Origin of the sequence: Geofilum rhodophaeum (assembly GCF_002210225.1) — a bacterium.
In the GTDB taxonomy this organism is placed as follows: Bacteria; Bacteroidota; Bacteroidia; order Bacteroidales; family Marinilabiliaceae; genus Geofilum; species Geofilum rhodophaeum.
On the sequence record NZ_MWUJ01000006.1, the window covers coordinates 1 to 57,671 of the forward strand.

The 57,671-nt window shown below is 49.4% G+C and carries 50 protein-coding genes (1 of these 50 running past the window's edge); 30 read left to right on the forward strand and 20 right to left on the reverse strand.

What is annotated here, in order from left to right:
- Positions 1-77: 77 nt before the first annotated feature.
- The 17 genes from B4W65_RS07345 to B4W65_RS07430 all read left to right on the forward strand — a co-directional run bounded on the left by B4W65_RS07345 (position 78) and on the right by B4W65_RS07430 (position 14,888).
- Positions 78-602: a hypothetical protein gene (locus B4W65_RS07345; protein WP_088654499.1), complete on the forward strand. Its 525-nt coding sequence runs from the start codon at positions 78-80 to the stop codon at positions 600-602.
- 164 nt (positions 603-766) lie between these two features.
- Positions 767-1,108 (forward strand): hypothetical protein, encoded by a 342-nt coding sequence (locus tag B4W65_RS07350; protein WP_088654500.1) that lies wholly within the window; start codon positions 767-769, stop codon positions 1,106-1,108.
- Positions 1,109-1,454: 346 nt separating this feature from the next.
- Positions 1,455-2,306 (forward strand): toxin-antitoxin system YwqK family antitoxin, encoded by an 852-nt coding sequence (locus B4W65_RS07360; RefSeq protein ID WP_088654501.1) that lies wholly within the window; start codon positions 1,455-1,457, stop codon positions 2,304-2,306.
- 75 nt (positions 2,307-2,381) lie between these two features.
- The gene (locus B4W65_RS07365; protein ID WP_088654502.1) at positions 2,382-3,566 is read left to right on the forward strand and encodes a DUF418 domain-containing protein; all 1,185 of its coding nucleotides are present in this window, start codon (positions 2,382-2,384) and stop codon (positions 3,564-3,566) included.
- A gap of 79 nt (positions 3,567-3,645) precedes the next feature.
- The gene (locus tag B4W65_RS07370; RefSeq protein ID WP_088654503.1) at positions 3,646-3,894 is read left to right on the forward strand and encodes a hypothetical protein; all 249 of its coding nucleotides are present in this window, start codon (positions 3,646-3,648) and stop codon (positions 3,892-3,894) included.
- Positions 3,882-4,235 carry a glycoside hydrolase family 11 protein gene (locus B4W65_RS07375; RefSeq protein WP_205741235.1) on the forward strand — a complete coding sequence of 118 codons (354 nt, stop codon included), beginning with the start codon at positions 3,882-3,884 and terminating at the stop codon, positions 4,233-4,235. The genes B4W65_RS07370 and B4W65_RS07375 overlap by 13 nt, the downstream gene beginning before the upstream one ends.
- A 32-nt stretch (positions 4,236-4,267) precedes the next feature.
- Positions 4,268-6,058 (forward strand): mucoidy inhibitor MuiA family protein, encoded by a 1,791-nt coding sequence (locus tag B4W65_RS07380; protein ID WP_088654505.1) that lies wholly within the window; start codon positions 4,268-4,270, stop codon positions 6,056-6,058.
- A gap of 72 nt (positions 6,059-6,130) precedes the next feature.
- The gene (locus B4W65_RS07385; RefSeq protein ID WP_088654506.1) at positions 6,131-6,334 is read left to right on the forward strand and encodes a lipoprotein; all 204 of its coding nucleotides are present in this window, start codon (positions 6,131-6,133) and stop codon (positions 6,332-6,334) included.
- 10 nt (positions 6,335-6,344) lie between these two features.
- Positions 6,345-6,983, forward strand: coding sequence for a hypothetical protein (locus B4W65_RS17290; RefSeq protein ID WP_158522799.1), 639 nt, complete (start codon positions 6,345-6,347; stop codon positions 6,981-6,983).
- Between the two features lie 467 nt (positions 6,984-7,450).
- The gene (locus B4W65_RS07395; RefSeq protein ID WP_158522800.1) at positions 7,451-9,274 is read left to right on the forward strand and encodes a tetratricopeptide repeat-containing sensor histidine kinase; all 1,824 of its coding nucleotides are present in this window, start codon (positions 7,451-7,453) and stop codon (positions 9,272-9,274) included.
- Positions 9,252-10,001: a LytR/AlgR family response regulator transcription factor gene (locus tag B4W65_RS07400; RefSeq protein ID WP_088654509.1), complete on the forward strand. Its 750-nt coding sequence runs from the start codon at positions 9,252-9,254 to the stop codon at positions 9,999-10,001. The genes B4W65_RS07395 and B4W65_RS07400 overlap by 23 nt, the downstream gene beginning before the upstream one ends.
- 96 nt (positions 10,002-10,097) lie before the next feature.
- Positions 10,098-10,430: a LytTR family transcriptional regulator DNA-binding domain-containing protein gene (locus B4W65_RS07405; RefSeq protein ID WP_088654510.1), complete on the forward strand. Its 333-nt coding sequence runs from the start codon at positions 10,098-10,100 to the stop codon at positions 10,428-10,430.
- A gap of 112 nt (positions 10,431-10,542) precedes the next feature.
- On the forward strand, positions 10,543-11,985 hold the full coding sequence (locus B4W65_RS07410) for a hypothetical protein (protein WP_088654511.1): 1,443 nt from the start codon (positions 10,543-10,545) through the stop codon (positions 11,983-11,985).
- A 32-nt stretch (positions 11,986-12,017) separates the two neighbouring features.
- Positions 12,018-12,446, forward strand: coding sequence for a hypothetical protein (locus tag B4W65_RS07415; protein WP_146697738.1), 429 nt, complete (start codon positions 12,018-12,020; stop codon positions 12,444-12,446).
- A gap of 5 nt (positions 12,447-12,451) precedes the next feature.
- Entirely contained in the window at positions 12,452-13,606 is a 1,155-nt protein-coding gene (locus tag B4W65_RS07420; RefSeq protein ID WP_088654513.1) for a T9SS type A sorting domain-containing protein, read from the forward strand.
- A gap of 33 nt (positions 13,607-13,639) precedes the next feature.
- A complete protein-coding gene (locus tag B4W65_RS07425) occupies positions 13,640-14,281 on the forward strand; it encodes a hypothetical protein (RefSeq protein WP_146697739.1) in 642 nt (213 codons plus the stop codon).
- Between the two features lie 31 nt (positions 14,282-14,312).
- Positions 14,313-14,888, forward strand: a complete 576-nt coding sequence (locus tag B4W65_RS07430) for a porin family protein (protein ID WP_088654515.1) — start codon at positions 14,313-14,315, stop codon at positions 14,886-14,888.
- Between the two features lie 60 nt (positions 14,889-14,948).
- On the opposite strand, the gene kdsA is transcribed toward B4W65_RS07430, so the two are convergent.
- Positions 14,949-15,767 carry a 3-deoxy-8-phosphooctulonate synthase gene (kdsA, locus tag B4W65_RS07435; RefSeq protein ID WP_088654516.1) on the reverse strand — a complete coding sequence of 273 codons (819 nt, stop codon included), beginning with the start codon at positions 15,765-15,767 and terminating at the stop codon, positions 14,949-14,951.
- An 86-nt stretch (positions 15,768-15,853) separates the two neighbouring features.
- On the reverse strand, positions 15,854-17,134 hold the full coding sequence (locus B4W65_RS07440; protein ID WP_088654517.1) for a replication-associated recombination protein A: 1,281 nt from the start codon (positions 17,132-17,134) through the stop codon (positions 15,854-15,856).
- Positions 17,135-17,261: 127 nt separating this feature from the next.
- Between B4W65_RS07440 and msrA the strand changes: the two genes are divergently transcribed.
- Complete coding sequence (gene msrA, locus B4W65_RS07445; protein WP_205741236.1) at positions 17,262-17,870, forward strand: peptide-methionine (S)-S-oxide reductase MsrA; 609 nt, start codon at positions 17,262-17,264, stop codon at positions 17,868-17,870.
- Positions 17,871-17,872: 2 nt separating this feature from the next.
- Here the strand turns inward: msrA and B4W65_RS07450 are convergent, their stop codons facing one another.
- Positions 17,873-18,628, reverse strand: coding sequence for a protein-L-isoaspartate(D-aspartate) O-methyltransferase (locus tag B4W65_RS07450; RefSeq protein WP_449404136.1), 756 nt, complete (start codon positions 18,626-18,628; stop codon positions 17,873-17,875).
- Between the two features lie 61 nt (positions 18,629-18,689).
- On the opposite strand from B4W65_RS07450, the gene truA reads away from it, so the two are divergent.
- The gene (gene truA, locus B4W65_RS07455) at positions 18,690-19,451 is read left to right on the forward strand and encodes a tRNA pseudouridine(38-40) synthase TruA (protein ID WP_088654518.1); all 762 of its coding nucleotides are present in this window, start codon (positions 18,690-18,692) and stop codon (positions 19,449-19,451) included.
- 33 nt (positions 19,452-19,484) lie between these two features.
- Here the strand turns inward: truA and B4W65_RS07460 are convergent, their stop codons facing one another.
- From B4W65_RS07460 to B4W65_RS07480, 5 genes are all read right to left on the reverse strand, one after another.
- Complete coding sequence (locus tag B4W65_RS07460) at positions 19,485-20,228, reverse strand: shikimate dehydrogenase family protein (RefSeq protein ID WP_088654519.1); 744 nt, start codon at positions 20,226-20,228, stop codon at positions 19,485-19,487.
- Between the two features lie 12 nt (positions 20,229-20,240).
- Positions 20,241-21,140: a DUF368 domain-containing protein gene (locus B4W65_RS07465; protein ID WP_088654520.1), complete on the reverse strand. Its 900-nt coding sequence runs from the start codon at positions 21,138-21,140 to the stop codon at positions 20,241-20,243.
- 9 nt (positions 21,141-21,149) lie between these two features.
- Positions 21,150-21,914 carry a phosphosulfolactate synthase gene (locus B4W65_RS07470; protein WP_240509512.1) on the reverse strand — a complete coding sequence of 255 codons (765 nt, stop codon included), beginning with the start codon at positions 21,912-21,914 and terminating at the stop codon, positions 21,150-21,152.
- Positions 21,904-23,331 carry a tetratricopeptide repeat protein gene (locus tag B4W65_RS07475; RefSeq protein ID WP_088654522.1) on the reverse strand — a complete coding sequence of 476 codons (1,428 nt, stop codon included), beginning with the start codon at positions 23,329-23,331 and terminating at the stop codon, positions 21,904-21,906. The genes B4W65_RS07470 and B4W65_RS07475 overlap by 11 nt, the downstream gene beginning before the upstream one ends.
- An 82-nt stretch (positions 23,332-23,413) precedes the next feature.
- Positions 23,414-24,943 (reverse strand): DUF4301 family protein, encoded by a 1,530-nt coding sequence (locus B4W65_RS07480; RefSeq protein WP_088654523.1) that lies wholly within the window; start codon positions 24,941-24,943, stop codon positions 23,414-23,416.
- A 217-nt stretch (positions 24,944-25,160) separates the two neighbouring features.
- On the opposite strand from B4W65_RS07480, the gene B4W65_RS07485 reads away from it, so the two are divergent.
- Both B4W65_RS07485 and B4W65_RS07490 read left to right on the forward strand, forming a co-directional pair.
- Positions 25,161-26,375 (forward strand): OmpP1/FadL family transporter, encoded by a 1,215-nt coding sequence (locus B4W65_RS07485; protein WP_088654524.1) that lies wholly within the window; start codon positions 25,161-25,163, stop codon positions 26,373-26,375.
- Positions 26,376-26,387: 12 nt separating this feature from the next.
- Complete coding sequence (locus B4W65_RS07490; RefSeq protein ID WP_088654525.1) at positions 26,388-27,617, forward strand: SGNH/GDSL hydrolase family protein; 1,230 nt, start codon at positions 26,388-26,390, stop codon at positions 27,615-27,617.
- 135 nt (positions 27,618-27,752) lie between these two features.
- Here the strand turns inward: B4W65_RS07490 and B4W65_RS07495 are convergent, their stop codons facing one another.
- From B4W65_RS07495 to mazG, 3 genes are all read right to left on the reverse strand, one after another.
- On the reverse strand, positions 27,753-31,022 hold the full coding sequence (locus tag B4W65_RS07495) for a S41 family peptidase (protein WP_088654526.1): 3,270 nt from the start codon (positions 31,020-31,022) through the stop codon (positions 27,753-27,755).
- Positions 31,023-31,111: 89 nt separating this feature from the next.
- On the reverse strand, positions 31,112-33,352 hold the full coding sequence (locus B4W65_RS07500) for an amino acid permease (protein WP_088654527.1): 2,241 nt from the start codon (positions 33,350-33,352) through the stop codon (positions 31,112-31,114).
- Between the two features lie 59 nt (positions 33,353-33,411).
- The gene (gene mazG / locus B4W65_RS07505; RefSeq protein ID WP_088654528.1) at positions 33,412-34,191 is read right to left on the reverse strand and encodes a nucleoside triphosphate pyrophosphohydrolase; all 780 of its coding nucleotides are present in this window, start codon (positions 34,189-34,191) and stop codon (positions 33,412-33,414) included.
- 75 nt (positions 34,192-34,266) lie between these two features.
- Here mazG and B4W65_RS07510 point away from each other — a divergent pair, with 75 nt between their 5' ends.
- From B4W65_RS07510 to B4W65_RS17440, 4 genes are all read left to right on the forward strand, one after another.
- Positions 34,267-35,208, forward strand: coding sequence for a PhoH family protein (locus B4W65_RS07510; RefSeq protein ID WP_088654529.1), 942 nt, complete (start codon positions 34,267-34,269; stop codon positions 35,206-35,208).
- A gap of 27 nt (positions 35,209-35,235) precedes the next feature.
- Positions 35,236-36,183 carry a phosphoribosylaminoimidazolesuccinocarboxamide synthase gene (locus B4W65_RS07515; RefSeq protein WP_088654530.1) on the forward strand — a complete coding sequence of 316 codons (948 nt, stop codon included), beginning with the start codon at positions 35,236-35,238 and terminating at the stop codon, positions 36,181-36,183.
- Positions 36,184-36,443: 260 nt separating this feature from the next.
- Entirely contained in the window at positions 36,444-37,949 is a 1,506-nt protein-coding gene (locus B4W65_RS07520) for an RICIN domain-containing protein (RefSeq protein ID WP_088654531.1), read from the forward strand.
- A gap of 66 nt (positions 37,950-38,015) precedes the next feature.
- Positions 38,016-39,074, forward strand: coding sequence for an NUDIX hydrolase (locus tag B4W65_RS17440; RefSeq protein ID WP_205741237.1), 1,059 nt, complete (start codon positions 38,016-38,018; stop codon positions 39,072-39,074).
- On the opposite strand, the gene B4W65_RS07530 is transcribed toward B4W65_RS17440, so the two are convergent.
- Positions 39,071-39,742, reverse strand: coding sequence for a DUF2293 domain-containing protein (locus B4W65_RS07530; RefSeq protein WP_088654532.1), 672 nt, complete (start codon positions 39,740-39,742; stop codon positions 39,071-39,073). The two genes, B4W65_RS17440 and B4W65_RS07530, sit on opposite strands and share 4 nt — an antisense overlap.
- Before the next feature lie 102 nt (positions 39,743-39,844).
- On the opposite strand from B4W65_RS07530, the gene B4W65_RS07535 reads away from it, so the two are divergent.
- Positions 39,845-41,254, forward strand: a complete 1,410-nt coding sequence (locus tag B4W65_RS07535) for an amidophosphoribosyltransferase (RefSeq protein ID WP_088654533.1) — start codon at positions 39,845-39,847, stop codon at positions 41,252-41,254.
- A 44-nt stretch (positions 41,255-41,298) separates the two neighbouring features.
- Here B4W65_RS07535 and B4W65_RS07540 read toward each other — a convergent pair whose 3' ends face one another.
- Entirely contained in the window at positions 41,299-42,639 is a 1,341-nt protein-coding gene (locus tag B4W65_RS07540; protein WP_088654534.1) for a nucleoside hydrolase-like domain-containing protein, read from the reverse strand.
- A 72-nt stretch (positions 42,640-42,711) separates the two neighbouring features.
- On the reverse strand, positions 42,712-45,699 hold the full coding sequence (locus B4W65_RS07545; RefSeq protein WP_088654535.1) for an insulinase family protein: 2,988 nt from the start codon (positions 45,697-45,699) through the stop codon (positions 42,712-42,714).
- A 185-nt stretch (positions 45,700-45,884) separates the two neighbouring features.
- On the opposite strand from B4W65_RS07545, the gene B4W65_RS07550 reads away from it, so the two are divergent.
- On the forward strand, positions 45,885-46,076 hold the full coding sequence (locus B4W65_RS07550; protein ID WP_088654536.1) for a cold-shock protein: 192 nt from the start codon (positions 45,885-45,887) through the stop codon (positions 46,074-46,076).
- Between the two features lie 84 nt (positions 46,077-46,160).
- Here B4W65_RS07550 and B4W65_RS07555 read toward each other — a convergent pair whose 3' ends face one another.
- The 6 genes from B4W65_RS07555 to B4W65_RS07575 form a co-directional block, all read right to left on the reverse strand.
- Entirely contained in the window at positions 46,161-47,714 is a 1,554-nt protein-coding gene (locus B4W65_RS07555) for a CotH kinase family protein (protein WP_088654537.1), read from the reverse strand.
- A 21-nt stretch (positions 47,715-47,735) separates the two neighbouring features.
- Positions 47,736-47,894: a hypothetical protein gene (locus B4W65_RS17295; RefSeq protein WP_158522801.1), complete on the reverse strand. Its 159-nt coding sequence runs from the start codon at positions 47,892-47,894 to the stop codon at positions 47,736-47,738.
- Positions 47,895-48,048: 154 nt separating this feature from the next.
- Positions 48,049-49,851: a BNR repeat-containing protein gene (locus tag B4W65_RS07560; protein WP_088654538.1), complete on the reverse strand. Its 1,803-nt coding sequence runs from the start codon at positions 49,849-49,851 to the stop codon at positions 48,049-48,051.
- A gap of 98 nt (positions 49,852-49,949) precedes the next feature.
- A complete protein-coding gene (locus B4W65_RS07565) occupies positions 49,950-52,637 on the reverse strand; it encodes an exo-rhamnogalacturonan lyase family protein (RefSeq protein WP_088654539.1) in 2,688 nt (895 codons plus the stop codon).
- Positions 52,638-52,650: 13 nt separating this feature from the next.
- Positions 52,651-53,358 carry a DUF6250 domain-containing protein gene (locus B4W65_RS07570; RefSeq protein ID WP_088654540.1) on the reverse strand — a complete coding sequence of 236 codons (708 nt, stop codon included), beginning with the start codon at positions 53,356-53,358 and terminating at the stop codon, positions 52,651-52,653.
- Positions 53,359-53,494: 136 nt separating this feature from the next.
- On the reverse strand, positions 53,495-54,199 hold the full coding sequence (locus tag B4W65_RS07575; protein ID WP_088654541.1) for an SAM-dependent methyltransferase: 705 nt from the start codon (positions 54,197-54,199) through the stop codon (positions 53,495-53,497).
- Positions 54,200-54,338: 139 nt separating this feature from the next.
- Between B4W65_RS07575 and B4W65_RS07580 the strand changes: the two genes are divergently transcribed.
- The 3 genes in view from B4W65_RS07580 to mtaB are tightly spaced (at most 31 nt apart) and all read left to right on the forward strand, a layout consistent with a single transcriptional unit that may run on beyond the window.
- Positions 54,339-54,998, forward strand: coding sequence for an FAD-binding oxidoreductase (locus B4W65_RS07580; RefSeq protein ID WP_088654542.1), 660 nt, complete (start codon positions 54,339-54,341; stop codon positions 54,996-54,998).
- A gap of 27 nt (positions 54,999-55,025) precedes the next feature.
- A complete protein-coding gene (gene miaB / locus B4W65_RS07585; RefSeq protein ID WP_088654543.1) occupies positions 55,026-56,444 on the forward strand; it encodes a tRNA (N6-isopentenyl adenosine(37)-C2)-methylthiotransferase MiaB in 1,419 nt (472 codons plus the stop codon).
- A 31-nt stretch (positions 56,445-56,475) separates the two neighbouring features.
- Positions 56,476-57,671, forward strand: partial view of a tRNA (N(6)-L-threonylcarbamoyladenosine(37)-C(2))-methylthiotransferase MtaB gene (gene mtaB / locus B4W65_RS07590; protein WP_088654544.1) — the 5' portion only. It continues 55 nt past the right edge of the window; the window shows 1,196 of its 1,251 coding nt (coding positions 1-1,196); the start codon lies at positions 56,476-56,478; the stop codon falls past the right edge of the window.

Below are 57,671 nucleotides of genomic sequence, written 5' to 3' on the forward strand. Positions count from 1 at the left end.
AATACGTACTAGGCCGAATGCTTACTGTATATTTAAGTTCTCATGTAAAAAGAAAACATAGGATAAAATAAACTATTATGTTGGCGATGAAAAAATCATCGCCAACTCAAATAAATATGATTATGAAAAAATTTAGTATTGTATACTTATTTCTTTTGTTTTTTGCTTCCTGTGAACCAAAAGAATTTTTTCCAGACCCTAATTCTCAAAGAGATGAAAATTTATTCGGAACATGGCGACACATTGACACTCCCAAAGCTGATAGTAGTTTTGTCATATTTACGAGTACTGGATATTATGGTAGTACATCATTTATAAACAATTACCAAATCAAAGGATTTACGAATTTGGATGGTTTGTGGTATAATTTAACAATTTATGGTTTAAACGATATTGGAAAATACTATACTGCTAGTACTTCAAAACATTGGACAAATGGCAGATGGGAAAGTGAAAGTTATTACATGTTGAATAAGACAAATGATACACTATATTTAGGCTCAGCCAAAGATAATTTGAACGATATATATATTAGGAATGATTATCAATTAATTTATGATGGTTCAGATTATGTTGGAATAGATTCAATAATAACTGAATAAAAGCCCATAACAAAGCTGTATACGCCAGCCGGGGCTCCATAGCATATAGTGGGTCTCGTTCTCCCCAGTAAGCCGCGTTTGGCCTGAAAATTTCGTAACTGGCAGAAATGCCCCGGCCGACCGCATACAGCCGGGCGTTGCCAATAATATAAAAAGTACACCTTATGCAGTCAAAGACGTATATCTATATATGTGATGAGTGTGGAAATGAAATCGAAGCTAGCAATGATACTGATGAGATTACTTGCAACATTTGTAAGAATCTAATTAATACTAATCCAAGTCAATGGGGTAAGAATCATGCAAACGTCGATAAAAAGAATCGAAAAATTAACCGTAATAATCAGACATTTTATGCAATCGTTTTTGTTATTTTCTTAATGATCTCGATTCGTGGATGTGTAAGGTGTCAGATAAGAAAAAGCAATGAAGATCGTAGGGAAGATTTCAGAGAAATGATGGATCTATTGAAAAGATCCGAAGAAATGGAGGATATTGTTGAATAGTGTATTTGGGCTTAACTGGCTTGCTATAAATCATTTTTTCATTCGTGACTATAGTTATTTCATAAATGAATCAAGAAAATTATTAGAGATTGGATGGGTGGGCCTTCAAGGCCCAAGTTGCAATCGCTGAGCTCCAGGAGCGTGAGTCATTAGCCGGACTATCCAAGCGCTTTGAAGTCTCTCCAACGATGATTTCAAAATGGAAATAATGAAAAAAACACATCAAGGAATAAATCGAATGATTTTGGCCCATCTTTACAAGAAAACTGCTTAATTTGGCACTTAGTACCATACGCTATTTTAGGCATGGGCTAATTTATTAACATTTATCTCTAATCCAACTAACATGAAAACAAGAAACTTAATTGCTGCTTTGCTACTGCTAAGCATTACTGCTATTGCCCAAGAGAAAAAATATCAAATAGAGGAGATTTCCTACATCAACTATGGTGATAACAGAATTCTGTTTAGGGAATTAAACGAAGAAAAAACACTTCTGCAAGGAGAAAATCGAATTATTGATGGACGTAGGTCTGAGTATATTCTTGCCACTTTTAAAGACGGCATGTATCATGGTAATTACAAGCATTTCAAAAATAATATCCTACATGAAGAGAGTAATTACAATGAAGGCCGCATTGATGGGGTTCAGAAAAAGTATGATTTTCAAGGATTAATTACTTCCTCTGCTGAATTTTCCGACGGGAAACTCAATGGTGTTTACACAACGTATTATCAAAATGGCAAGATTGAGACCGAACAGGAGTTTAAAATGGGGATTGAACATGGATTTTGCTATAGGTACGATAAAGAAACTGGCAAAAGAACCTCGGAGACTTATTATAATAACGGTAAAAATGATGGCACCTGGATACAGCACATTTCTGGTAATAGAGTTGATTACATTGAGTATAGCCAGTTTAAAGACGGGATATTGATTGGCGAATTCTCCAGGAAAACTGAAGATGGAATATATATTTTAAAAGGCTTCTATAAGAACGGTAAAAAAGACGGTGAATGGATAATTCAGGATGCGGATGGTACACCAAGAGAGATGGTTACTTATAATGAGGGAACTAAAAATGGACCATTTAAATACTATTATTCAAATGGCTCATTAAGAGAAGAAGGAAAATATAAAAACGACCAAATTGTTAGCAGTGTAAGGTATCATACTAACGGAGAAGTTGTTGAGTAATGTTTCAGCCCCCAAAAACATCGGATTAAGTTATAGAAGTTGGTGTGAATTTTAACAAATACGAAGGAAAAATCAATGGAGGAGAAAGTTGTGGGTAAGAGTCGCATAGAAGTCGTTGATAGTCTTCGGGGTTTTGCCATTATGGGGATAATGCTCTTACACAGTATAGAGCATTTTAATTTTTTCAATTATCCGGAACTCGCTGATCAACCCGCTTGGTTAAGCAGTTTGGATTCATTTGTTTGGGATGCTTTGTTCTTTTTGTTTGGCGGTAAGGGCTATGCCATTTTTGCCCTGCTTTTTGGCTATACTTTTGGCCTGATGATGAACAAACAGAAGAAGCTGGGGAAAGATTTTGGCCCTCGCTTTTTGTGGCGGATGCTGTTGTTGGCCGGTTTTGCAGTGATTAATGGTTTGTTTTTTCCAGGTGAGGTGCTTATGATGTATGCCCTTCTTGGTGTGGTATTGTTTTTTGTGCGGAATTTGAGTGCAAAGTACTTGCTGCTGGTTGCCGTGTTTTTTCTTTTGCAGCCCATTGAATGGTTCCGGTACGTGTATTATGTGTTCAACAATGATTATTTTCCTGCCTTCTTTAACGATGGTGCCCTTTGGCGCCAGGTGACCCAAGGGCAGCAAAGCAGTTCTTTTTTTGAACTGATTACTTCAAATACGTTGTATGGACACAAAGCTTCCCTGATGTGGGCTTATAATGTGGGGCGTTTGTTACAAACTGCAGGTTTGTTTGTGTTGGGCTATTGGATACATCAGAAACAATTGTTTTCCGATTCGAAGGAGAATGCCCGCATCTGGAGCAGGACCTTAATTATTGCAGCATTGGTTTTTATTCCTTTGTACTTGCTGAAGTTGAGTTTCGATAAGCTCTTTGATGCAGAGATATTGAAGGCTTCTGTTTATCATGCGGTGCATATGTATGGAAATTTCGCCTTTACGCTTGTGTTGTTGGCTTCTTTTGTACTTCTGTATCAGTGGGGCTTTTTTAGAAAGATGGCGGGTGGTCTAAGGTATTGTGGACGCATGAGCATGACTGCTTACATCACGCAATCGATCGTGGGTGGTTTTATCTTTTATCAATACGGTTTAGGGTTGGGACTTAAGTTGGGCAGTTCCTTAAGCTTGCTTGTAGGGGTGCTGTTGTTTTGGCTGCAATTTCAATTTTGTAAATATTGGATTAAGAAGTATGGACGGGGGCCGTTTGAGAAGCTTTGGCATAAGTTAACCTGGATAAAGCAAACCCGATAGCAGGGGGGGGCACAAACACACAAAATCTTCCGGCTTTGCTGTGCGCTGTGTAAAGAACTGGTTAAATAAATGAGCAACAATGAAAAAATGGATTTTTTTTGTATTGGTGACGGTCTTGGCGACCGCTTGTGCAGGGGGCGGCATGTCTGCCTCGGAAAACGACGCAGCAGCGTCAAAGGTGCTTACCTTTTGTTCTGATCCCGAAAATGAGCAGTTTAAAGGGGAGCAGGATGGCTATGCTTATGAGTTGTGGAACCAGAATGGGGCAGGTGATGCCTGTATGACCATTGGCGAGGGTGCTTTATTCAGTGGACCGTGGAACCGCTGATTGAGTTTTATGTGGTGGAGGACTGGTGCCGGTGGATTCCGTCGATGGCCGAAGGCAGCGTGTTGAAGGACAGCTTTGAAATTGATGGCAGCATTTACGACATTTACGAAAGTACACGGGTCAACCAGCCTTCAATTATCGGGAATACTACTTTTCAGCAGTATTTCAGCATCAGAAGGGACGTTCGCAACAGCGGAAGTATTGATATTTCGGCACATTTTGACAAATGGGAATCGCTGGATATGGAGTTGGGTAAAATGAACGAGGTGGCTTTTGTGGTGGAAGGCTACAAGAGCAACGGTCGCTTCGAATTTACCGACCTGGAAGTAATAGTACAGTAGCTATCAATTAACTTTAACTTTAACTTAAACCTATGAAAACCAGTATTGCTTTATTGGCACTTGCGCTCTGTGTCAGTGCGACCTCTGTTGCACAAAAAGAGCAGGAAGTCAGCTCGGGAATTAAAAGGGTGACCGTATATACTAAGGGGGCGCAAATTGAACGGGAGGCGACGCTAAGTTTGACCACCGGCCAAACGCTTGTGAAGCTGACCGGACTCTCGCCCTACATCAGAAAGGAGAGTATTCGAATGGCGGGGGATGGTTCCTTTACCATTTTAAGTGTTCAGCACCAGAACGATTTTTTAAATGAGTTGGGCAGGAGTGCGGAATTGGAGGCACTGACCCAAAAAATGGATGCTCTTCGTTTGAAAATTCAGGAAGAGGAGACCTGGGTAAAGATTATATCGGGAAAATTGGATTTTCTTCAGGCAAACAAAGCGGTGGCTGGCAAGGAACAGACCATCAGTCCCGAGGCATTTAAATCACTCAACACCATTTATGGTGCCAATTTGGAGCAATTGAATCTTGACTTGTTGGCGCGCAATAGAAAAATTGTGGCCCATAATAAGGAGATGGAAAAGCTCAGGAGTCAGCAAGCGGCTTTGGATAATAAGGCCGATTTGCCTTCGGGCACCATCTTGGTTACGGTCGAGTCACAGGTGCCCAGGTCGGCTCAACTGTCGTTCAGCTATATGGTGGCCAACGCATCGTGGTCGCCTTCCTACGATATGCGTTTTTTGGGTTTGGATAAACCCTTGAAAGTGACGCATAAGGCCAATGTGAGCCAAAATACGGGGGTAGACTGGAAGGATGTGAATTTGGTGTTGTCAACTGCCCAGACCGATGTGTCGGCTACCCTTCCAGCATTGCTGCCCTTTCACCTGCGTTTTTATGAACCGGTACTGCGTAAGGCGCTGAGTGGAAGGATGCCTGGTGTGGCGGTGCAGGAGATGGAGCTTTATGATACTGCTCCGGAGGTTCGGATCAGAGGTTTTGGCAGTCTCGATAAAAACAGCCCCCTTTACATTGTCGATGGGGTGCCCCGCAACGATATTTCCGATCTTGATCCCAACGGAATTCAAAGTATTGAGGTGCTTAAGGATGCTTCAGCAACGGCTGTATATGGCTCACGTGGGGCCAATGGCGTGGTGCTTGTTACCACCAAAACGGGTGAGGGGGACGCGTCCATTCCTTTAACCGTTACTTCCAAAAGAGAGACGTCCAACGAGTTTAAAGTAGAGGCTTTACAAACCATTGCTTCAACAAATAAAGCCACAACCATCGCTTATCGGGAGGCTGATTTAAAGGCCGATTTTGCTTATCAGTCGGTACCAAAATTGGCACAGCATGTGTTCTTGATCGGAAAAATTGGAGAATGGTACAAGGCCGATTTGTTGGATGCTGAAGCTAATGTTTATCTCGAAAATGCCTTTGTTGGTACCACAGTCATTGATACCGAGGCCTTCAGCGATTCTTTAGCGCTTTCGTTTGGGGTCGATAACAACATAAGCATTAAGCGGGAAAAACTGACCGAGTACAGCGAGAATCAGTTTATTGGTGCCCATCGTAAAGAAACCCTGGCCTTTCAGTTGACTTTGCGAAACAATAAGACCTACCCTGTTGAAGTGGTGGTTTACGACCAGTTGCCCATTTCCACCAATAAGGACATTCAAGTGGAAGGGCTGGATTTATCAGGTGCCAGCTTGGATGCTGCTTCGGGTAAACTGACCTGGAAGGTGCCCTTAAAAGCCAATGAAACAAAAGAAATCATTCTAAAGTATTCGGTGCGCTATCCGAAGGACAAAAAAGTATTGGTGGAATAAAATGCCTGAATTGTTGTGTCCGCAATTAGAAACGTTTAATTTTAGCGCATAGTTAACCTTAAATCTACAGCTATGAAGAAAGTGTTTTTTGGATTATTTACCCTGGCAATGCTGTCGGCTTGTGCCGGTGGGGGCCAAAAGGCTGCGGAAGAAGAATCGCAGGAAGTTTTAAAGTTGGAGCAATCGACCGAAAAGCTGGAGGAGGCTTTGGAGTCGGCTGAAGTAGAACTGGAAGAGGCGCAAAGCGAAATTGATTCTTTGTTGAACGGTCTTTAAAGTATTTATTATGAAAAAGATATCTGTATTGATGTTGGCTCTTGTTCTGGGTGCCTCCTTTGCTTTTGCACAGGGTCAGGGCCAGGGAAAAGGCAAGGGTTTGATGAAGAAAACCGAAGAGGCTGCAGAAAAGGCTGCCGAGGAAGTGAAAGAAGCTGCTGAGGTGGTGGCCGAAGAGGCCGAAGAGGCTGCCGAGGTGGTGGCTGAAGAAGCTGAGGACCTGTATGAGCGGGGAAAAGATAAGGTGAAGGGTAAGGATAAAGGCCAGGAAAAAGGAAAAGAAAAGGAAGAGAAGGAAGAGAAGGGAGGCAAAGGCCGTGATAAGGAAATGACGGGTCGGGAGTTTGGTCAACAGCGTGCTGCCGAAGCCCGGCAGCGAGCCGAACAGCGTCGTGCTGAAGCCAAGCAGAAACTGGAAGAACAGGAGCAGAAGGTGCAAAGCAACGAAGAGCGTATTGCTGAAGCCCGCGAGCGTGTGAAGCAACAGCGGGAGCAGGGCGAGATTTCAGCAGAAGAGGAGGCCGAACGCAACGAGCGTATTCAGCAAGCCGAAGAGCGCATGGAGCAGATGCGCGAAACGGTGCGTGAGCGTCGTCGTCAGATCGAAGAATTGGGCAAGGAGCTGGAAGAGCCCGTTCAGCCGGAGTAGACAGCTGCAGTAAGGGCCTGTTATAAGACTTAAAACCATAAAATAGCGCCGCAAGATCAAATTGATCTTGCGGCGCTTCTTTTTTATTCTGCCGCTTAAAACCCATTGATGGTACTGCGGATGGCGCTGAGCTCTTTTACGTGACCAATAGCTCATTTCATCAACACTGGAAGGTATTTCATACAAAAACAGAGGGAGATTTTTTGGTTTAGCCTTATATTTGATCTGTTGAATGCCGGGTATGTGGTTGATTATTCGACTTATGTAGTCTGTTATTCAATTCTGAATTTCCTTATCCTGGTCCTGAGCAAATGAAAAAGTTGACTTGGTTTTATATTCTGGTTTTGTGCCTCTCATGGGGAGGTGCATTCCTCGATACTGTCTGGGCGAATGATGCACAACTTGATTCGCTTCATTGTTATTATAGTGCCCAAATTCAGGGGGCAGAGTCAAACGATACGCTGTTGATGGATGCTCTATTTGCCTATGGCGAGTCGCTCGACGATATTGGAGAAACGGAATTGGCGGTGGAACAATTTGAAGCGTCATGGAACTTGGCGCAAGAAAATGATGATGTTGTAAGGGCTGCTGATGTAGGTAATTATCTGGCAAGTTTGTATTGGGAGCAGGGCGAATGTGAAAAATCAACTTCTTTTTATTTGGAGGCACTTGCTTTTGCTCATAAGAGCGGCAGGGTAGGGACCATTGCTAAAATTGGAATGAATTTGGCCTGTAATTACAGTTTAAGCGGTGATTACGAGAATGCGATTACCCATGCTTTAAAGGCGCTTGAGCTTAAGGAATCCAATCGCCATTTGGAGATGATTTGTTACCACTACATTAATGTTGCCAATATTTTCAGGGAAAGTGGCAACACCGTTAAATGGCGCGAGTATCTTCTCAAGGCCTATGCATTAAAGGATGTAGAGGGCTGTGCCTCCGCTGTGGATGTGGCAAAGATTTACAACAGTTTGGGGTCTCTGGCGCACGAGCAAAATGATTTAACTGCTGCTTTGGGATATTTCGATACTTTGCTGATGGTTAGTAGGGAGCATGATTTTCAGCAGGGAATTTCCACAGCCTTTGCCAATATGGCTTCGGTGTATAAGGACCTGGGGGAGCTGGAGAAAGCCCTGGCCCTGACTGAAGAGGCCGAGGCTTATTTGGGAGATCATACTTACGAGCACATTTACAACAATAATTGGAAAGCATTATTGCATAAGGAATTGGGTTCCTATACTGAAGCACTCAATTTGGTGGAGGCCAATCTTGCTCGCAAGGATATTGGGGGGTATGCAACAGAGAAACTGAAGGCTATAGAGCTGTGCTATGAGTTGAATTATTTGCTGGGGCAGTACCAGGAAGCATTTCGATGGAATGATTCGTTGCGTGTTAACGAAAGTCGTTTCAGAGACGAACGTGTGCGGGGAATGGTAGAGGATCTTGAAACCCAATATCAAATGGCTCAGAAGGAAATGCAGATAGAGCTGTTGGAGGCTGAAAATGAAGTGAAAACTCAAAGAATTAGGATGGGAATGGGGCTGTTGGTACTGTTTAGCGTCCTTGGGGGATTTGGATTCTATACTTATCGCATGAAACAGCAGCAGGCTTTCCTGTTACAAACTGATTTGCAGCAGAAGTTGTTGAGATCACAGATGAATCCCCATTTCCTGTTTAATGCGCTCAGCAGTATTCAGTGTTTTATGTATCAGAAGGATACCGAGTTGGCTGCCGGGTATCTTGGCAACTTTGCTGCTTTAACACGTGGTATCTTAGAACATTCGCGACGAGATTTTATCCCCCTCTGTGCAGAACTAAAGGTGCTGGAGAATTATCTGGAGTTGGAGGTGATGCGACTGGATGGTAAGGTGGCTTATCAAATAGAGGTGGATGAGCAGCTCGACTGTGATTTACACCTCATACCTCCTCTGGTTATTCAGCCCTTTGTTGAAAATTGCATTAAGCATGCCTTTACCGGGATCACTTATCAGGGAATTGTATTTGTCCGTCTTCACGAAGAGAAGAACCATTTGGTGGTCGTGGTGGAAGACAACGGGCTTGGTTTTGCAAAAGCTGGTTTTGCGTCAACAACTGAGCATAAATCTATGTCCATGGCTATTTTTAATGAGCGTAGACTTATTTTAGAGAAAAGATTGGGCAGTCCCATAAGTTTTGAGGTCGTGGATCTGTCGGACCGAACTGATGAATCGAGTTCTGGTTCAAGAGTGATCATACACTTGCCACTGCTTACTAACCAAAACCTTAACCATGAAAAAAATTGTAATTATTGAAGACGAGCCGCGAACGCGAGAGACCTATAAACATTTGTTGGCGCAAAATTTTACCGAGCTCGAAGTAGCCGGGGAAGCTGGAAATGTAAGTTCTGCCGTGGCTTTGATACGCGAAGTGAACCCGGATATTGTATTAATGGATATCGAGCTTGAAGATGGCAACAGTTTTCAGCTTTTGCAGCATCTGCGTCCGTATAATTTTAAGATCATTTTTATTACTGCATACAATGATTATGCCATTAAAGCCATTAAGTTTAGTGCCTTTGATTACATTATGAAACCGGTCAATGAATTTGAGTTTACGCACGCAGTGGCCAATGCTGTGCAAGCGCTCAATTGTTGCCCATCTTCTGAATCGCAGGTTGAAAACTTGCTTGATCATTATGAAGGCACACAAAAGAGTGGCAAACTGGTGCTGCGCACTTCTGAGGCGCTCTATGTGATAAAAATAGATCAGATTTCACATTGCAAGAGCGACAACAGCTATACCACCTTTTTTCTTAGCGATAAAAGAGAAATTCTGGTCTCTAAGGGAATGACCGAGTATGTTGAAATTTTGGAAGATTACGGCTTTTACCGTCCCCATCAATCTTTCCTTGTCAACATCAATCAAATCAATAAAATTGACAAAAGCGATGGTGGCTTTGTAGTAATGGAAAATGGTGCAGAAATACCTATTTCTTCCCGTAGAAAACCCTCCTTTCTTAATATTCTTCAGGGCTTATAAGTATAAGCCTGCAAATTCAAGCCGGAATCTCACGGATTCAAGTTCATTTAATTTTCAGCTGGTTAATGGCTTTACCTTGCTGAAAATTGAACGGATATGAACAAACTTGTCGTAAAAAATGCCGATTATGTGCATTTTGTCTATCTGGCTGATGTCGTTTACCTCCATAAAAGCAAGTCTTCTACACTCTTTGCGTTGAACAATCGCCAGGCTCTGGTGGGCGAGGCCGAGTTTTCCTATTACGAGGCGATGCTGACAGGCCATCGCTTTGTAAAGCCATGGCCTGGTTTTTTGGTGAATACTGCGCACATTGTTGAGGTGCGTACCAAATGGCCGCGACTACTTATCCTTTCAAATGGAAAACGAATTCCGCTTGCCCCTCATTTAAGGCGCACTGTTGAAGAGATCATTGAAGGCAGAAATCTCTAGCCCTGCGAATTCAAAGTCGTTTCCCTCACATTCAAGTGTTCGTCTAATTGGATTGTTTTCCGCGCTAATTTTGATCTCGATGAACAAACATATTAACGAAAATCAAAACCTTATGAAAACTTACCTGCTTTTATTATTGCTTCTTTTATGTGTCGGATCACGGGCACAGAATGATGAAACTCTTTTTGATCTTGAGAAAAGTTTTTCGGGAAAGTACCCTGCTTTAAACGCAATTGTTGCGCAGATAACCGATGCTCAGGTATTGGAATATGGTATAAGCTGGCGCAGTCCGTTAAGTGAAAATGTGACCATCGACAGAACTTACCAATTCTTAAAAACCGGCGACCAGCTGCTGGCCTTCGACACCTATTATCAAATGCTGGTTTCGGCGGATTTTCAATCTGCGCTGAGTAAAAAGTTTGTGCTTAAGGACGATAAGGCTGCTTTATTGTTTCAGGATCTGCTTTCGTTTATCGACGGCCGGGTTACCGAAGGGTATAACTTTAAAGTCGGCAGCGACTGGTATTTTATTCGGAAGGTGTTTTTTGACGATATAGAAGTCTGGAAAGTCACCGTAGATGCAAAGGGGAAGGTTTTGGACATTGACTATAGTTCTGAAATGGAGGTGAGCCTCCCCGATGTTGCCGATGGTGCTGAATGGAGTGATTTAAGCAAATATGTGGAGGAAACCGATATTCCGGCTGATCTGCATAGGTCCATGCAAGATTATTTTGAGGAAAAGCTCACCTTTTCGCAAGAAGTGGAGCCTCTGGCCGAAGACCAATTGCTGCCCCTCTCAGATGCCAAAATATTCCGTGTAAAGTATGCCTTTTCAGAGACTGTGTTTGAGGAAGGATATGGCGAATATGAGAGTACCAGTATTTTTGAATATCCGGTATTGGCGGCAGGCGATCAATTGCTGTTTTTTGATGCCATGACCGAGCTCTTGAGCTCAGATGCCTTTAGGTCGACCATAAAGGACGACTTCTGCTTTTCCGATATTGAAAAAGCCCGACTGTTTGATGCTGTTCTTGACGAATTGGTGGATTATGATCGTCGGCAACGAAGGGTTTTTCAACAGTATAATTCCTGGTTTTTTGTGCGTGAGTTGAGTTTTGGTGAGCCTGTAGGCTTCAGAGTCGAAGTAGATGAAGTTGGCAAGCCGATGGCGATTTATTATTCCAATGATTTGGCTGTAACCATTCCGGAAGAAACGTTTGATGAATCGACTGTGGACTGGGGTTTAGTATGGATGGATCCATTGGAAACGAACCTTACGCTAACTGAAGGAACAACCTTGCCTTTTGCTGTGGCTTTTAATGAGGAGGCCGCGTCAAAAACCGGAGCCTGGCTGATGGTGGCCCAACAAGGTGAAATGAAAGAAATGTATGCCGGAACAGATCTTTACTCTCCATATTACAGCGAAGTCCCCGGTGAAGCCTTAACGGCCGGGCACCATGTGATTGAGGTTTATTTGATGCGTCCGGGAAACGATGTGTCAACAGCTTACGGGAAGATCAGTCTGCAAATAGAAGTGCTTGCTGCCGATAAATAGAATTCTTTAACCACAATTTAAAACATAAGACTATGAAAAGTTTAAGATTGTTATCAATGGGATTGTTGATGTTTATGTTTGTTTTTTCGTCCTGCAGTAAAGACGACGATGCAGATAAGGTGAGCTCCGTAAAAGGGGGCGAGGGAACCTGGATTAATCCCTATAAAATTGGGCTTGGAGCTACCAAACATGAGGTTTCAGCTAACTCCACCATTTATGAGTTTGAGTACGAGCTGGGGGCTTCCTATACGCTTTCTCTGGAATCTTTTACTACCGATTTGGACATGTTTCTGGTTAGGGGCTCCGGCTCAAATATGGGGAGCGACTATACCAACAGTACCAATCCGGACTTGGAGGCAGAAGAAATAACCTTTTCGTTTAAGGAGCAGGATATTTTAATTGTGATAAATAATGATTTGGTACAAAAAACATCGTTTGTACTTAACATCACAAAAAACTAGCTGATATGAAAACTCTTTTTACACTGATGTTTACGGTGGTCTTCGTCTTTACAGTATCGGCACAGACTGCAGAAGTTCCTTCCGGTGGCCTTGGTCGCATTCCTTACAGCATTGAAAAATGGGAGCACCTGCTTTGGTTGAGTCAGAACCCCGATAAATGGGGCAGCAATTTTATTCAAACCGCAGACATAACTTTTCCACGCGATGTGGTGACCTGGGATCGACAAAAGGGAATGATTCCCATTGGAAACACCAATACTCCCTTTACGGGTAGTTATGATGGCAAGGGCCACAAAGTAACGTTTGTTTTTATCGACAGGGATGTTGATTGTGTAGGCTTTTTTGGAAAGACCGATGATGCGTTAATCAAAAATTTGACCGTACAGGGAAGTGTTAGAGGCAGCATGCTTGCCGGTATGTTGTGTGGTTCCTTAAACAATTCCGTGGTGGAAAACTGTGCAACGCTTGGCTCGGTGGAGTGTTGGGGCCAAAGAGGAGAGGCAGGTGGCTTTGTTGGAAGAAATTTGAAGGCGTCCCGCATCGAGAATTGTTTCAGTCGTTGTGATGTTGAAGTGGTTGATTATCAAGAGGGAATTGCGGGTGGCTTTGTGGCCTATAACAACAACTCCAACATTGCTTTTTCCTACTCCACCGGATTGGTATCTGATGTTTGGCACACTGGAGGCTTTGTGGGTTTGGCAGAGAATTCTGGTGGACTCTTTAGTCGCAACTTTTACGATGCTGCTGCTTCGGGTCAGAACGATAACGTGGGCGCTATGCCAAAGACAAGTGCCGAAATGCATGACCAGGCGACTTACTTGGGTTGGGACTTTACTGCTGTGTGGCAGATTGATCCCACTGAGAATGATGGCTATCCATATTTTGCTCCTTTGACCACTTCGCTGGCAGCTCCTGAGGTGGGTTCTGGTTCAAAATTGTACGGTGTGTATGCATTTCCAAACCCCTTTAAGGAGGTGTTGAATTTCCAGGATAACGTTGTTAAAGTATTGGTAATTAATGCTTTGGGGCAAACGGTTGTAAGCATGGAATTGTTGGGTCAAAAACACTTGAATACGTCGAACCTGGGTAGCGGTATTTATGTGCTTGAGGCTACTTTTTCTGATGGTAGTGTCATAAAGCAGAAGCTGCTGAAGCAATAGTAAAGCATAATAACAATAATAATTTTAGCTGTTATGAAATCATTGGTATTAATGTGCGCCATCTTGCTCCTTACAATGGGGGTAAAGGCACAGGAAAAGGAGGCCGACATCTATTTGGTAAAATCAGGCTATGTTGAATACGAGCTCAGTGGAAGTATTACGGGAACCCGCACCATTTGGTGGGACAATTATGGAAGATGGACGAGGGAGGAGGAGAAATCTTTAACCAAAATGAAGGTTTTCGGCTTTACCTCGGAGGAGGAGACCCATACCATTACCGTAACCAAAGACGACAGATTCTGGACGGCCAATATGTTGGAGCAAACAGGAATGACTGGCATTGAGTCGGTAGAAGATATTCAGTTGGAGCTGAGTGAAATGGACGAAGAAGACAAGGAGGAGTTGGGGCGTGAGTTATTTGATGCCCTTGGGGGCAGGGAATTACCGCCCGAAACCTTTTTGGGCCGAAAATGCCAGGTGCTGGAGGTCATGGGTGCTAAAACCTACATTTATAACAATATCCCTTTAAAGTCATCGGTGGATATTATGGGCATAAAGGCCGATGTTACTGCAAAGGAATTAAGGGAGAACATTTCTGTTCCAAAATCAAAATTTGAGCCGGTATCGGGCATCGAATACCGAGAAATGCCCGATGAATTTGGGTTTTTTGAATAAGTCTTTACACTAATCTTTAAATTATAGCGTTATGAAAAAGTTTGTTACAGTATTGGTGGTGCTGACTGCCTTAATGACTTCGTTGGGTGTTGATGCTCAGGAATCGAAATTGGCCTTAGGTGGCGGACTGAATTATGGTACTGAGATTGATAACGTGGGTATTTCTTTGTTGGGCTTGTATGTCCTTACCGACCAATGGGAAGCGGCTCCCGGTTTTACCCTCTTTCTCGAAAAGGATTATACCAAGTTGTCGTCTCTTGACTTGAATGGTCATTATGTATTCAGCAACAATGGTTCCAATGCTTTTTATGCTGTTGGCGGATTAAATGTGACCTTCTTTAAGTGGGAAATGGGCGGCAATGCTTATCAGCCAGAGGAGGAGTATTCAGAGTATTCAGATTATGAGGGTTGGGGTGATTTGTACAGCGATGTGCTTCCGGGCCTGTATGCCGATTTAGATGTGAATGAAACCTATATAGGCTTGAACCTTGGTGCTGGCGCTCGTATCAAGTTCAGTGATAATTTTTCGGGTCTTGCTGAGTTGAAATACACTGTTGGGGAGCTCGATTACATGAATTTGGGTGTAGGCGTTTTGTATCACTTCTAAATCATTTTTAGGGTGGGGTTTGTCCCGGGAGGAAAGCATTTTCCTTCCGGGACATTTTTCTTAAAACCCATTGATGGTACTGCGGATGGCGCTGAGCTTGGTCAGCAGGCCTTCGAGCAGGTCGAGCCGCAGCATATTGGCGCCGTCGCTTTTGGCATTGGCCGGGTCGTGGTGGGTTTCGAGGAAGAAGCCATCCACACCTACAGCTGCACCGGCACGGGCTACGGTTTCAATCAGCTGGGGCTTGCCCCCGGTTACGCCACTGCTTTGGTTGGGTTGTTGCAAGGAGTGGGTAATGTCGAGCACCACCGGTACCTGAAAGGCTTGCATGGCGGGAATGCCCCGGTAGTCGATGATCATATCCTGGTAGCCAAACATGGTGCCGCGGTCGGTCACCATCACCTGGGGATTGCCGGCATCGCGCACTTTATCTACTGCAAAACGCATGGCCTCGGGGGCCAGAAACTGGCCTTTCTTTATGTTGATGAGCTTGCCGGTTTCGGCGGCAGCCACCAGCAGGTCGGTCTGCCGACACAAAAAGGCGGGAATCTGCAGCACATCTACATACTCGGCGGCCATGGCGGCTTCGGAGGCGGCATGGATGTCGGTGATGGTGGGTACGTCGAAGGTTTCGCTGACTTTCCGAAGAATTTTCAGCGCTTTTTCGTCGCCAATGCCTGCAAAGGAATCGATGCGCGAGCGATTGGCCTTGCGGTACGAGCCTTTAAATACAAAGGGGATTTGCAGCTTGTCTGTTACGCGCTTGATTTCTTCGGCTATGCGCAGGGCCATTTCTTCGCCTTCGATGGCACAGGGACCGGCCAGGAGGAAAAACTGACCGCTGTTGCTGTGCTTTATTCTCGGGAGTTGTTCAATCATTGGTGTCTGCTCTTAATGGTTATTACTTTGTGTAGGTCTTGAATGGTTCAGTAACTGCTTTTGGGGCCGCTCTATTGGTACGGGTCTTACTGGTATTTGCGTTTCCACAAAAACTCCATGCGTTCGCGCAGTTTGGCTTCCTGTGCGTTGCCTTGCGGTGTCCAGAGTCGGGTCTTGCTGAGTTTTTCGGGCAGAAATTCCTGCTCGGCAAAGTTGTGGGGATAATCGTGCGAATACTTGTAAGTGGCGCCGTAAGAGAGCTCCTTCATGAGCTTGGTCGGGGCGTTGCGCAGGTGCAGGGGCACCGGCAGATTGCCGCTTTGCCGTACCAGGGCCTGGGCCTCGTTGATGGCCTTATAGGCTGAGTTGCTTTTGGCGCTGGTGGCCAGATAAATGGTGACCTCGCTCAGAATGATGCGCGATTCGGGCCAGCCGACCATCTGAATGGCCTGGAAGGCGTTGGTGGCCAGCAGCAGGGCATTGGGGTTGGCCAGACCCACATCTTCGGCGGCGGAGATGAGCAGGCGACGGGCAATGAATTTGGGGTCTTCGCCACCCTCCACCATGCGGGCGAGCCAGTAAACAGCGGCATCGGGATCGCTGCCGCGAATGGATTTGATGAAGGCGGAGATGATGTCGTAGTGCATCTCTCCGTTTTTGTCGTACTGCGCCGGGTTTTGCTGAAGCAGTTTGCCGACGAGCTCGTTGGTGAAGACCACCGTTTCGCCTTCGTCGTGGGCATTGACCACGAGCTCTATGATGTTGAGGAATTTGCGGGCGTCGCCGCCCGCATAACGCAGCAGGGCTTCGTCTTCCTTCAATTCAATTTGGCGCTTTTTCAGCACCAGGTCGTTCGCGCTGATGTGGCGAAACAGTCCCAGCAGGTCTTCACTTTCGAGGGCTTTCAGCACGTAAACCTGGCAGCGCGAGAGCAGGGGCGAAATCACCTCGAAGGAGGGATTTTCGGTGGTGGCACCAATGAGGGTGACCACGCCCTCTTCTACAGCCCCCAGGAGGCTGTCTTGCTGCGACTTGCTGAAACGGTGAATCTCGTCGATGAAGAGGATGGGGGCGGCGCTGTTGAAAAAGCGCGAGTTGCGGGCTTTTTCGATGGCTTCGCGGACGTCTTTTACGCCGGAGCTGATGGCCGACAGTACAAAGAAGGGGCGCTCGAGCTGCTGGGCAATGATTTTGGCCAGCGTGGTTTTGCCCACACCGGGTGGTCCCCACAGGATGAGCGAGGATATGCGTCCCGATTCGAGCATTTTACGCAAAACGGCATCGGGGCCAACCAGATGTTGCTGACCGATGTAATCGTCGAGCGATTTGGGGCGCATGCGTTCGGCCAAAGGGGGAAATGTGCTCATAATGCTGCTTGCTTGCTGTACGACAAAGGTAGCTTTTTTTGTGCGAAGGATAAACTTCCGGAGCAGCGCTTTGTTTAACTACTGCAGTAGGTGCTGTAACTTAAAACAGAACTTAAAAACAAGAGGTATGAAAAGTGGGAAATGGGTGTTGGGCTTACTGCTGTATTTACTATCATTTAATGCTGCTTTAATGGCCAATAACAATAAAGAAACCGCCCTGCTGGGCGGAGGCTGCTTCTGGTGTCTGGAAGCGGTGTATCAACAAATGAAGGGAGTGCTTTCGGTGGAATCGGGTTTCAGCGGAGGCTATGTTAAAAATCCAGCCTACCGCGAGGTGGTCAGCGGTCGCACCGGTCACGCCGAGGTGGTCCGCATTACCTTTGACCCGGAAGTGCTGCCTTACGAGGTCTTGCTGTCGGTGTTTTTTGTTATCCACGACCCCACCAGTCTCAACCGCCAGGGCGCCGATGTGGGTACGCAGTATCGTTCGGTTATTTTTTATACCAGCGCGGAGCAGGCAGCAACAGCCCGAAAGGTGATGGCGCAACTGGAGGCCGAAGAAGTGTACGATAAGCCTTTGGTTACCCTGCTCGAAGAGGAAGCACCTTTTTATAAGGCGGAGGACTACCACCAAAACTATTTCATCAACAATTCGGAGAAAGCCTACTGTCAGGTGGTGGTGGCGCCTAAGGTGCAAAAGTTTAAGGCCCGCTTCGCCGAGTGGCTCGTGAAATAAACTTACTCGGCTGAGGGCTCGTCAACCATGGGCACAAATCGAACAGGCATGAGGGACTGGCTGCTGATTTGGCCGTTTTGCTTATAGACCATTTTCAGGTACTGCAATTCGTTAACGCCGCCAATGGGGATGACCATGGTGCCGCCTTCTTTCAATTGGTCGATGAGCACCTGGGGAATTTCTTCCGGGGCAGCGGTTACAATAATGGCGTCGTAGGGCGCATGTTCTTCCCAGCCCAGGTAGCCGTTGCCGGTGAGCACCTCCACATTGTTGTAGTTGAGTTGCTGTAAAACCTGTCGGGCCTTGTCGGCCAGCTCGGGAATGACCTCAATGCTGTACACCAAACAGCCCAAATGGGCCAATACAGCAGCCTGATAACCAGAGCCCGTACCTATTTCCAGTATCTTCATTCCGGGCTTTAGCTGTAATTGCTCGGTCATAAAAGCCACCATGTAGGGCTGCGAAATGGTTTGCTCCCAACCAATGGGCAGGGGGCGGTCGTCGTAAGCCAGTTGCTGGTATTGTTCGGGAACAAAGTGGTGGCGGGGTACTTCACGCATGGCATTGAGCACGCTGGCCGAGCGGATATCGCGGCCGCGCATTTGCTCGCTCACCATCTTTTCACGCATTTGTACCCAGTTTTGTGCTTTCATATTTGTAGTAAGGCCGGTAATCGTAAGCAGAAGCAGCAGCAACACCAGGCTGCATAAGCAGCGGGTAGGGCTTTTAAGTTCAGGTTTTTGGTTCAGCATGTTCATGCGGTTTCTGTTTGATTTGATGAAGGTACAAAATTTTTATCTTTGCCGGTAAATAACTGGCATGGCACGACATTTTTTAGAACTCGCCTATTTGGGTACAAACTTTCACGGCTGGCAGCGTCAACCCAATGGCGTTTCGGTTCAACAGGTTTTGGAGGAAGGATTAAGTACCCTGCTGCAGCAGGAGGTAGCGGTTACCGGCGCGGGACGTACCGACGCCGGAGTACATGCGCGTTACATGGTGGCCCATTTTGATTGGGACCGGCCTTTCATGTCCATGCAAAAACTGGTCCAAAAACTAAATCGTTTTCTGCCCCGCGACATCGTCGTATATTCGGCCAGCGAAGTGCCACCCGATGCACACAGTCGTTTCGATGCGGTAGCTCGTCGCTACGAATACCATGCCAGCACCGTAAAGGACCCATTTAGTCAACTACTGGCCACGCGCCTGCGTTTTTCCGTGCATGTTCAGCGCATGAACGAAGCCGCTGCCTTGTTGCCGCAATGCAGCGATTTTACCAGTTTCAGCAAGTTGGGGGGCAACAACAAGACCAATATTTGTAAGGTGCAGGAAGCCTATTGGGAAGAGCGCGGCACCCTGCTGGTCTTTCATATTGAAGCCGATCGCTTTTTGCGCAATATGGTGCGTGCCCTTGTGGGCACCCTGTTGGATGTAGGGCGCGGAAAATTGCGTGTGGAAGATTTTGCAGCCATTATAACAGCGTGCGACCGCGGTGCCGCTGGCACCTCGGCACCCGCCGAGGGCCTGTATCTGGTAGATGTACGCTATCCCGAGGCGGTATTTAAGCGCAGTGTGTCGTAGCACCGAAGACCGGCAGGAAAAAGGTGGGCAGCATCAGCTGTTCCAGATGCGCCAGGCCGCTTCGGCCTGCAGGTGCAGCATGTCCAGTCCGTTTTTAATGACGGCACCCTGCTCGGCGGCCTTCTGCAAAAACAGGGTGGTTTCGGGGTTGTAAATCAAATCGTAGCACAAATGATCGGCACCCAATGCCTCGTAGGGTAAATGGGGGCACTGATCGGTGTTGGGCGACATGCCCAAGGGGGAGGTGTTGACAATGACCTTGTATTCCGACAAAATTTCGGGGCTGAGGGCCTCGTAGCTGACCTGGGCGGGACCTTTGGGACTGCGACTGACAAAGCGGTAGAGTATGCCGGCTTTGAGCAGACCGTGGGCTACGGCTTTGGAAGCGCCACCGGTGCCTAAAATCAGTGCCTTGCGGTGGTGGTCCTTCAGTAAGGGGGCCAGACTTTCGCTGAAGCCTTTAACGTCGCTGTTGTAGCCTTTCAAATGGGCCTTGCCCTGGTTCCAGGTGATTTTAATGACGTTAACGGCACCAATATGGCCGGCTTCGGTATCCAGTTCATCCAAAAAGGGCAGCACCTGCTCCTTATAGGGAATGGTAACATTGAGTCCCGCCAGGTAGGGATGCTGTTCCAGCAGTCCCTTAAGTTCGCCGATGTTGTTGAGCGGAAAGTTCAGGTAACGTGCGTCGATGCCTTCGTCTTCAAATTTTTTGCTGAAGTATTTCTGCGAAAAGGAATGGGTGAGGGGATAGCCAATGAGACCGAAAGTACGCATAATGCTTTGATTTTAAGATTTGTGTTGGGCCGATTTTTCGGTGAGCCAAATGAGGGCAATGCCTGCGACAAACAAGAGCAGGGCCAGCGCAAATTCGAAGTTTGCTTCGGGCAAAAAGTAATCGTAGCCCACCACCTTGATTTTATCGCCAAACTGTTCGGTGAGGGCATTTTTCCAGGGCCATAGTACGCCCAGCGAACCCAGAATAAAGCCGGTAAGCAGGGCAATGGTAGAGTCGGGAAAGCGCTTCAAGAGCCACGACAGCAGGTGCGAAAAAGCCAGGAGTCCGAGCACCGCACCGGCACCCACCGGCAGCAGAATGTCTAATTGAAACTGGCTGACAGCCTGTATCATGACCAGTTGATAGTTGCCCAGCAAAACCAAAACAAAGGAACCGCTGAGTCCCGGCAGTATCATGCTGCACATGGCCACCACCCCGCAAATCAGCAGGTACCAGGTCTCGGAATTTTCAGAGGCGGGGGACAATACACTGATGGAGCCGGCCAGGATGGCGCCGACCAAAAGGGAGAGGACCGAAGCGCTGTGCCATTTTTTAACTGTTTTGCCAACAAAGTACACCGAGGCCAGTACCAGGCCAAAAAAGAAGGCCCATACCAGGGTGGGATAATGCACAAAAAGGTAGTCGAGCAGTTTGGCCAGGGAAAGGATGGCCAGACCAATACCGGCAAAGACCAGCAGCAAAAAGGTGAGGTCGATGTGGGCAGCAAAGGCCCGCCATTGTCCGGTAAAAAACAGGCGGACCGCAGTGCCGTTTAAGCGCTTTATGGCGTTGATGAGTCTCTCAAAGATGCCGGTAATCAGCGCAATGGTCCCCCCCGAAACGCCGGGAATTACATTGGCGGCGCCCATGGCCATACCTTTCAGGAGCAGACTTAAATTTTGTTTGAGCATAAGTGTGTTCTAATGGTTGACTTCCGGAATAAGACGAAGCAAGGTGGAGCTGTGCAGACCCAGGCGTTTACTTTCCAGAGCCAGTACGGCATCAAAAGCAATGTTGCTCAGGTTGACTTCGTTGCCCAATCCGTTGATGAGTTCAATTTGCTGTTCCCGGGCGGGCGCATCCCACAATACTTTGGAGAGATCGATGCGGCCCTTGCCGTCGCCACAGTTGAGGTAAAAGGCCAAACCATCGCGACCGTAAAGGGGCATTTGGTGACTTTCTTTCACCAACACGTAGCGTGCGCCGGCTTCGAGCTCCTCTTGCATGTAATCGAGGTACTCGTCGAAACTCAGATGGCGGTCGCGCAGCTGATTGGTGGTTTCGCTGATGACTTCAAAATCTTGGGCAAATCTTTTGATTTCCTCGCATTTTTGTTGGCGCGACAGCTCAATAACACTGTCCGATATTTCGAGGTATTCGATGCCAAAGCGATCGAGATAGCTGCGGTAGCTGTCGAGGGCATTGCGGCGGACAAACACTTCGAAAAGGGTGCCGCCAAAATAGGGGCGGATACCGGCTTCGTGGTAAATATTGAGTTTGGCTTCGAGGGAGGGGATGAGCAGACTCGTTCCGAAGGCCATTTTTACAAAATCGGTGTAGGGCGCACTGCCCTCACAAAAATTCTCTGCTTCGCGTACACTCAGTCCCCGATCGGTCATCAGTGTAAGTCCGCTCTCGCGAGGCTTCTGGCTGCGCGGGGGTAAAAAGGCTAAGTCAAAATTCATAATTGGTATGCATTTCGAGGAGCTGACTCAGTTTCTTGCTTTTCTGAATCATCTTCTCCAGTTCGGGGTAAAAATCAAGCAGCAAATCAAGATCACCGGGGTTTTCGGCCAGCGCCTGTTCCAGGTGCAGGGCCGCAGTTTTCAGGCTGCGCTCTTCCAACAGAAAGTAGGCCGCCAACAGGTAGTGCACCGCTTCGGAGTTGGGGTAGCGCTGCAACCAGGTCTGCAGCATTTTTAAAGGTTTTCGCCGGGGGTAAAGGGTGCGCTGCACCTGAAACAGCTCGTAAAGGTTGCGCAGGTTGCCCGGGTCTTCTTTCACACAAAATTCCAGGGCAGGAAGTGCTTTCTTAAAATCTCCGGCCAACAGCAGGACCCTGGCCCGTAAGTAATACAATTCGCCTACATCCTTATGGTATTCAAGTGCCTCCTGGGAGGCTTCGAGGGCTTCGTCAACCAGATTGTTGTTGATTAAATGGGCCAGGTAGTTGAGCCAGGCCGGAAAATAGAAGGGATCGGTCTCAATGGTATGCCGGTAAAAGCGCAGCGCCATGTCGCGTTGCCCCATTTGGTCGTAACAGTCGGCAATGTAATACAAAGGCAGGAGCTGGTCGTAACCAAAGGAAATGTACTCGATGTACAGTTCTATGGCTTCGGCAGGTTGATTGAGGTTGACCAGGGAGTTGGCCTTGTTGAACAGGGCTTCGGCATGCGAAGGATTAATGGCCAGGGTATAGTCGTAACAATCTATGGCACTGTTGTAATCTTCTTTTTTGATGTAGAGAATTCCCAGGTTGTACCAGGCGTTCTCCGAAAAGGGGTCGATGTCGAGCAGCTTCTGATAGGTTTCCATCCCTTCTTCCACACGGTTCAGCTTGTCATAGGCAAAGGCCAATTCAAACAAGAGGGCATCGTTATCGGGATAGTCGTTCTCCGCGGCACTCAGCACTTCAATACAGGCGGCAAACTGGTCGTACTGATTGAGGTAAACGGCAATGTCGAGCAGGGTTTCCTCCCGTTCTTCAAAGGTCAGTTCCAGGGCTTTGCCAAAGGCGCGTATGCCCTCTGCCGTACGTCTGCTGCGCAGATAAACCAAACCCAGATTCAAAAAGACTTCGGGGTTGGATTGTTCCAGACTGGTCAGGCGCTCCATCAGGCGGAGGGCCGCCTGATCTTCCCCTTTTTCAATAAGTACTATGGCGTGCTTGGCTTGCAGCGAAGTGGCATCTGGGTGCTGACGTATGCCCAGACGAATCACTCTTTCTGCTTTATCGAACTGAAATTTGTCGGCGTAAAAATCAAAGATGCCTTCGAGGGTATGAACATCAAAGTAACAGCTTTTACCGCCGTTCTCCATCTCCTCAAATCTTTCGATTTCTTCCTTGATGTCGTTATAATTGGTCTGCCAGGATTCCTGCATAAAAAATCAACTTTTTAACCCACAAAAATACGCATAAACAATGAGTTTTCCTCGACTTTGCCTGCAATACTGTAAGGGGCTTTTATTCAGGCTGATGCTGAGGCCTAAGGAGGTCGTTGACGGTTTTAACGGGGTTGAAGGTCTCGATGGGTACTTCCACAAAGAGGGTCAGCCAATTGGCCATGGCTCCGTTCCATAAACCCGGCAACTCCAGTGCCTTCAAATCTTTTCCGTTGTAGGTCTTTTTCGATATAAAGCCGGTTTCGGGATCGGTAAAACGACTGAGGTCGAATTTTTTCCCTTTGTAATCGTAAACCGAAGCAACCAGGTCGACCGGATTAAAGTGGGTGGCTGCCTGCAATTGGGCCGCCTGATGCGGGTCGTTGGTGTCGATCTGCGAGCTTTCCAAAATCTGGAGACTTTCCTGACCGGAGTCCTCGCGTATCCAAAAAGGACCGCCTCCGGGCTCGCCTTCGTTGCGCACCATACCGCATACACGCATGGGGCGGTTCAGGTAGTGCTGCAGGTAGGCCGCCTGGGCTTCGTGACTGCTTTGAATAAAGCTTTGCGGCAGTTCGGCAAAAAAGCGTTCGCGAATAAATTTGCTTATGGTTTCGATGAGGGCGGGACCACCGCCCGCCTCGAGGGCCTGCAGGTAGCCAAATACTTCCTGGCGCAAGTCAAGCAGGAGGCCTCCCAGTGCCATTTTATAGTCGATGGTGGTGGGCAGCAGATGCAGGGGAACCACATTGTCGATGTTTTTGATGAAAATGATTTCGCTGTCCTGCTCGTTCAGATTTTCGATGAGGGCACCGTGTCCGCCGGGGCGGAAAAGCAGCTGGCCCTTCTCGTCGCGGAAGGGACTGTTGTCGGGTGCTACGGCAAGGGTGTCGGTATGGGACTTTTGAAAGCTGAAAGCGACATTCAGGCCCGATTCAAACTGGTTTTCAATTTCGGGTCCGTGTTCGTAAAGTTGCTTTTTAAACAGTTCTTCGTGTTCGGGACTGATGGTAAAATGAATGTTGACCAGTCCGTCGCTGCCCAGGGCAAAAAGGCTGCCCTCCACCAGATGCTCTTCCATAGCGGTGCGCAGGGCATCGGGGTAAGCGTGAAAATGTACCAGTCCCTTGGGTAAAAAGCCATAATTGAGGCCTTCTTCGGAAAGAAGGGCGGAGATGATGGCGGCAGCGCGCGATTTGCGCACGTGTACATTATTGAGGTTGTGCTCTCGCAGCTTTTCGACCAGCAGCGGGAAGAAGGCAAAGCGTGGCAGTTGTTCGCAGAAGCGAACAACGGGATGCTCATAAGGGAGTCCCTTAAGTGGAACCGGTTCTTCCAAATACTGGTATAGGTCCTTAAACATGCGGGTGGCAGCGCCCGAAGCAGGTACAAATTTCGACAAGCGAAGTCCTTCTTCCTTCGCCTTTTTATAAGTGTCTGTGCTCTTTTTCAGGTTTTCGGGAGTCAGTTGCAGGATGCCATCACCCGGTGTGGCGGGGCGCAAGACCTCCAGCGGTTTAAAACCGCTCACAAAGCGTTCGATTTGTTCCTTAACGCTGGCCTCCGACAGGCCTTTTTGCTCCAAAAGGTGCAGGTCTTTTTTTGTCATCATGATGTACTGCTTTTGTATTTCTGTAAAGATACAAATATCCACCTAAAAATGGGGCTTCCCGCTTATTTAATCGAAGAGGGGTGCCAACAGCCCTGTGGCGACTATTCGACCAATAGAGGTGAATGGTTTAATGGTTTGTAAATTAGGGTCTTGTATGTTTGTCGGTGCTGAAATTTTGACTTATTTTCGCGCTCTTTCAAAATCAATCTGTAAGTACATGAGAAGTCTATTCATTATTTCTGTGCTGGCCCTAATGGCCGGTACAATGCGCGCCGAAGGTTATCAGGTTAACCTGCAGAGTGCGCGTCAAAACGGAATGGGACACACCGGAACGGGTTTAAATCTGGGCGCTGCCTCCCTTCACTTTAATCCGGGTGCCTTGTCGTTTATGACTGCAGATACCGAGTTTTCGGGCGGTGGAACGGCTATTTTTTCAAACAATACCTTTCAAAAGGCGGGTTCGGATTATGTGTTCGAGAGTGATAATCCCGTTTCTACGCCTTTTTATCTTTATGGCGCCAAGCGTTTCAACGAGCGTCTGGTAGGAGGCCTTTCCGTAACTACGCCCTTTGGTAACTCGCTGGTATGGGGCGACGATTGGGATGGTCGTTTCCTGATTCAGGACATTGCCTTAAAAGCCATTTTTGTGCAGCCTACCGTATCGTTCCGACTCAACGAAAAGTGGAGTGTGGGGGCCGGTCTGGTATTTGCCTATGGCGATGTGCTGCTTAACAAGGCTTTGCCGGTGCAGGGTGGCGAAGGAGACGGACAGGTGGAACTGAGTGGTAAAACCACTTCGTTTGGAGCCAATGCAGGCATCTATTTTCAGGCCAGCGAAGCGCTGAGTCTGGGTTTAAGCTACCGCTCTACCGTTAATATGGAAATGGACGAGGGCGAGGCGAAGTTTTCGGTACCTGCCTCGCTGCGGGGTCAGTTTCCGAATACTACTTTTAGTGCAGCCATGCCCATGCCCGGCAGCATTACCTTTGGGGCAGGCTGGCAGGTCAACGAGCGCCTCCTGTTGGCGGCCGATGTGCAGCACGTGCTGTGGTCGTCGTACAAGGACTTGAATTTTGAGTTTGAGGCCGACGAAGTGCCCGATTCCTATAACGTGCGCAACTACGAAAACACGACCATTGGTCGTGTCGGTGCGGAGTACCTGGTCAGTGATTTGTTGACTGCCCGTCTGGGTTTTGCTTACGATCCCACGCCCATTCCCGATGGTTTGCTTACCCCTGAAACACCGGGTGCCAATAAGCCCAATGTAACTTCGGGACTTACCCTCAGGCCTTCGTCTAAGCTGTCGGTGGACGCTGCTTTCCAGTTTATCTGGGCCGAGGAGCGCAGCGGCGGTTTTGACCCGGCCAATTATTATGGGACCTACAATACCAACGCAGTGCTGTTGAGTATTGGTTTAAACTATGCATTTTAAAAGTTTGGAATTATGAAGATGTTTAAGATATCCGCTGCATTGTTATTGGCCCTGGGTTTTTGGCAATGCGAAATTTCAGTAGATGAGTTTGAAGCTTCCTCCGGTTCGCTGGATTTGTCGTCGTACGTAGCATTGGGCGACAGCTATTCGGCAGGTTATGTGGATGGGGCACTGGGTAGGGAAACCCAGGTAGAGTCGCTCCCGGCCATTTTGGCGCAGCAGTTTGCTCTGGCGGGTGGCGGTGCCTTTACGCAGCCGCTGATGCCCGAGGGCAAGAGTATTGGGGGTACTGCCATTGATGAGCAGGGCACCCTGAATGGTTATTTTCAATTACAGGTGGTGAATCAGCAGTTGACGCCGGTACCTACGGTGGGCGACATGGAAGTTTTTGGCGATATTGTGGGCGACCAGGGACCTTTTAACAATATGGCGGTACCGGGAGCTAAGGCGAGTCATTTATTGACGCCACTTTTCAGCACGCCAGAAGTGGGCAATCCCTATTTTGTACGTTTTGCCAGCAACCCTGGTCAGTCTTCCGTTTTGAGTGATGCTTTGCGTGCTCAACCGACTTTCTTCAGTCTGTGGATTGGGGGCAACGATGTATTGACTTCTGCCATTGCCGGTGGGAGCGAAGATATAACGCCTCCGCAGGAATTCGCTGCTTACATTAACTTACTAATGGAAGCACTGGCTGCTGAAGGGCGCCCCGGCGTCATAGCCAACATTCCCTCTATTGAGGCCCTGCCTTACTTCAGTTTTGTGGGCACACAGTTGCCTACAGCCATTGCGGTGGAGGATCCTGCTGAAGAAGCTGGATTAAGGGTTCTTCTTTCGGGTGAGAAGGTCTTGCTGCCTGCCTTGCAGTTGCTGGGCGCTGGTTATGGCACGCTGGAAAAGCCCCTGCCTGCCCAATACTTTCTGAGTCGGGACGAACTGGAAGCGATTTCTACAGCCATTGCCGCTTACAACGAAGCGATTGCTGAGGCTGCCGCGGAGCACAATCTGGCTTTGGTGGATATGCATGGAATGATGGAGCGTCTAAAAACCGGAATGGTGGTGGATGGCAACAACTACTCCAGCACTTTTATTTCGGGACAGGTGCTCTCGCTCGATGGGATTCATGCGACGCCCCGGGGCTACGCCATCATTGCCAATGAGTTTATCCGTGCCATTAATGCAAAATACCAGGCTGCTATTCCCCTGGTTAATGTGAACGATTACCGGGGCAATGTTTTCCCCTAAGGATTTTGTTTTTGAATAAACTTTGTTTTCGCATAAAAAAAGGAGCCGCAGGGCTCCTTTTTTATTTAATGAAAGTGCTTTGTCTGGCAGGAAGCACTGCTGTTATCCCCTACTGTTTGGGGCATGCTTCCTTGCTTATTTAACCGGCGGGGCAGGAATGCCCGGCAGGTCTTTGCGTTCTTTTAATTCTTCAAGTAGTACCTCAATGGCCTTGTTCAGCTGCTGGTCCTCGCCCATAAACTCCTTGTAGGGGTCGTTCTCCACTTCGATATCGGGTGCCACACCTTCTCCTTCTATCATCCATTCGCCTTCCATCGAAAGGGAGGTAAACTGGGGTACGCGCAGGTCAGTGCCGTCGATAAAGGGGAGGGGACCGGTAATGCCTACGATGCCGCCCCAGGTTTTGGTGCCAATGAGTTTTCCGAGGCCCAGTTCCCTGAAACCGAAGGCAAAGAGATCGCCGTCCGATGCCGAATACTTATCGATCAGAGCCACTTTGGGTCCCACCAGGGTTTGGGCGGGAATGGTGGAAACCTGATCGGAGTTGCGGCGCATGTTAACGCGGTAGGGGGTGCGACTGAGGCGTTCGAGAATCATGGGCGATACGTTGCCGCCCCCGTTGCCGCGGTCGTCGATAATCAGTGCCTTTTTGTTCAGCTGAGGGTAGAAATATTTTACAAATTCGTTGAGTCCCCCCGGACCCATATCGGGGATGTGCAAATAGCCGATTTGGCCGCCGCTGGCCTCTTCTACTTTGCGCATGTTGTTTTGTACCCATTCAAAATAATAGAGGCTGCTCTCGTCGGCTATCGGGGTGACCAGTATCTGACGGGCTCCCTGGGTGGTGGGACGGTCATTGATGGTGAGCTCAACGGTTTTGCCTGCGGTGCCGATGAGCAGTTCGTAGGGGTCGGCCACGCTGTTGACGGGCACACGGTTTACGGCGATCAGGTACTCGCCTTCGCGTACCTTAAGGCCCGGCTGGTTGAGGGGGGCTTGCAGGGTGGGACTCCAGGGGGCGCCTTCCAGTACTTTGTCGATGCGGAAAAAGCCGCTTTCGTGGGCACTGAGACGGGCGCCGAGCAGACCGGTGGGAATGCGTTGGGTGCCGGGCTGGTCGCCGGGATTCACGTAGGCGTGACCCGCATTGAGCTCGCCAATCATTTCACCAATGATGTAGTTGAGGTCGGCCCGGTGTTGCACGTGGGGTACCAATTGCTGGTATTTTTCGTAAATACCCTGCCAGTCGACCCCATGCATATTGTCCACATAAAAGAAGTCGCGCATTTGTCGCCAGGCCTCGTCGTAGATTTGCTGCCATTCCTCGGCATAAGCTACCTGCACCTGCATGCTGCTCAAATCCATGGGTTTGTCGATTTGAACGCTGCTCGAAGGCAGGTCCATAACGGCCCATTTCTGGTCTTTACCGACCAGCATTTTATTGCCTTTGGCAGAAAGGGTGTAGTGGTAGTCGCCCAGGAAGGTCTCTTTTTGCTCCTTGAGGTCGAACATGGTGAGTCCACTTTGCTCTTCCTTGCCTTGAATGCGGCGGTTGTAATAAAGCTTGTTGTCGATCACATTGAGGTTGTAGAAGGAGCCGGGTTCAACGGGGACTTCCAGAATACGGTGGGCAATCCCCGTGTAATTGATGCTCACCGTTGGGAGACTGTCACCAGCCTGGTCCTTGTCTTTCTGGTCGGCTTTTCCCTTATCCTTGTCCTTGTCCTTGTCCTTTTCCTTATCTTTACTCACCTGTGCTACAAGTTGATTTTCAGGAGCAAAGGGCGAGGGGGTGTCTTCGCTTAACAACACCAGATAGATTTTACCCATGTTTACATAGGCGTGGTTCCACTCGGTTTCTCCATAGATGGGATTAAAGGTCCGATCGGAAGCAAATATGAGGTAAAGGCCGTCGCGCGAAAAGGAGGGGCTGTAGGAATGGTGCCAGGGATCGGTTATGGGGAAGCTTTCGCCGCTTTCGATGTTCAGCACATGAATAACGCCCATGCGGTTGTCGCCATAGTCGGTATAAGTGAGCCAGCGGCTGTCGGGACTCCAGCTGAAATCGCTCAGGGGGGTGAGCTTGCTCTGGGCTATTTTGCGACTTTGTCCGCTTTCGCTGTTGGCGAGGTAGAGCCCGAAGTGCTGGTCGTTCCATGCGAGCCATTGCCCATCAGGACTCCAGCTGAGGTTGAATTTGTAGGTGTCGGCACCACTGGTGAGCTGGCGGGGCAGTTCTTCTCCAAAAACATCGCTGATCCATATTTCGTATTCACCGCTTTTATCGCTGAGCCAGGCTACTTTGCTGCCATCGGGACTCCAGGCGGCGTCGCGCTCGTGAATGCCGGAGCTGCGGCTGAGGTTGTAGGTGATGCCTTTTTCGGTAGGCACTGAAAATACTTCGCCACGGGCCGAAAAGAGGGCGCGCTCACCCTGGGGGGAGAGGTCGATGCCGGTGATGCGCTGGGTGGCATCTACGCGTTGGCTGCGTGCAAAGTTCTGGTCGTTATGAATTTGCACGGACACTTTTTGTACCTCGCGGCTTTGGGCCTCGAGGGTGTAAATCCAACCGCCTTTTTCAAACACGATGTGACTTTGATTGTGCGAGGGAAATTTGATGTCGTAATCCTCAAAGTGGGTCACTTTCTCGGTCTCCCGGGTTTGGGTATTGTACACAAAGAGGTTCATGGTACGGTCGCGGTCCGAAATAAAGAAGATTTCGTCGCCTATCCACATGGGCATCAGGTCCTGAGCCGGATGCTCGGTAATGCGCACAGTCTCTTTGGTCTCAAAGTCGTGCACCCAAAGGTCGTCGGCCATGCCGCCCTGGTAGTACTTCCAGGTACGAAACTCGCGAAATACGCGGTTGTAGGCCATTTTTTTGCCGTCGGGCGAAAAGGACAGAAAGCCCCCTTCGGGCACTTCGATTTGGGCCGACAGGCCGCCTTCTGCGGGCACTTTAAAGAGTTGGCCTTTAAAGGAGTTGAAGCTGTGTTGGCGCGAGCGGTACACAATTTGTCCGTCGGGACTCCAGCCCATAACAATGTTGTTGGGTCCCATACGGTCCGACAGGTCGTCGCGCCCCAGGGTGGCGGTGTGGGTGAGGCGTTGCGGAATACCTCCTTCAGCAGGCATCAGGTACACTTCGGTATTGCCGTCGTACTGGGCGGTAAATGCCAGCTGGCTGCCGTCGGACGAAAAGCGGGGAAAGATTTCCTGTCCCCCGTGCGAGGTCAGCTGACGGGCGGTGCCGCCCGTCAGCGGCACGCTGTAGAGGTTGCCGGCATAACTGAAGGCGATTTGATTTTCGCCTACCGCCGGAAAGCGCAGCAGGCGGGCTTCTTCGCCACGGGCCATGCCCATAAAGGCGGCGGCTGCCAATAAGGTCAATAATTTTCTGTACATATGGTTCTCAATTTATGTTGTTGCTCCTGTTTGGGCCAGGGAAGGCATACGACTAAAAAGAGAAACGCAATTCGACCGAAAAGGTTGAATTATTTGATTTCTTTGGATTGGGCGGCGTTTACAAACAGGATGTCGCCCAAATCCTTGAAGCTGCAGAAAAACTCCTCGCCTTTTTCCTTGATTTTTTCATCGCGGAAGCCCATGATGGTAAGGGCGGCGTTTTTGGAGTGCGTTCTGATGATTTCGGGTACGCTCTGGTTGCCCTCGGAGGTGATGATTTCGATGTTGGTGAGGGTAATGGGCAGGCGACCGCTGGCAATGAGTTCTTCAAGCTCTTCGCGGGTTTGCTCGTTTTTGCCGGGGGCGCAAATGCTGAAAATTTTGAGGTGACTCTTATGCCAGTCGGGGTGGGCCAGTATGATGTAGCCGAGCAAAATCATCAGGTTGGTATTGATCAGGTCGGTAGAGCGTATCCAAATGTGTATGCCGTTGTGATAACGCATGATGCTGCTTGAGCCGGCAAAAATGCAAACGTCGAAGTTGCCGGCCTTGGTCAGCTTAATGTTGTCGATGATGCGGTTGATCTCCTCAGGTTGCTCCTGGTCGTACTCAAATACCACCATGTTGTTTTCCATCCCCGAAATGGAGGGCGCCTGAATCACCTGGGCTATGGCCGAGGTGTAGGATGGGGAAATCATGGTGTCGATGTAGAGGGCGTTGTCTTCTTCTTTTTGTAAATCGACCAGTTCCTTAAGAATGTCGCGCGAGGCGCTGTAGGTCTGCTTGCTGTAATAGCCTTCTATAAAATGGAAGTAGGTGCCAAAACCGTGTTGGTACGAGATCCAGTTCATCAAATCAAGCACTTTTTCGCGCTCAAAGGAATGGGGCGAGATGCATACGGCAGCCGGGCGCCATTCTTCCGTCTCTAAATCGCTTTGGTGCTTTTGCATGTACACCTGAATTTTGCGGTTGAGCTGGAACAGGGCGCCTTTAAAGATGTTGACCAGTCCCTTTTGGTCTTTGTTGTAGTGCTCAATGACCAGATACAGCACCACAATGACCAGGTAGGCCAATATGGTGTAGAGGGGATTGATCATGAACATGACCCAGACCGACAGGAGGAAGCCGGCGAGGGAAAAGTACCAGCGCGATTTGAATTTGGGGCGGTAGGACGGGGGCGAACCAAAGTGGTTGAGAAAGGAAATGAGACAGAGGGTGCCGTAGGTGATGAGGAAAAACATGGAGATGATTTCCGCAACGACGTTTACGTTACCCAGGGCGACAAATAAAAAGGCGATGGCAAAGGTGAGCAGGGAGGCGTTGAAGGGCTCGCGCGATTTGCCCTTGCCTTTGGCCATGAGGTAGTTGAATTTGCGAAAGGGGATGCTTTTATCGCTGGCCAGGGCCTGCAGGGTACGTGGGGCAACCAATACGGAGCCCAGGGCGGAAGAGATGGTGGAGGCGGCCAGACCCAAAGGGATGATGAGCAAACCGCCAATGGCAATCTTCGACATCACCAGCTGGTGCTCCAGCAAGTCGGCCTGGGAGGCGGAGACGGAAAACTTCCAAATGAGCACGAAATATATGAGCATGCCGGCTACGGTGGCCGCCAGAGTGCCCAGCGGAATGGATTTTCCCGGATTTTTCAAGTCGCCGCTCAGTCCCACCCCCGCCGTCATTCCGGTAAAGGCCGGAAAGCAGATGGCAAAAACCATGAAAAACTGTTCGCGGTTGAAAAAGCCAAAATTGTTGCCGGGTTGGCGCAGGGCTTCTTCGGTTTGAATGGGGCTGCCGGCAAAAAAGAGGATGATGGCGATGAAGAGAAGGGCGACGACAAAATAGAGGGCCTTAACGCCCAATCCGGCTCCTTTGCGTAAAATGATCCAGGCCAGAATGCCCAAGGCCGGGAGACTGATGGCCTGGCGGGGCAGTTCAAAATCAAAATGGCTTTGCCACCAGGTGAACAGGGGTTCAAAGGCTTCGGTAAAGGCTATGACGTAAAAGGCTACGCTGATGGCCTGGGAAAAGTAGAGGGCAATGCCTATGGTGCTGCCGATTTTGAGTCCGAAGGAGCGACTGATGATGAAGTACTCGCCGCCGCCTTCCACGCGGGTATTGGTGGCCAGTTCGCTGATGGCCAGGGCGGTTGGCAGGGTAATAAGGTGGCCAATGAGTACAATCAATATGGCGCCCCAAAAGCCCAGGGTGCCGACGGCAAAGCCAAAGCGCAGGAAAAGGATGGCTCCCAGAATGGTGGAGATGGCGGTAAAAAATACCGGAGCGGTTCCAAAGCCCAGGGCTTTGGATGAGGAAGCGGTCCTGTTTTTCATACACAAACATTAGTTTGTGCTAAAATAAGCAAACGCCTTTTAATCCTCAAACAATGGACCTACTCCTTCAGGGCTTTTTTGGCTTCCTCCCAAATCTGGTCCATCTCGGACAGCCGCATGTCCTTGAGGGAGCGCCCTTTCTGTATGGTTTGGGCTTCGAGGTAGTTGAAGCGGCGGGTGAACTTTTGATTGGTGCGCTCCAGGGCGTTCTCGGGATTGATGCCGTAAAGCCGGGCGGTGTTGACCAGAGAGAAAAACAGGTCACCAAATTCGGCTTCGAGGGCGTCGGCATTTTTGGCTTCGATTTCGGCCTGCACTTCAGCTATTTCCTCCTGCAGTTTTTCCCAAACCTGCTCGCGTTTTTCCCAGTCGAAACCCACATTGCGCACTTTTTCCTGAATGCGGTTGGCTTTGACCAGGGCCGGCAGTGAGGCGGGCACACCGGAGAGCACCGTTTTGTTGCCGTCTTTTTCCTTCAGTTTGAGCTGTTCCCAGTTTTGTTCCACTTCGGCGGAATTATTCACTTCCACTTCGCCAAAAATGTGGGGATGGCGGTAAATGAGCTTATCGATGAGTTGTTGCATCACGGTGCCGATGTCGAAGGCGCCTTTTTCTTCTCCGATTTTGGCGTAAAACACCACATGCAGCAGCAAGTCGCCCAGCTCCTTACTGATGGCCTGGTCGTCCTTCTTAAGCAGCGCCTCGGCCAGTTCGTAGGTTTCTTCAATGGTATGGGTGCGCAGCGATTCGTTGGTCTGCTCGCGGTCCCAGGGGCATTTTTCGCGCAACTCGTCGAGGATGTTCAGAAGCCGTTCAAAAGTCTCTTTTTTTGCCTGCATAGCGGGTGTTTTTCCTTTATTCTGCAAAATTTGTCGTTAATTTGTACGCACAAAAATAGGAATTACCTGCTGTTTATGATAGAAAAACTCATATATCTTGAAACGATTGACTTGATGGAGTTTTTGGGGGTGCGTAATGTGAAACTCGACATTATTAAGGCGCATTTTCCAAAACTTAAGATTGTGGCGCGCGGCAATTGGCTAAAGGCCATGGGCGATGCCGAAGAAATCGCCGTATTTGAAGAAAAAATCAACCAGCTGATTGAACATTATCACCAATACAATGTCTTAAAGGAGTCGTCGGTTATTGAGATACTGATGGGCAGTGGGGTACAGGCCGATGGCACGCCCCGTGAGGACGGCGATCTGATTTTGTTCGGGGTCAACGGGAAGCCCATTAAAGGGCGGACCGAGAACCAGCGCAAAATGGTGCAGGCTTACGACGAGAACGATTTGTTGTTTGCGGTGGGACCGGCCGGTAGTGGAAAGACTTACACGGCGATTGCTTTGGCGGTGCGGGCCTTGAAACGGAAAACGGTGAAGCGCATTATTTTAAGTCGACCCGCTGTGGAGGCCGGCGAAAAGCTGGGCTTTTTGCCGGGAGATATGAAGGAGAAAATCGATCCTTATTTGCAGCCGCTTTATGATGCGCTGATGGATATGATTCCCGCCGTCAAGCTGAAGGAGTATATGGAAAACGGTACCATACAAATTGCGCCCCTGGCCTTTATGCGGGGCCGTACGCTCAACAATGCTTTTGTGATTTTGGATGAGGCGCAGAATACCACCACCAATCAGTTGAAGATGTTTTTGACGCGGATGGGCGATCATGCCAAGTTTGTGGTTACGGGCGATGTTACGCAGATTGACTTGCCCAATCCGCAGACTTCGGGTCTGGTGCAGGCCATGCGCATATTAAAGGGAATTAAGGGCATTGAGCGGATTAAGTTTGGGGTGAAGGACATTGTGCGGCACCGTTTGGTGCAGGACATTGTGGAGGCCTACGATAAGGAATAGCCAACAATTAACAACAAATATCATAACATGGAGAACGCTATTGTAAAGACCAGCTACCAGTTTCCGGGGCAAAAAGCTTTGTATGAGGGAAAGGTACGCGATGTTTACAACATCAACGACGACTATCTGGTGATGATTGTGTCGGACCGGATTTCGGCTTTTGATGTGGTGCTGCCCAAGGGCATTCCTTACAAGGGACAGGTGTTGAACCAGATTGCCGCCAAATTTTTGGATGCAACGGCCGATATTGTGCCCAACTGGAAGCTGGCCACGCCCGATCCGATGGTTACCGTGGGACACTTTTGTGAACCTTTTAAGGTGGAGATGGTGATCCGTGGCTACCTGACCGGTCACGCCTGGCGCGAGTACAAGTCGGGCAAGCGCAGCCTCTGCGGCGTGCCCATGCCCGATGGCATGGTAGAAAATCAGCGTTTTGCCGAGCCCATGATTACGCCCACCACCAAGGCCGATCAGGGACACGATGAGGACATTTCCCGTGAGGAGATTATTGCTTCGGGACTGGTGTCGGAGGCCGACTACCTGCAACTTGAAGAATATACCCGTGCCCTCTTTGCGCGCGGTACCGAAATGGCTGAGGAAATGGGCCTTATTTTGGTAGATACCAAGTACGAGTTTGGTAAAAAGGACGGTAAAATTTATCTGATTGACGAAATACATACGCCCGATTCGTCGCGCTATTTTTACAAGGAAGGCTACCAGGAGCGGCTCGATAAGGGAGAGCAGCAACGCCAGCTGAGTAAGGAGTTTGTGCGTCAGTGGCTGATCGAAAACGGTTTCCAGGGTAAGGAGGGGCAAAGCATTCCGGAAATGGATGCCGCCTTTGTAACTTCGGTTTCGGAACGTTACATTGAATTGTACGAGAAGATTACCGGCGAGGCTTTTGAAAAGGCTTCCGCGGCCGATGTTCAAGCCCGTATCGAAAAGAATGTGGTGAGCTATTTGAATAATTTATAGAAGCACCATCGATTTTAAGAAAGGCCCCGGAAGTTATTTTTCGGGGCTTTTTGCGTGTTTTTACTGATTGTTTTGATATTTAAGCCGTTGAGGATTTGTTTTTCAGCGGCTTTTTTGCGCCGAATTTTTATCAGTATGTTTTAAGTATGTGTTACAATTTTTAATATTTATTACAGCTCAGGGAGAGTGAGTTGACTAATATTGCAGCATTACAGTCTCACTTGCAAGTGAATAAAGACTTAACCTTTAATCTTTTACTGATGAGAAAAATTTCATTTTTGCTGCTTCTGGCCGCTTGTCCCTTTGTTTTAAAGGCACAACCCGCCGGCGCATCCGGTTCCTGGGAACTGGTATTCGAAGATCAATTTACAGGTTCTGCCCTGGATGCTTCCAAGTGGTCGAAAGGCTACCCCTGGGGCGATGGAACTACGCACAACCACGAGGCGTATTGCATTCCTGAAAATGTTACCGTGGAGAACGGCTTGCTGCGCATCAAAGCAGTGAGCGAAAAGCATCCCGCATCGCCCGAGGGCTATAACTGGACCTCAGGGGTAGTAAGCACCAGTGGCAAATTTCATGTGTCTGCCGGCTTTATTGAAGGGCGTTTTAAAGCCCCGGCAACCCTGGGTACTTGGCCAGCATTTTGGACCCTGGGGGACGGATGGCCGCCGGAAATTGACATACTGGAAATTCCCCATGCCAGAAATGTGCATCATTATTATTATCACTACGGTCCCAGCTGGGACCAGGAACAGTCGTTCGGTGGCACCCATACCGGAGTAGATAAATCGGCCGGTTTTCACACCTATGGTGTAGAATGGGACACCAACTACATGCATTTCTATTTTGATGGTCAGCTTGTGGCCAGCTACAACAATCGACCAGAGGTGGCTCAGGCCGTTAATCAGTATATTCTGATAAACCTGGCGGTAGGCGGTTGGGCAGGCGCACCTCCTGCAGGCGCTCAATTTCCCTGTTATTTTGAGTGTGATTGGGTTCGGGTATGGAAACGTAAGCCGGGCATTGCTTCGGGAGAATACCGGATTTCTCCCGCTCACGCCAGCAACCAGGCTGTTGAAATGGCCAATCATGGAACTGAAAACGGTACCAATGTGGCCACCTGGTCGTATTGGGGTGGTCCCAATCAGCGTTGGAACGTGAATGACTTGGGTGGGGGCTATTACAGTATTCGTCCGGTAAATGCTCCGGCTCAATCTATGGATATTGCGGGGCAATCGACTGAGAATGGTGCCAATGTGGCTTCCTGGTCGTACTGGGGAGGCAATAACCAGCAATTTGAATTGGTGGCCAATGGCAATGGGTACGTCATCAAGCCCCGAAACAGCGGGCGTTGTCTCGATGTTTCCGGTGCGTCTACACAGAATGGGGCCAACATCATCCAGTGGGCTTGTAACGGTGGGGCCAACCAACGTTTTATTATGACCCGGCTGGGCGACTTAAAGTCGGCCAGCCTGAGCGAAGAACTTCTGTTGGAAGTGAGCGCTACTTCTGATGATCTGCAAGTCTCTCCCAATCCGGTGACTGGTGATGCTCTGAGGTTAAAGATTATGCTTCCCTCCACTTCAGAGCTTGTTTTACAGATTTATAATCTGCAGGGTCAGCTAATGAAAGCCCTGAATAAAGGTCGCTTTGAGCAAGGAGGATTAAATCTTGAGGCGAATGTGGGTGACCTGGCTCCGGGAACTTATGTTATAACCTTGGAAGCTGAGGGATTGCTTAAGCGTGCCGTGTTTGTGAAAAAGTAAGGGTTCAGCAGAGAAAGGAAAGGCCCCGGAAGTTATTTTTCGGGGCTTTTTTGCGACCTTTGCCTTATGAAAAGAGTGAAATGGGGACGAATGGGGGCTATGATGCCCCTGCTTATTTTGATAGTGGCTGAAGCCCTTTGGGGTATGGTGGCCGGATTGTGGTTGGCGGTAGTCTGGGGATTGGGCGAACTTTTGTATTACGGTGTGCGCCATCGCCGCCTGGAGAAAAGCAGTTTGTGGGATATGGGACTCTTGTTGGTACTGGGCGTAGTGGCCCTGGCGCTGGAAGGGCCCTTGCTGGAACGTTTGCGCCCCCTGATTTATTTGAGTTTGTTGTTGCTGATGGTGGGAGTTTCGGCTTTCTCGAAGCACAATTTGATGCTGGCAGCCACCGGTCGCTTTATGAAGGTCAACCCAATAGGTCCCTGGGCCGCCTATCTTATGCGTGCCAGTCTGCAACGTATGTTTGTCTGGATGGCTGTTTACACCCTGATATTGGTGGCCGCTCTGCTTTACGGGCCGCCGGCAGAAGGGTGGACCGCCAGCTGGGGCTGGCTGCCCTTTTTGCTGGGCTTTTTTGTCGCGGAGCAGCTTTTTAAACGTCGCCAGCAGGGGCGTTGGCGCAAGGAGGAATGGCTGCCTTTGGTAGCTGCCGATGGAAAAATTCTGGATGCAGCACCACGTTCGATGGTCCACCGCGGCAAGGAGCGTTGGTTGCACCCGGTGGTGCATGTGCAGCTCCTGCGCCAGGGCGGTTTGTGGCTGCAAAAGCGGCCTGCACATAAGTTGGTGCAGCCCGGTAAGTGGGATACGGCGGTGGGGGGACATGTAGCGGCTGGGGAAAGTCTGGAAAAGTCGCTGCAGCGCGAAACGAGTGAAGAAATTGGGGTGGCTTTAGCGGAAGTACAGCATCTGGGCCGTTACGAGTGGCAGAGCGAACTGGAAAGTGAACTGGTTTATACCTTTGTACTGAAGCACGAGGGGCCTTTGCGACCGCATCCGGAGGAATTGGATGGCGGTCGGGTATGGGCCTTTGACGAAATTGAGGCTCAATTGGGGAAGGGCGTTTTTACCCCCAATTTTGAATACGAATACCAGCGCTATCGTACCGTTTTGCGTGCTTAAAGCTTGTTGAGGGCCAGTAGGAGGGGACAATCGGGATGGAGCGCCTGCCCTTGCCGGTAGCGACTCAGTACTTGTTGCGAGGTTTGGGCCAACAGCTGGCGTACCCTGCGCCTTTCCCCTTTGATTCGGGCAATATTCAGGCGGTCGTAGGCCGTTGTTTGATGCCGCATCCAGGCAATAACCGCCTTGGCTGCTCTTTCTTCTACGGGAATGCGGGTGGTACGGGCTACCGTTCCACTGCCCACCGGGATGGCGTGTAAGGTCACGGCCTTGGCCAGGCGATGTGCCAGCTCATCGTAATCGGGATGGAAATTGAGCCAATGGCGGATGGAAAAATAAAATTCAGCCTCATAGGCCTTTTGTTGTTTTTGTCGACGTTCCGCAGCGCCGGCCAGTTTCTTTTGGTGACTTTCGGTGGCGCGCAGGGCTTCCATTTCTTTTTGGGCCCTTTGAACCACTTCGGCTGGGGCCCATACCCCTTTTGAAATGCTGCGTCGCCCTTTTTGTACTTGAACGCGCCAAAATTTTCCGGCAGTGGTCACACGCCTTGTTACACCTGCGTCGCCCGCAGGCAAAAAGACCCAGCCGGAAGGGGGAAGCACTGTTTTGCCATCGGGAGCCAGCAGTTGTCCCCCTTTTCCTACACCAACAATCATTTGTTCTTTCATCGCGTGCAAAAATAAACTTTTTTAGGCTTTGTTTCAGATTGGAAGATAATTCTGAATTATTCCTTTATTTTTGCTGTTCCAAAACCTTAGGAATACGAAATTATGAGTGGATTTTTCGGAATGGTGGCTAAGCGCGACTGTGTGATGGATGTTTTTTACGGAACGGATTACCATTCGCACCTTGGCACCAAGCGTGCCGGTATGGCCTTCTATAATAAGCAAAAGGGCTTTCAGCGGGCCATACACAGTTTGGAGGACGGGTATTTTCGGAATAAGTTCGACGACGACATAAAAAACTTTCAGGGCCAGATTGGTTTTGGGGTCATCAGCGACCATGAGGCACAGCCCATATTGGTGACTTCGCACCTGGGGCGTTTTGCGGTGGTTACGGTAAGCAAAATAAATAACATCGACGAGTTGGAAAAAGATTTTCTGGCTCGTCGTTGTACTTTTGCTGAAAGCAGTCAGGGTGCCATCAATCCCACCGAAATGATTGCCAAACTCATTGCGGAGTGCGACGATTTTGTGTCGGGCATCAACAACGTGTTTGAAAAAATTAAGGGCTCCTGCTCTTTGCTGTTGCTGACGGAGGACCGCATTATTGCGGCACGCGATAAGGTGGGCCGTACGCCCATTGTGCTGGGCAAACGCAGCGATGCTTATGCGGCGACCTTTGAAACCTGCGCTTTTCCCAATCTCGATTTTGAAGTGGAGCATTACCTGGGCCCGGGCGAAATCATCGAATTTAGCGCTGAGGGCTACAAGCAGTTGCAGGCCCCGGGAAAGGAACTTAAGATCTGTTCTTTTCTGTGGGTGTACTATGGTTATCCACCGTCCTTTTATGAGGGCATTAATGTGGACGATACCCGATACCGATGCGGGGCAGCGATGGCCCGGGAGGAGGATGTAAAAGCCGATTTTGTAGCGGCCATTCCCGATTCGGGGGTGGGACACGCCATGGGGTACAGTAACGAGACAGGTATCCCTCTAAAACGTCCGTATTCGAAGTACACGCCTACCTGGCCACGCAGTTTTATGCCCCAAAATCAGGAAACGCGTGAATTGGTGGCCCGCATGAAGTTGATTCCTAATAAGGCAGTGATCAAGGGCAACAGCGGGGTGTTTATCGACGACTCCATAGTTCGGGGAACGCAGTTGAAGGACAATGTGAAGGACTTGCAGGAGGGGGGCATTCGGGAGATACACATGCGTATTGCTTGTCCACCCTTGTTATTCCCTTGTAAGTATCTGAATTTTAGCAGCTCACGCGCCAAGCTTGATTTGGCCACCCGCAAGGCCATTTTTGATTTGAATGGGGAAGAGGATCCCGATTATGCATCGTATTGCGACAGTCGCTCCCGCAACTACCAGCGCATGGTGAATCAGATGGGGAAAAACCTGGGGCTTACCTCACTGAAGTTTTTAAAGCTGGAGGATATGATTAAGGCCATCGGTCTGCCCAAAGAAAAGCTTTGTACCCATTGCTGGGACAATTCGGGAAAAGATGATTAAAAAAAATCCCCCGGCCAAACGCCGGGGGATTTTTTTTGTTCTTTCTACTTTACAGATACGATCATGCGGCGGTAAGCGTAGAGTTTTGGGGTTCCATGGTCGTGGATTTCTAATACAATATGAATTGTTTTTCCGGAAGCCGTTTCAGGAATTTCGAAAAAAAGAGAGGGCCCGCTCTTTTGAAGTTCTAAGGAATCGGTATAGGTGCCGGCTTCCTTGTAAAAGTGCCAGAAATAAGACAGTGAGTCACCATCCGGGTCAAAAGAGTGCTCGGAACTAAGCGAAATTATGGAGCCGGGCTTTGCCGTTGTATATAATACCTGGCGGGACTTGTCGCCATTCAATACGGCCACAGGATGATGGTTGGCTGCTTCGTAGTGGTTGCTTATGCTCCAGTCCATTCGTGCTAGAAAATCATTGTTGTAGCCATCTTCCCATTTTTTTATGCCCATTGCACCTTCTGTGCTGTTGCCATACATAAAGTAGGGATCGTACTTTGGTTCTGCCTCAGGGTCGATTTTGGCCACCTCAGACATGCTGCGTATTCCCTTCATTTTTTCCATGCTGAATCGACCTCCCCAGCCTCCCTGGTTGACCTTCTCGGGGTCGTTGAGTCCATTGGGGTAAACGTGCAGAAAGGAGGGTGTATCTCCTTCCGGAGCCCATTGCGTATCGGGATATATGGCCCCCAGAGGGCCATGAGTTTGGATGTGCTCCCGGTAATAACTGCTGTTTTTTTCGGGTTGCCAACCATAAACTCCTGTTGCACGGATATAAAAAACTTCAGGAAAATTTTTGGCAATCCAGGCGCCGGCATCGTCCTGACCCAGAACATCGTAAAGTCTTAGTTTGCTAAGAAATAGGGCCGTTTCTTCAGGGGTTCGTGTATTATTGACTTTCCAAATGGCCTGAGCTACCGTATTCATACCTCCCCAACCCATTACCCATAAGGGGCGAGGATCCTCTTTATCTGCCGCTGCTATGATAAGTTCTGAACCTGGACTGTCTTTTCCCGGGCCCACATCGTTCATGCCGTAGTTGGATTGCCCCATAACAGTGATAGATCTTAAATACTCCGGACTTGGGTATCCTTTGGCGTGAATTTTTAAGTTGGAATAAACTTGTGCATAAGCATCTACTATTAGGTTGAGCATCTTGGTGCCGCTTTGGGTTTTCTTCCAGCAGCTGGTGGATACAATTAATCCTTCAATATCAAATTCATTGGCACAGACCAATTGTCGTACCAAGGATTGTTCGTCATCGGGATCTGCACCAAGATCAGTTGTATTTATTATCCTGGGTTTATAGTTACTGGCCAATAGTGAAGAACAAAAGCTGGATAGAAAAAGTCCTGGAAGTAGGAGCCAAAGAAAATTTGTTTTCATTAAGATTTCTTTTAACCACTGTTTCAAAAAAGTCCCCAAGCCTGGGCTTGGGGACAAAGATTCATTCTGTTGTTAACGCGTAACTGCCCGGATGCTGCCGAACAGTTCGGCATTTTCTTCAATCTTTTGGTCGTTGCCGTAAACGCAAATCACCTGTTGGTCGATGATGTCTTTGAGCATGGGCGCAAAGGCTTTGATGTCATCGACGGTGGTCGCCAGGATTTCCTGACGTTCGGTTTCGAGTTGTTCTTTGGTCTTTTTGCCAAAGTAATTGCTGTAGGCCATGCTGCCCCGTTGCGAAGCGGTAGTGGCCCGGTCGATACCGGCAATGGTGCCGATGATGAAGCGCGTCATGGCGGCGCTGTCTAATTCCAATTCGTTGAAGAACTCGGGTGCCGCAGCAAAATTTTCCAGTGTTTCTTTAAGGTTGGGATCGCGGTAGGAAGCCAGAAACACGGTGCCTGAGGAACTGATGTTGGCGAAACCACCGTAGGCACCACCTTGTACACGGATAACATTCTGCAGATAGTCGCGCGATAAAATCTGATTTAACACCTGCATTTTTCCGCTCCAGGTATAGCCCAGTTTGCGGAAATCGTAGCCCTGGGTTACATATTGAACCATGGAGGCGGATGTGAATCCTTCGTTGGCCACAGTGGGCGTAAATGCCCAGCTTTGTAGGGGAATTTCCTCTTTGTTTAGGTTTCCGGCAAGGACTTCGAAGGCAGCTGCGTAGGCCCGAAAGTTTTCTTCGGATCCGGTGAGGGCACCTGTGAGCTGCTGACTGTTGAGAACTAAACGTGCGGTTTCTTCAAGTTTTTGAATAAGCTCTTGCTGGCGGGCCTCAAAGTTTTCGGTGATTTCCGTCAGAAAATCATAGTAACTCAGTCCCCCGGTAAGCTCACCAAAAGACCCGCGACGACTGTAATAGGAGCTGAGTCTATCGAGGGCGTAGGAAATGCCGTTGTTCTTGACATCTGATTCAACTTGCGATTGGTGACGGGTAAGGACTTCGTTCAGGCGCTCTGGGTCGTTGATTTTGGAGCGGAGCAGAGTCTCTTCGGTCAGTTGTAACAATTCGTCTGCCTTATCGGCTGTAGCTTTGCCAAAAATAACAAGTTTGCCCTGCAGTTCCTCATCATTATCGTTGGGCAGATAACTGGTCAGATAGCTGCTGAAACCGCCGGTGTGGATGTTTAAGGCGTTGTCGAGCTCGCCGTAGTTGTAGTTTTCGGTATTGAGTTTGCCCAATACTTCGGCCAGCAAACGTCCGTAGGGTAACAGCTCCTGGGGCAGGGTTTGTAAATCAAAAAAGAGGTGACTGTAAACGATGTCGCTGGTGAATTCCTTGTAATGCATTACAGGCAGACCAGCCACCTCTTTCGGTGTGGTTTCGTACCATTGCACTTCGGGACTGATGTCGCTGAGTTGCAGCATGGGCAGGGTGGCCACGGCTTCGGGACTGTCTTCCTTTTGCTGATAGGCCACCAGGGCCTTGGTTTCTTCTACCAGGGCTTCCAGCTCTTCAACAGAGAGGCTGGCTTTGTAGGCGGCCAGTTCTTCACGCGTTTTTTGAGCCTGTTGATTTTCCAGGCCGGGTTGGGGAGTCAGGGCCATTACCAGGCGGTGGGGATTGTTAAGGATTTGTTCCTGAATAATTTGCTCGAGCATTCCGTTTCGAATGCCTTCCTTCAGTTTGGCAAGTGGCTTCTCGTATTCCAAACCTGCAAAAACATCGTCGCCAAAATTGATGCTCGAAACCATGGAGAAGAGGTGCATGAGTCCCTTCTGTGGGCTGTTGCCTTCGCGCAAACGGAATTCCTGACGGTTGATGATTCCTTCTACCATAAGGGTATCGAGTCCTTCTTCGGCGACTTGCTGCAGGGTGCTTTCTACCAGCGCATCGAAGGCGGCCTGGTCTTCGGGATTGGCATTCTGAACGGTAATTTGCATTACGTTTTGCTGGTTGTTGCTGACCCAGGCATAAACGTCCTTACCTATACCTGCGTCTTGCAGTGCCCGTCGCAGAGGAGCCGATTCGTGGTTCACGAGGGCTTCGGTCAAAACATCCAGGGCCATAACCAGGCTTTGGTCGGTTCCGAGACCTGTTACTACGCTGTACGACAGGAAGGTCTTGTCGTCGGTGCTGCTGCCTTCGGGCACACTGTATACGCCCTGGGCTGTTTTCTTTTCACTAAAGGGAGCCTGCAAGGGCACTTCAATTTTTGCATCGGAGCGTTCGTAGCCCGAAAAGTAGCTTTCGTCCAAAAAGGCCAGTTCCTCGTTCAGGTCGGCATCGCCATAAAGCAATACAAAACTGTTGGAGGGGTGGTAAAACTTTTGATGAAAGGCAATGAAGTCCTCGTTGGTCAGTTTGGGAATGGCAGTAGGGTAGCCACCGGACGAAACCCCATAGGTGTTGTCGGGGAACAGCAGCTTATTTATCTGGTAGCTGAGTTCGCGCTGGGGACTGGAATAGGCGCCTTTCATTTCGTTATAAACCACCCCTTTGTAAACGATTTCGCCGTCGATGTCGTCCAGCTCGTAATGCCAGCCTTCCTGCTTCAGAATATTGGGATCGGTATATATCAGCGGCTTAAACACGGCATCCATATATACGTGCATGAGGTTAAAGTAGTCTTTATCGTTCATGCTGGCTACCGGGTAGGTGGTAAAGTCGGATCCGGTCATGGCATTTAAAAAGGTGTTGAGCGAGCCTTTGAGGAGGAGGTCGAAGGGACTTTTTACAGGGAAACTCTCGGAACCATTGAGTACGGCGTGTTCCATAATATGGGGGGTGCCGTAGTCGTTATCGGGAATGGTTTTAAACGATACGGAAAAGAGTTTGTTGGCATCCTCGGCAGCGATTTTCATGAGTCGGGCGCCGCTTTTTTCGTGCTCAAAGTACAGGCATTGGGCGTTTACTTCGGGTACAAAACGACTTTCGATAAGTCGGAAACCGTTGTACGTTTGTCCTTCTTCGAAAGAGGGACCTTCGTTGCACGACCACAGCAGCGCCATGAGGGCGGTGAAGGTCGTGAGCAAAACTTTGTTTTTCATAACTGATAAGGTTTGAATAGCTGTTGGTGGACCCTTGGTCCTTTTGTTTCAAATGGTACAATAAAAGTAAGGGAAATATCTGTTAAGTGTGCTTTTGGGAGGCAGAAAGTAATTATCTTTCAAAAAAATAGGTTTATCGGATTATTAGCCGTAGGTTTGCAGCAATTAATTTTATATCATTTTTTATGAACAAAGGAGTAGTTAAATTTTTCAACGAAACCAAAGGTTTTGGTTTCATCAAAGACGAAAATTCTTCAGAGGAATATTTCGTTCACGTTTCTGGTCTGATTGACTCTGTCAATGAGAACGACGAAGTAGTTTTTGACCTGACTGAAGGTCGCAAAGGATTAAATGCAGTAAATGTGAAGCTTGCTTAAGTTATATCATTATAAGTATTTATGAATTGACAAGGGCTGTCGGCATTGCGCCGACAGCCCTTGTTCTTTTAAGGCCTTGGGGTATTAGCGGGCATCAGCATGACCTTTAATGATGCGACTTACCTGCGTCCCGGTTTTTACCAGATAAATGCCCTGGGGAAGGGGACCGATATCAATCTTTGTTCCGGTGCCGGGTGAGTGGTTTTGCTGCACCAATTGTCCCTGAATGTTGTAGATCATCACTTCGCAGGGCCGACTGTACAAAACAGTAAAATCATTGGCCACTGCTGTGGGATGAATGGCTGCAGTCTTGGTTATCCGTTGGTTTCCGAGGCTCGTGGGCAGTTCCGGTTCAAAAACTGCGGATAAAAAGGCTATGCGGTCGGACACATAGCTGCTGAGATAATCCACCCCTTGTGCATAGGTCGGAAACAAATAGGTTTCGAGATATACGCGGGTGTCCAGGTTGTCCCAACGCTGGAAGTTCAGTTGTTGGGATTCTTCCAAGAGTGTGCTGGTTTCCTGTATGTAGGTGTTAAGCTCCGCTGCAATTCCGTTTTCGGTTAATTCTTTCCAGCGTATGGCCACGGCTTCTTTAAACCAGGGGTCGGTCCACATTCTTTGAATCCATTGGCGGGGGTTGTGGGCATGCTCACGCATGAGTTTTTGGGCAGCATCGCCCAAACGGTTGTCGTTGTTAAAGGCGATGTCGAAATCCCACAGGGGACCGAAATACAATCTGGGATCGTTGTTTTTCTTGTAAATATAGGTGCTCCAAAAAGCATCTGAGTTTCCGGTAAGTTCACAGGCGATGTACCAATTGATGAGACTTGCTTCATCAACCATTGTGCGGTAACCGTTTTCGGGGTTTTGGTAGCCTGCTGAGAAAAGCCTGCTTTCAAACTCCCGGATGTAGTTGGTGATGTAGTCGCGCTGCGCGGGATTGATTTTATCGTCCTTAGGATACTTAATGGTGACTTTCATGCCTTGGTCGGTTGCAAACCAAACGGGTTCGGAATCGGCAAAACCGTCGAGCTCTACCAGGTAGCCTCCGGTAATGGCGGGCTCACTGGTGTCGTCGGTGCTTTGTTTGTCAACCGGTACGCGCATGTGCGCAACTTCTACCTGATCGGTCAAAAAATAGTTGCCGATGTATTCGTCGTTTAATACGACATCCAGAAATTGCACGGAAGGTGTAAATTCCAGACCCACTATTGCACTGATTTTGAATGCAAGGGCATTTCGCATCAGTGTTTTATCTGCGTAATTGTTCAGGATAACCCAGGTGTCTTCGTGGGAGGGCAAATTAAGCAGATTGATTTTTTCATCAAACTTAAGTTTGTAGGGCTTTTTTGCCATGCTCCAGGTGGAGTTGCCTCGACCCTTAATGCGTCCCGGCAGAGCGTTTACTTCTGCACTGCTGCCACCATCTACAAGGGTGTAGGTGGCGTTAAGGTAGACCTCCTTCGACACAATGGGGGCATTGTTCTCTGTTTGGATGTAGAGGGTTGGAAGGGGAGTCAACTGCTCCTGTGCCTTTAGGTTAAAGTGGCTAAAGGACAGCACAAGAACGCTCAAGAAAATAAAATACCGGCCGATGGGGCCGGTATTTTGTTTGTGGTATGATTCTTTTTTCATAATTCAGATGATGTTGGAATGCTACTTCTTCCCCTCATTTTTCCTGGCCAGGTAACGACTGCGTGCCTCTTCGGCGTCGGCATCGGCAGGAATGTAGATGGTGGTTCGGGTGTCGATAACTACGGCTTGCATTTTGGTCAAGTCGGGCGACTTAATAACATTTCCTTTTTTGTCGTGCATTTTTATTCTATTTAGAAAGTGGATAAACGAATTTTCTAAAGATACGAAAAAATATTGCACTTTCCAAATATCGTCGCTTCAGTGACTTATAATGGTGCCGTAATGGCTTTTATTTGGGCCGGGGGCAGGGCAGATGCTCAGGCCCTGAATAATTTTACAACAACTGGAATTTTAATGCAGTGTTGCTGACTTCTATTTCACGTAGTTTTAAACCCGGAACAACTGTGCGTTGATCAATTAAACCGTTGATGTGAGTAGTCAGAACTCCGTTCTGGTAACTGATGCTTAAATCGAACTGCTCGTGAAGCACAGGTGGGTACCATTTGCCGTTGGTAGATCTGGATTCGTGTTTCCATTGATCTGAAGTGCCTGCGATGTTGTTGCTGGGATATACCGTGTCGCCCACTTTTAGCCAGGGGCGGCCTTTGGCATCTATGCCATAGCTGAAAGCATTGGTTGCAAGAAGCAGGGTTTCGGGCGCGCCAGGGTTTGTAGTCACCTGCATTTGCAGCTTAAAGTCTCTGTTTTTTTGTCTGCGTTTGAGCGAATGCGGGAAGTCTTGCAGGTGGCTGGTTTTGATGTTGGCCGACTGTGGTTTGGCCTGCTGCAAGGGGCGGTTGGCATAGATGGCGGTTGGATAGCCTTGGGGACGGTCTCTGCTTACGATCCAGTCGAAGTATTGGCCGTGCATCCAGGTAAGCGTTCCTGTGGCCTCATTGCTGCCTTTAATGAAATAGGGCCGAACGTTATTCTCCCTGGAGTTTTCGGTGATGGCACGGGTGGTGACCTGACCTTCAGCATTGCAGCGGTATTCTATGATTTCATATACTTCACCGTGGGTACCTGAAATGGGTACGGAGGCATATATGAGCTCGGGGTGTTCGGGGTGAATGGTCATGCCTCCGCTGTAACACAATTCGATGTGGGGACTCTGGTGAAAGTGTCCTCCGGCATTGGCCAGAAAGGTGTTTTGCCATTTTTCTCCATCCCACCAGGCGCGATAGTAATCGTGTTGGGTTTTATCGGCAGAAATACGCACGGTAGCGATTACCGGTTTTCCATTGCTGTCGGGCACTACTTGCCAAATCCAGTTGCGTGCGGGACTGGGGTCGACCACCATGGCGGGATATTTTTGTAGGTAGCTGCTGTCTGCCTTTATGGGATGTGGTGCTTCGGTGATGTCTTGTATTACCCTGCCGTTTATGTCTTTAAGTTGTAGGGTGTTGATGTCTATACTGCTGTAATATACATAGTTCACTTCCTGGTTGTCGGGATGGGTGGTGGTATAGGTCATCATGATTTGATCTTTGCCGTTGGTGTTGTATTTGGCATAGGGCCGTGAACTCCGGCCGGGATAGGAAACCAGTTGCCAGGGGCCTTCGGTAATGACTACTTCGTCGTTTTCGTCGGGGAGGCTCAGTTTGGCCAGGGTGGGGTGCCAGTTGAGTCCACGCCAAGCCAGGTAAATGTGCTCGGGATCATCGCTCATTAAAAAGGCAGAGGGGTAGGTGGTATTGTGGTTGGTGATTATTTTCTTTTCGGGCCCCAGGGAGGTGATGTCGCCGGCTTGTTTGGATATCCGATAATAAAAGCAGGCCTCGTCGGTATGGCGGGAATACAGAATCATTACCCGTTCGTCGGGCAGCACCAAAAAAGTGGGGTTGTTGTGATCGTCGGGCTGAAACCACGACCGAACCAGTACTTCTTCGGAAAAACCAGTGAGATGGTCGTGCTGCAGGGCTTTAATGTTGCCACGGGGGTCGATGTAGCCGACCCAGGTGCGTTCGAAGTGGCCTTCACTGCTCTTATGATAAAGCGCTCTGGGATCGGCAAACCAACACCAGGCTCCGCTTTCGCTGAGGGTGTAGCTTTCAGCCGGGATTTGGTATTGTTGACTAAAAACGGGACTGCTTATAAGCAGTAAGAGGGTTAAAATTATCCATTTAGAAGTCGCCATTTTTGAGATTTTATAGGTTCAGGTACAAATATAAACTCCTTTACAGCGGGGGGGCTATAATTTTTCAACAAATCCTGTTGTTTATTGGGGCTTAGGGATTAAAAATCTTTAGGCATCTGCTGCTCCAAATACCGAAGCAGCTGAAGTGCTGCCAGTCCCCATTGAGCGGCATAATTGGTTGAAATTTCAGGGTTCTCATTGATGGGGCGCAGACTTCTGGGCCCTTCAATTTGTTGCAGGCTGGGGATGCTGAGTGATTTTTCGGGGTTTTGCAGGCTGAATTCCTGCCAGGCGCGCCGTCCCAACTTTGGATTGTTTGTTTTATAGGCGGCATAAGCGCTCAGGCGCGAATGCCCCTGGTGAAGGACATGGTTGCGGTAGGTGGCACCCAACTCTTTTTTCTGAACCGATTGTGGGGCATTATACAGGGTGCAATAGCGCAACCAGGCGGCTTCAAATTCGGGCATGTCAAAGAGGTCGATCAGTTCGGCATTCAGTTCGGTTAATCCAAATACGGCATTAAGATGCGATACGTTGATGTTCGTATGGTCTTCCAGTTCAAAGGTTCCGCTGTGGGTATCCATACTGCCCAAGCCGGTGAAAAAGCCCTGGGGCTGAGCAGCAATGGTGCGCATGCTGTTTTTGAGGCGTTCCAGACTGTGGGGATCTTCGGTGCGCTCCCAATGGGTGAGCCAGGCGGAGGCTATGGCGCCCCAGTCGGTACCAAAGCTCATGGTAACACGGGTGGTGTCACTCAAATCCAGGTCCATTCGTTTGCGCAGCGGGGGCACTTTCAGCAGGGCCAGGTGTGCATTTAATTGTTCGTCCATTAAGTCGCCCACGCGTTCGTCGGCCGTCAGGTAATAATAATAGCGTCGGTTGGCAACGGTGCTGATGCGCATTTGTTTGGCGCTGCAGCCCCAGTGTTGGACGTTGTGGCGCGAACCAAGGGGGGCAAAGGGGCCTTGGTGGTGCACGTCGACTTCGCCGGTGTGTCGGGTCATGGCTTCGGCCAGACGAAAAGCATCGGCTCTTCCGGAGTGCAGAAAGTAGTTCCAAAGCCAGATGTCGGTTGCCAGTTCGGAATTGTCCCAGGCATAGCCGCCCACATCGTAACGCCATACGTGTCGGTCGCTGTCGTAGGTGTGCATAAAGTCGCCATAATCCCAAAATCCGTACCAGCGATGCTGCGCTACCTGAAGCTGATAAAAATGGAACAGCCAGTCGAGCCGCTCTTCTATTTTTTGGCGGGCGGGACTTTCAGGTTCATCGGCTTGTCGCACGGTCCAGGTCTGACCAAATACGCCAGTTTGCTGCAGCTGCTGCAGGTCGGCCATCAATACGGGAGGGGTGGCTGCTGCGCGACTGTGGGCGAGGATTTCTTCGCGACTGGGGGTATGCGGGTAGGTTTGGATGTGCAATTCACTGGTGCGGGCTACGCCCAGTGGCCGCCCGTAGCCGGGCTCATAATCTTCATAGGTGATTTCGAGTCCTTCCCATTGCTTCTCATAGCTGTCCATGCCCATGCCGTCGTGATAAAAGCGCAGGTCCATAGCGGGCGCTTCCGGTGCCCAAAGCCAAAGGGTGACTTCAGCGCTTTCTGCAGCGGCATTTTTGATGTCGATTTGGGCGGGGTACGATTGCCAAAAGTTGCGTATCGAGAAGGCTGCGCCCCCCTGGGTGCTGCCCATATAAGCGGTGCCGTTGGCTCTGTTTCCCTGGCCTGCCTTGAGCCAGCTGTGTCCGGCCTTGGTTCTTTTTTTTATGGAGAAGGCATCGGGTGTGCTCTGAAACAGGCTGTAGTCGCCAAAGGCGGGGATGTAGGGGAGGCCGCGCCTGGTCCGCTCGGGAAATTCTTCGAGCGGAGGAACGGGGCGCCCCTCAAGCTGGGCGGTGGTGACTGCTTTGCCGGCTTCGCGGCGAAGCCCGGTTAATCCTTGTACCGCTTCTCCAAACAGACCGCCATCGGCGCTGGTGAAACGAACATGGCGGTTGTACAGCTCTGTTTGGTGCATGGGTACTTCCATGCGTAGGCCGAGTCCCCGGATAAAGTCTTGTTCTTCATCTCCATCGTAGATGATGGTGTGCATTATACGGATGTTGTTGCTGCCGGCGTAGAAGTAGAGTCGAAGGACGAAGGGCAGCAGGGTTTTGCCGGTGTCCGAAAAGTGGGTGCCTTCTACTTTTACCAGAGCACGGACGGGTCCGCTTTGCTCCAGTTCGATATTTTTTATTTGGCCGCGGAAGGGGGTGGTTACTACGGCTTGTGTACCATAGGCTTCCGGGGTGTTTTGGAGGAGGAGGACCAGGTGGCCATTACGGGCAGTGAGGTGTTGCTTGTGGTAAATGGCGCGGATGATTTCACTGCCGCTTTTGGCCAGAATGGTTTGATGGGTGCCATTTTTGATGACGATGCTGTCGGGGTAGTCTTCTACGGTCAGCGGATGGTTGCCGGTGTGGGTGGGACCAGCCAGCAGTTGCATTTGCCGGGGCAGCTTGCTGTCGGGTGCCGCGGCTACGGCCGTCCATTTTACTGAGCCATCGGGCCAGTAGGCAAGGGGCCAGGTCTGGGCCGGAAGGGGCCGACCTTCTTCGTTTTGGAGCTGGAAGGACTGGTCGCGGTTTACCGTGCCGCGGGGCCAGGCTACGCCAAAAGTGTTGCCGTTGAACTGAGTAGGGACTTGTTGATCAAGCCAGTTGATGGTGACGGGGGTGGGTTGACTGCTGAGTATAAGTGTGGGCCACAAGAGCAGCAGGAGACTGAGGAGTCGTTGACCGAAGAACATAAATACTGGTTGTTTAGTTGTTGAGCTGGTAAATATGGATGTGGTCGATTTTATGGCGCGACCAGGTGGAGCGGAAGCCGAAACAGCCTTTGGTGAGGGGATTGGGATCCTGGTATTCAAAGAAATCGATGTCGTTCATGCGAAAACGGACCAGGCCGTCTTTTACAAGAATTTGGACCTTATAGGGGATGTTGGCTTCAAGTAAATAGGGGGCTTCATTTTTTTCGCCGATAATAATACGTTCCCCGGCTCCCTCGTATTTACGAAAACGGGTGGTGGAATTGTAATTGCCACCTACTCCGACATAATACTGTGACAGTTCGTGGTATTCTTCAAATTTTCCCGAGCGGGTAAAAAGGTTGGGATTGTTGGGGTCCGAGGCAGACCAAAATTGGTTGAGGTCGGACAGCCGGTCGTTTACTCCCTCTTCCATGACAACGGTTCGTTCGTATTCTATGAGGTAGTTGCCTTCGAGTTCGTGTTTGTACCAAATGGTGACGCCGCCTTCGGTGTCGGCAATGAGCGTGCCGTTCTCAACATATACCCGCGATTTTGGGGTGGAATCCATTTCAACGACCCAGTTGTCCGGGTTGAGTCCCTCGCTGAAATCATCTGAAAACAGCAGTTCTCCTTTTTTAATGCGGTCTTTCTGGTCGGTATTGCAGGCACTAAAGATCAACAAAAAAGCGAGGTTTAAGAGAGAAGCAGGGATGCGTTTCATAATCAGTTGTTTTAACAGGATAAAATCTTAATGATAGGCGCAAGATAGCCAAAAAATGACAAATTGCCCATGAAAAAGAGCTTACTTGTTAAGACAAGATAAGAGGCTTATGATCCGCAAAGAGGCTGCCGCACATTCAGGCCTGAATAATAAAAATGGTGGGCTTTTTGTGCAATTCGGGCAGTTTGCCTTTCCATTGGGCAATGGTTTTGGTAACTACGTAAGCGTCGGGCAGGGTGAGGTTGCAGGCGATGCACAAACGGGTGGTGGGGGCGCAGGCTTGAAGGATGTCCTGGGCCAGGTGGTTGTTGCGGAAGGGGGTTTCGATGAAGAGTTGGGCCTGCTGTTCGTTGCGCGAACGGTTTTCGAGCTGGCGCAGGGTTTTGAGGCGCTCGTCCTTCTTGATGGGAATGTAGCCTACAAAGGCAAAGCTTTGTCCGTTCATGCCCGATGCCATCATGGCCAGGAGGATGGAGGAGGGACCGACCATGGGAACGACTTCGATGCCGGCCTGGTGGGCCAGTTTGACGACTTCGGCACCGGGATCGGCCACGCCGGGACAGCCCGCTTCGGAGATGATGCCTACGTCGTGCCCGGCTTTGAGGGGTTTGAGGTACTCGGACCACTGGGCCGGGGTGGTGCGTTTGTTCAGGGGATAAAATACCGAGCCGTCGATGTCCATTTGCCGGTCGAGCACGCGCAGGTAGCGACGGGCGGTGCGCAGGTCTTCGACGATGAAATGGCGCAGGTTGACGGCGATTTGTGCGACTGCTGTGGGGATGGTGTTTTGGGTATTGGGGTCGCCCAGGGTGTTGGGTATTAAAAAGAGTTTGCCTGCCATGCTTGCTTTCTTCAGTATTGTAAGAGGACAAAGATACAAACTCCGGGGAATAATAAAACAGGACTAAAAGATACAAAATTCACTTTTTGCTTGTCCCACCCGCATATTTTTGCGATTTTTGCCGACTAAAATTTTTGGTATGCGCAAACGTTCATTTAATCTGCATAAAATCATTGAAAAGAGGGATTTGACGCCTTCTACTTTTGTGCTCCGTATGGAGCGCAACGGACTCGAATTTGTGGCGGGACAGCACATTCAGGTGGGACCGCCCAACGGGATACATACGCGGGAATATTCGATTTACAGTGCGCCGGGCGACAAGGATTTGGAGATTCTGGTTCGTGAGGTGGAAACGGGTTTGGTTACGCCGGCTTTAAAGAAGTTGAAGCCCGAGGATGGAGTGGTGATTAACGATGCGGTGGGCTATTTTACGTTGCCGGGGGATTTGGCGGAGGAGCAGCCTTTGCTGTTTGTGGCCAGTGGTACGGGCATTTCGCCCTTCCACAGTTTTGTGAAGGACAGGCCTGCCTTGAATTACCGCCTCTTGCACGGGGTGCGTTACGCTTCGGAGGCTTATGAGCGCGAAGATTACGCGGAGGGCCGCTATGTGGCCTGTACCTCACAGGATGCGGGGGGCGATTTCAAGGGCCGGGTGACCGACTACCTGCGCCAAAACCCTGTAAATCCCGATACTTTGTGTTATCTTTGCGGCAATTGTGATATGATCCATGAGGTATTCGATATCCTTGAAGAACAGGGTGTTAAGTCGGACAATATCTTTACTGAGGTTTATTTTTAATGGGTTGGTTGATAAAATTTTGAGCAGATGAAATATCATTTGGTGGTACTGGGTTGTCAGATGAACCATGCCGATGCGGAGCGGATGCAGGCCATTATGGCGAAGTTGGGATATGCCGAAACGGAACGGGAAGAGGATGCCGATGTGATTGGCATTATTGCCTGTTCGGTACGGCAGAAGGCGATTGACAAGGTTTATTCGAAGATTGCCAAATGGAACAAGTGGAAGAATAAGAAGAACTTGTTGACTTTTGTGTCGGGCTGCGTGTTGCCCGACGACCGGGAGAAGTTTCTGAAGCTGTTTGATTTGGTGTTTGACATGAAGGAACTGGCTTCTTTCCCGGCGATGCTGAGTCAGTACGGGGTAACTACGCCGATTTCGAATACTGCGCTGATTCACGATGAGGCCTTGCAGGAGGCTGCCCGTCCCGCTACGGTGGCCGAAAAGCTCAACTTTTCGAGCCTGAAGCCGGCAGAAAATAAGGTGAAGGCGGCCCCGCAGACCTGGGAGGTGGAGCCCATCTACAACAGTACCTTTGAGGCTTTCATTCCCATACAGAATGGTTGCAATAAGTTTTGCACCTTTTGTGCAGTACCTTACACCCGGGGCCGTGAGGTGAGTCGCCCTTCTGCCGATATTCTGGAGGAGGCAGGCAAGCTGATCGAGAGGGGCTACAAGAGCATTACCCTTTTGGGGCAGAATGTGAATTCGTACGGGCTGGATAAGAAGGGCGAGGAGTTGTCTTTTGCCGATTTGCTGGATCACCTGGGTGCCATGGCCGATGCTTCGGGTAAGGAGGTGTGGATTTATTATACTTCGCCGCACCCGAGGGACATGACCCGCGATGTGATTGAGGCGATGGCGCGGCGGCGTTCGCTGGCCAAGCAGGTGCATTTGCCGGTGCAGTCGGGCGACGACAAAGTGTTGATTCGCATGAACCGTAAGCACAGTATGGAACGCTACCGCGAGGTGGTGGGCTGGATCAGGGATTTGTTGCCCACAGCCACCCTGTTTACCGACGTGATTGTTGGGTTTACGGGGGAGACCGACGAGCAGTTTGAAAATACGCGTGCGGCCGTACGGGAATTTAAGTACAACATGGCTTACATTGCGATGTATTCGCCGCGACCGGGTGCGGCTTCCTTTGCTTGGCAGGACGATGTGGACCATGCGGTAAAGAAGGAACGTTATGCGGTTTTGACGGAGGACCTGGAAAAGGAAGCTGTGGTGCATACGCGTGAGCTGGAAGGCAAGACTGTGCGCATGTTGGTGCGGGGGAAGGACCGTAAGGAGGGCTATTTGAGTGGCCATACCGAGGGTAAAATAATTGTACGCTTTGCCAGCGAGGACGATAGTCTGATTGGTTCGTTTGTGGATGTGCAGATTGAATCGGTACGTCCCTTCAGTGCCGAGGGTAAGTTGGTAAATGCAGCAGTAACATTATAAAATAACATCCCGTTGGGGATTAATATATAGCATGAGGGTAGCATTTAAAACCTTGGGCTGTCGCCTGAATCAGTACGAAACAGATGCCCTGGCGGCCCAATTCAGGGAGCAGGGCTATGAGGTGTCGGAGCAAGAAGAGGGCGCCGATGTGGTGGTGGTGAATACCTGTACAGTAACCAACCAAAGCAATCAAAAATCGCGTCACGTGATCAGTCACGCCGGTAAAGTAAATCCCACTGCAAAAATGGTGATTACGGGTTGTATGACGGAGAGTCACGCCGATCAGCTGCACCAGAAGTTTCCGGGGGCTACGATCATCAATAACCAGGCGAAGAGTGGTATTTTTCAGAGTGTGGATGCGCTGTTGAAGACGGGCAATCCGGTCCTTTCCAATAAAGATTTTGACCTGTTCAGCTACCAGTCCTTCACCGAAATGTTTCATACACGCAGTCTGGTGAAAATTCAGGACGGCTGCGACAATTTCTGTACTTTTTGCATCATTCCCTTTGTGCGCGGACGGGCTGTCAGTCGCCCAGCCAATCAGGTGCTGCAAAATGTGCGTGAGGTGGTGGCCAAGGGGGCTAAGGAAATTGTACTGACCGGGGTCAACATCAGTCGCTACGACCATCAGGGACTGAAGTTTTCGGGCTTGCTTGATCAAATATTGAACGTGGAGGGCGATTTCAGGGTACGGATTTCATCGATTGAACCAGATCGTTTCGACGATCACTTTTTCAGTCTGGTGGGGCACCCCAAGTTGGCACCCCACTTGCATCTTTGTCTCCAAAGCGGCTCCGACCGCATTTTGTTGCAGATGCGACGCATGTACACCGTTTCGGAATTTATGAGTATTGTGGACCGCGTGCGGGCCCGCGACCCCCGCTTCAATTTCACCACCGATGTGATTGTGGGTTTTCCGGGCGAAACGGAGGAAGAATTTGAGGAAACCATGGACGTGGCCCGCCGTGTAGGCTTTGGCCACATGCACATTTTCAAGTACTCGGTGCGAAAGAATACCCGTGCAGAGCGCATGCCGCATCACATTCCGGATGCCGTAAAGACCGATCGCAGTCAACGTATGCACGCCCTGGCTGAGGAGCTGAAGGCGGCCTACCGGGCCCCTTTTGACCAGACGGAGCAGCGTGTTTTGGTGGAGAAGTGGGCGGATGGTAAGGCCAGTGGTTACAACGACTATTACGTGCCTATGGTCTTTGACAGCGACAACAA

Bases quoted from the DNA above. Each gene is read 5' to 3' on its own strand.
- B4W65_RS07535 (WP_088654533.1), top strand. From the start codon at position 39,845: ATGAGTGGATTTTTCGGAATGGTGGCTAAGCGCGACTGTGTGATGGAT.
- kdsA (WP_088654516.1), bottom strand. From the start codon at position 15,767: ATGATTGAACAACTCCCGAGAATAAAGCACAGCAACAGCGGTCAGTTT.
- B4W65_RS07470 (WP_240509512.1), bottom strand. From the start codon at position 21,914: ATGAATTTTGACTTAGCCTTTTTACCCCCGCGCAGCCAGAAGCCTCGC.
- B4W65_RS07580 (WP_088654542.1), top strand. From the start codon at position 54,339: ATGCGCAAACGTTCATTTAATCTGCATAAAATCATTGAAAAGAGGGAT.
- B4W65_RS07385 (WP_088654506.1), top strand. From the start codon at position 6,131: ATGAAGAAAGTGTTTTTTGGATTATTTACCCTGGCAATGCTGTCGGCT.
- B4W65_RS07480 (WP_088654523.1), bottom strand. From the start codon at position 24,943: ATGATGACAAAAAAAGACCTGCACCTTTTGGAGCAAAAAGGCCTGTCG.
- B4W65_RS07440 (WP_088654517.1), bottom strand. From the start codon at position 17,134: ATGAGCACATTTCCCCCTTTGGCCGAACGCATGCGCCCCAAATCGCTC.
- B4W65_RS07425 (WP_146697739.1), top strand. From the start codon at position 13,640: ATGAAATCATTGGTATTAATGTGCGCCATCTTGCTCCTTACAATGGGG.
- mazG (WP_088654528.1), bottom strand. From the start codon at position 34,191: ATGCAGGCAAAAAAAGAGACTTTTGAACGGCTTCTGAACATCCTCGAC.
- B4W65_RS07550 (WP_088654536.1), top strand. From the start codon at position 45,885: ATGAACAAAGGAGTAGTTAAATTTTTCAACGAAACCAAAGGTTTTGGT.
- B4W65_RS07395 (WP_158522800.1), top strand. From the start codon at position 7,451: ATGGATGCTCTATTTGCCTATGGCGAGTCGCTCGACGATATTGGAGAA.
- B4W65_RS07460 (WP_088654519.1), bottom strand. From the start codon at position 20,228: ATGCGTACTTTCGGTCTCATTGGCTATCCCCTCACCCATTCCTTTTCG.
- B4W65_RS07575 (WP_088654541.1), bottom strand. From the start codon at position 54,199: ATGGCAGGCAAACTCTTTTTAATACCCAACACCCTGGGCGACCCCAAT.
- B4W65_RS07420 (WP_088654513.1), top strand. From the start codon at position 12,452: ATGAAAACTCTTTTTACACTGATGTTTACGGTGGTCTTCGTCTTTACA.
- B4W65_RS07485 (WP_088654524.1), top strand. From the start codon at position 25,161: ATGAGAAGTCTATTCATTATTTCTGTGCTGGCCCTAATGGCCGGTACA.
- B4W65_RS07560 (WP_088654538.1), bottom strand. From the start codon at position 49,851: ATGGCGACTTCTAAATGGATAATTTTAACCCTCTTACTGCTTATAAGC.
- B4W65_RS07380 (WP_088654505.1), top strand. From the start codon at position 4,268: ATGAAAACCAGTATTGCTTTATTGGCACTTGCGCTCTGTGTCAGTGCG.
- B4W65_RS07545 (WP_088654535.1), bottom strand. From the start codon at position 45,699: ATGAAAAACAAAGTTTTGCTCACGACCTTCACCGCCCTCATGGCGCTG.
- B4W65_RS07515 (WP_088654530.1), top strand. From the start codon at position 35,236: ATGGAGAACGCTATTGTAAAGACCAGCTACCAGTTTCCGGGGCAAAAA.
- B4W65_RS07570 (WP_088654540.1), bottom strand. From the start codon at position 53,358: ATGAAACGCATCCCTGCTTCTCTCTTAAACCTCGCTTTTTTGTTGATC.
- B4W65_RS07510 (WP_088654529.1), top strand. From the start codon at position 34,267: ATGATAGAAAAACTCATATATCTTGAAACGATTGACTTGATGGAGTTT.
- B4W65_RS07450 (WP_449404136.1), bottom strand. From the start codon at position 18,628: ATGAACATGCTGAACCAAAAACCTGAACTTAAAAGCCCTACCCGCTGC.
- B4W65_RS07520 (WP_088654531.1), top strand. From the start codon at position 36,444: ATGAGAAAAATTTCATTTTTGCTGCTTCTGGCCGCTTGTCCCTTTGTT.
- B4W65_RS07415 (WP_146697738.1), top strand. From the start codon at position 12,018: ATGAAAAGTTTAAGATTGTTATCAATGGGATTGTTGATGTTTATGTTT.
- B4W65_RS17295 (WP_158522801.1), bottom strand. From the start codon at position 47,894: ATGCACGACAAAAAAGGAAATGTTATTAAGTCGCCCGACTTGACCAAA.
- B4W65_RS07365 (WP_088654502.1), top strand. From the start codon at position 2,382: ATGGAGGAGAAAGTTGTGGGTAAGAGTCGCATAGAAGTCGTTGATAGT.
- B4W65_RS07410 (WP_088654511.1), top strand. From the start codon at position 10,543: ATGAAAACTTACCTGCTTTTATTATTGCTTCTTTTATGTGTCGGATCA.
- B4W65_RS07555 (WP_088654537.1), bottom strand. From the start codon at position 47,714: ATGAAAAAAGAATCATACCACAAACAAAATACCGGCCCCATCGGCCGG.
- B4W65_RS17440 (WP_205741237.1), top strand. From the start codon at position 38,016: ATGAAAAGAGTGAAATGGGGACGAATGGGGGCTATGATGCCCCTGCTT.
- msrA (WP_205741236.1), top strand. From the start codon at position 17,262: ATGAAAAGTGGGAAATGGGTGTTGGGCTTACTGCTGTATTTACTATCA.
- B4W65_RS07495 (WP_088654526.1), bottom strand. From the start codon at position 31,022: ATGTACAGAAAATTATTGACCTTATTGGCAGCCGCCGCCTTTATGGGC.
- B4W65_RS07565 (WP_088654539.1), bottom strand. From the start codon at position 52,637: ATGTTCTTCGGTCAACGACTCCTCAGTCTCCTGCTGCTCTTGTGGCCC.
- B4W65_RS07345 (WP_088654499.1), top strand. From the start codon at position 78: ATGTTGGCGATGAAAAAATCATCGCCAACTCAAATAAATATGATTATG.
- B4W65_RS07405 (WP_088654510.1), top strand. From the start codon at position 10,098: ATGAACAAACTTGTCGTAAAAAATGCCGATTATGTGCATTTTGTCTAT.
- B4W65_RS07490 (WP_088654525.1), top strand. From the start codon at position 26,388: ATGAAGATGTTTAAGATATCCGCTGCATTGTTATTGGCCCTGGGTTTT.
- B4W65_RS07430 (WP_088654515.1), top strand. From the start codon at position 14,313: ATGAAAAAGTTTGTTACAGTATTGGTGGTGCTGACTGCCTTAATGACT.
- B4W65_RS17290 (WP_158522799.1), top strand. From the start codon at position 6,345: ATGAAAAAGATATCTGTATTGATGTTGGCTCTTGTTCTGGGTGCCTCC.
- B4W65_RS07540 (WP_088654534.1), bottom strand. From the start codon at position 42,639: ATGAAAACAAATTTTCTTTGGCTCCTACTTCCAGGACTTTTTCTATCC.
- B4W65_RS07530 (WP_088654532.1), bottom strand. From the start codon at position 39,742: ATGAAAGAACAAATGATTGTTGGTGTAGGAAAAGGGGGACAACTGCTG.
- B4W65_RS07465 (WP_088654520.1), bottom strand. From the start codon at position 21,140: ATGCTCAAACAAAATTTAAGTCTGCTCCTGAAAGGTATGGCCATGGGC.
- B4W65_RS07370 (WP_088654503.1), top strand. From the start codon at position 3,646: ATGAAAAAATGGATTTTTTTTGTATTGGTGACGGTCTTGGCGACCGCT.
- miaB (WP_088654543.1), top strand. From the start codon at position 55,026: ATGAAATATCATTTGGTGGTACTGGGTTGTCAGATGAACCATGCCGAT.
- B4W65_RS07400 (WP_088654509.1), top strand. From the start codon at position 9,252: ATGAAAAAAATTGTAATTATTGAAGACGAGCCGCGAACGCGAGAGACC.
- B4W65_RS07350 (WP_088654500.1), top strand. From the start codon at position 767: ATGCAGTCAAAGACGTATATCTATATATGTGATGAGTGTGGAAATGAA.
- truA (WP_088654518.1), top strand. From the start codon at position 18,690: ATGGCACGACATTTTTTAGAACTCGCCTATTTGGGTACAAACTTTCAC.
- B4W65_RS07475 (WP_088654522.1), bottom strand. From the start codon at position 23,331: ATGCAGGAATCCTGGCAGACCAATTATAACGACATCAAGGAAGAAATC.
- B4W65_RS07360 (WP_088654501.1), top strand. From the start codon at position 1,455: ATGAAAACAAGAAACTTAATTGCTGCTTTGCTACTGCTAAGCATTACT.
- B4W65_RS07500 (WP_088654527.1), bottom strand. From the start codon at position 33,352: ATGAAAAACAGGACCGCTTCCTCATCCAAAGCCCTGGGCTTTGGAACC.